Below are 54691 nucleotides of genomic sequence, written 5' to 3'. Positions count from 1 at the left end.
CGTAGCCATGTCGTTCTGTGAGCCAAGGAGTTGAGTGTTATAGTTGTCTTCCTAAGACCGCTTGGCCTCCGACTTATCTGGGATACCATCGAGAAGAAGCGCGCCGCGAAATAATCCTCCCTTGTGCGCCGCACATGCTGGCTGAAATTTAGCCAGCGTTCGATCGCGCATGCGTTCTCCTTATTCTTCTTGCCAGCTTGCGCGGGCGAGGGCAGCATCCGCTTGCCTGCGTCAGGTCAAGCAGCGGGTCAACGCGCGGGCACAACGCGAAAATCTTATAAAAATTCTGGAGGAAGACGTTATGACGCTCAATGTCTCACGACGATCCTTGCTCGCGCTCGGTGCCGGTCTCGGCGCCAGCACCCTGCTCGGGGGCACCGCACAGGCACGCGCGCCGAAGCTCGGCACGCAGACACCCTACTGGCACCGCTTCATGCTCGGCGAAGCCGAAGTGACCGTCGTATCCGACGGGCCGCTTCCGCTCGGCGACCCCTCCGGCACCTTCACCGGTGTGCCGAAGGAGGAGGTGAAGAAGATGCTCTCCGACAACTTCCTCTCGCCCGACAATGTCGTGCTCGAGCAGAATTCGCCGATCGTCAACACCGGCGACAAGCTGATCCTGTTCGACACCGGCATGGGCACGTCGCAACTGTTCGGCAAGACCACCGGGCGGCAGCAGAAGAGCATGCAGGAAGCCGGCATCAAGCCGGAGGACATCGACGCCGTCGTGCTGTCGCACGCGCATATCGATCATATCGGCGGCATCGTCGGCGCCAACGACAAGCCGTTGTTCCCGAATGCGCAATACTACATCGCGCAGAGCGATCTCGAGTTCTGGACCGACGAAGGCAAGATGGGCAGCCCGTTGAAGGATTTCATCGTGCATGCCCGCAAGAACCTGCTGCCGGTGCGCGACCGCATCGTGTTCTTCAAGGACGGCCAGGAATTCCTGCCCGGCGTGACGGCAATCGCAGCGCCCGGCCACACCGTGGGCCACACCATCTTCATGGTGAGCTCGGGCGGCAAATCCTTCGCCTTCCTCGGCGACCTCTCGCATCACGCGGTGCTGCTGCTGGAGCGTCCGCGGATGGAATTCTCCTACGACACCGATCCGAAGCAGGCGGCGGCGTCGCGGGTCAAGCTGCTGGAAATGCTGGCCGCGAACAAGACGGCCGTGATGTCCTATCACTTCGCTTGGCCGGGCTACGGCCACGTCGCCAAGGCCGGCGAAGGCTTCCACTACTATCCGGAGCCGATGCAGATGAACCTGTGACGGACTGATTGCGAAGACGGACTGCCTCGGGAGCGGCCGCCGTCGCTCCCGAATGCATTTGCCGCCCGGTGTAAGATGCCCACAGGGCGCCCGGCCTATTCCGCCGGCGCAAGGCGCCTCGCGGAGCGAGTGCGCATCGTCTCTCGCGCGCCAATCCGCGCACGACGTTTGCGCCACCAGATCACGACGCCCGTCACCGACAGCGCCGCGACCACCAATCCCATCAGCGAGATCAGGATGCGCCCGGGCAGGCCGGCGATCCGGCCGGAATGCAACGGAAACTGCATCTGCACGAACACGTCGGCCGCGGTGCCGACCCATGGCAGCCGCTCGCCGAGCGGACGGCCATCCTCGCTGTCGTAGTAAAGCTGCGCCGGCCCGACGCCCGCGGCGCCATGTTCGTCGCCCGGCTCGAAGAATGCGACCGCATAGACGCCATGCGCCGGACCATAATTGATCGAACCGATCGGTGTGGTCCAGCCGCGCGCCTTGCCGTCGGCCGCGGCGCGCGCGGCGATCTCCGCATAGGTCATCCTCGGCTCGATCGGATCGTCGAGATGACGATATGGTCGCTGCTCGTAGGGTGTCGACGTGTAGTTGGACACGGTCTTCATCAACGGCGAGAACACCTCGAAATAGAGGTTCAGCGAGAATGCCGTGAACGCGATCACGAACAGCAAGGCCCAGGTCCACAGGCTGAAGGCGCGATGAATGTCGAAATTGATTCGATAGGCGCTGCCCGAGGTCTTGATCTTCCAGGCCGGCGCCCAGCGGGTCCAGAAACCCTTGCCGCGCGGGCCCGATATCGCCGACGCCCGCTGCGCCCTTGCGCGCCGCCGCGACGGCAGGGTCAGGTAGAAGCCGACGAAACAATCGATCGTCCAGATGACGGCGATGACACCGAGGAAGCGCATGCCCCAGCGATCGCTACCCAAGAATTCGGGGATGTGCATCGTGTAATGCAGCTTGTAGAGGAACGAGACGAAGTTTTCGCGGGTCACCGGCCAGACCGCGCCCCAATAGCGGCGTCCGAGCTCGACGCCGGTGTTTGGATCGAGGAAGACCTGGTTGTAGTCGAGCGTGTAGCGTTTGCCGGTCGCCGGATCGATCCGCGGCAGCACGAAGAACCACAGCGATTCGCCCTTCTCCGCCGTCATGAACATGTGGACGACGCGGGCGCGATGATCGCGCTGCTCGATCAGCCGGGCGAGCTCCACCGACGGGATCGCCGGTCCGGAGCTTGTCACCTCGAACAGCTTCCTGTTGAGCACATCGTCGATCTCGTGGTCCCACGAGATGATCGCGCCGCTGACGCCCGAGAAGAACAGGAAGGCCGCGGTGAGAAGGCCCGCCCAGCGATGCAGTCGTCCGAAGATGGGTCTCATGGGGATTTCAGCAAGTTGTGGGGTGATCACCAGCGATAGGTCAGCTTCGCGATCGCCTTGCGGCCCTCCGCGTAGAAGCAGCTGGTGTTGCCGTAGCAGGCTGCCACGTAGCGCGTGTCGGCGAGGTTGGTGACGTTGAGCGAGAGGCGATAATTGTCCTTGGTATAGGCGACGAGCGCATCGACGACCGTCGACGCCGGCACCTTGAAGGTGTTGGCATCGTCACCGAACGTCGATCCGACATAGCGGACGCCGGCCCCGAACTGGACCCCGGCGAGCGGACCGCCCTGAACGGTGTAATCGCCCCACAGCGAGAAGCGGTTGAGCGGCACCGTGGTCGGCGCCTTGCCGACATTGACGGGATCCTTGGTGACTTCAGCGTCGACATAGGCGTAGCCGCCGCTGATGTTGACGCCCTCGACCAGCGTCGCGGTGCCTTCGAGCTCAACGCCGCGCGACCTGACTTCGCCGGTCTGCTCGGCGAAATAGAACGGCGGGGCGTAGGTGACGACGTTGGATCGGGTCAGATCGAACGCAGCCAGCGTGATCAGCGCATTGATGCCGACCGGCTGGTACTTGACACCGACTTCGTACTGCACGCCGGACTCCGGCTTCAGCAGATCGCCGGCGGCGTTGATGCTCAGCACCGGCAGGAATGATTCCGAATAGCTGAAATAGGGCGCGATGCCGTTGTCGAAATTGTACATCACGGCGGCGCGGCCGGTGAATGCCGAGGCGTCGGTCGACGTCGACGTTTTCGCGAGATTGTTGTCGAGGTCCGTGGTGACGAAATCCTGCCGCCCGCCAAGCAGGAACGACAGCCGGCCGAGCCTGATCTGGTCCTGCAGATAGAGGCCGGCCTGCGACTGCTTGATGCCGGTGTCGTCATACGGTCCGTTGTTGGTCCAGCTGTTGGTATAGACTGGCGCAAAGACGTTGAGCTTGCCGGTGCTGTAGCTCGAGGCCATGTCGCGGAACGAGGTGTTGCAGTAATCGACGCCGAACAGCGTCGTGTGGCTCAGCATGCCGGTGACGAACTTGCCCTGCAGCTGGTTGTCGACCGCGAAGGAATCGATCGTCGAGCTGCCGCCGGCGCCGCCGCGCGACAGCAAGCCCGCGGCCTCGTCGGCGGCCGATGCATAGCCGGTGCCGTAGAAGCTCTTCTGCTCGTTGTGCATCCACGAATAGCGCAGGTTCTGGCGGAAGGTCAGCGCCTCGTTGAAGTCGTGCGACAGCATGTAGCCGACCGAGGACTGCTCGGTGTCGAACTGGTTGAAGCCGGGCTCGCCGACGAAGCGCGTGTTCGGAATGTAGCGGCCGTTATTGGCCCAGACGGTGCCGGACGGCGGCAGGAATTGCAGGCCCCAGCCGGTGCGTTCCTTCTGGTAGTTCGCGAGGAAGGTGATCGTGGTGTCCTCGTTCGGCTTCACGGTGACGGCGGGCGCGATGAAGACGCGATTGTCCTTGGTGTAGTCGACCTGGGTCTCGCCATCGCGCGCGACGCCGGTCAGGCGCCACAGCACCGTTCCTTCCTTGTTGGCGCGGCCGCCGATGTCGAACTCGCCCTGATAGCGGTTGAAGCTGCCGCCCGACAGCGACACTTCCCCGAACTCGCGTGCAGTCGGCAGCTTGCTGACATAGTTGAGGATGCCGCCGGTGCCACTGCCGCCGAACATCGCCGAGGATGGCCCCTTCAGGACCTCGAGGCGCTCGGCTCCGTACGGATCGAGCCCGAGGAAGTGCACATAGTTGCTGCTCGGCAGCCGCAGGCCGTCGAGATAGAGGCCCGGCATCGTCATGTCGAAGCCGCGGATCTGCAGGCCGCCGAAGCGGGTGTCCGAGCCGCCATTCACGTCGCCGCTGACGCCTGCGGTGTAGCGCAATGCCGCGCCCACCGATTCCGCACCCTGGTTCCTGATCTGGTCGGTCGTGACGACCGAGATCGATTGCGGGATTTCGATCAGCGGCGTGTCGGTCTTGGTCGCCGTGCCCGAACGCGTGGCAACGAACCCGACCACCGGACCGCCGGCTCGCTCGCCGGCGCCGGCACCGGATCGTGCCGCAGCTGGCGTCGTCGCCTGCTGGGATCGAGCCACACGATTGGCGCGGCTCGCGCGTGCGGCCACCGGACGACGAACCGGTTTTGCATTCGCAGTGATCGCGCGCTGCTGAGGCGCGTCCACGCTCACCGGCGGCAGTTCCGATTGCGCGTCGGCGCGTTCGGTCGCGACTCCTGCGGCAAGGACGGCGGCGGTACATAGACCGATCGTTCGCAGCGCTGGATGTTGACGGGTGGAATGCGAAACAAGTCGACCGATCACGCGAAGGCGCCCCTGATGTCAGCCTGGATGGATTTGTGATCCGGCTCTACAGCGCGGGGCTCGCGAGTACAGACCTCGGCAGTTGGAATAGATCGAGACTGCGCGCGCGATCAGCGTGCGATCGCTGAAACAGCGGGGAAATCGACGACGCGCTGCGACAATAAGCGCGCGATGCTCGTCGTGCTGGAATGATTCTTGAGAATGATTCCTGCAGTTGTCGACGATGCGAGCTGTGTTCGATCGCGCGAGGCGCGCGTCATGGCGCGCGACGCCCGACGCCTCCGCACCGGCCGGAAGCGGATGCGCCGCGCGGTGAATTGGTACCGGGCGACCAGCCCTCGGTGTCGCGAACGTTCCTGTAATGTTCTTGCACTTGCCGCCGCAATTGTGTACTTCGCACACCCATCCCGTGGATAAGCCTTAATTTCCAGTGGCTTGAGTCAGATTCAATTTTGAGAATCTGCACTTCCGGATCATGAGTCATAGAGGTTGTTACAACCTGATTCATTCAACCGGAGATTCACCTATGCCAGAGAATGTGAACGTTGAGCTTGGCGGCAAATCGAGGCACGAGGTCGCCTACAAGATGGCCTTCGACATCATCACCAAGATCGAGAAGAAAAGCCTGAGCGACGTCACTACCGAGCATTATCTTGCGACGGTGAGGAATTCTGGCCGGGCGCTCTCTGGCCTGACCCCGATATGAAATCCCAGTACTGAGCCGCCAACGCCATCACATCATTGGTGGCGGGGTCTTTTTCAGCGAGCTTGAGGCACTCAAGCTTCATTTCAATTATGTCCATAGCAAAAGCCTCCATGGAGTTAGCATGGCTGAAGAGTTCAAAGCTGGTGATGTAGTTCAGTTGAAATCCGGCGGTCCGAGAATGACCGTGAGCCAAGTTGGCGAGGATCAATACGGTCAGCGCAAAGTTTGGTGCGTCTGGTTCGAGAAGACCAAGAAGTATGAGGATACGTTTGAACCGGAGATTCTAATGAAACCGGGCAGCGGTATCGTTGGAATTAGCAGCACGCGCGGCTAGCTGTTATCGCGCTTCTTTTTCACAATCTTGACCTTGGCATCGCTCGGCTTCTGCCGAGCGATTTTACCCAGCCGCTCGTTGAACCGCTTTTCGTTGTCGTCCGTTTCGAGGTCGCGGGCGGCCTTTTTGAACTTTTCTATCTGAGTTCGACTCTTGGTCGTCACGGGATCACCATGCCAAAGGTAATGTGTCTGTATATGGATGATTCCGGAACACGGAATCCAGACAAGAAAATCACCGACGAACTGACCTATAAGGACTGGTTCACGCTCGGCGGCATCCTTATCCGAGAAGAGGATGACGGACATATTGTCACCCAGCATGCCAATTTCTGCGAAACCTGGAAGATCACCTATCCGCTTAGATCATACGATATACGCTTGATGGACAAGCGGTTCTCATGGCTTCGCACACTTTCAGTAGACGACCGCGGCCAATTCATGCGCGGTCTAAGCAAACTCCTGACAGGCATCCCGGTCATCGGATACGCCGCCGTTGTTGATCGCCCCGGATACAACGCCCGCTACCGCGAGAAGTACGGCAGACAAACATGGCAACTTTGTCAAACGGCCTTCAGCGTCATTTGCGAAAGAGCGGCGAAACGCGCTCGCGCCGAGGGCTGCAAGTTACGCGTCTTCGTCGAAGAAGGCGACAAAACCGCAGATGACTATATTCGCACCTACTATGCGGACCTTAGATCAAAGGGAATGCCATTCGATGGTGGCAATATGGCCAAGTACGCGCCGCTTTCGCGAGAAGAACTCGAAGACACCCTGTACGATCTACGATTCCGCACCAAAAAATCGCCGCTGATGCAGTTGGCCGACCTATACCTTTATCCCATGGCCAGAGGCGGATACGACGCTGATTACCTTCCGTATCAGACGCTGCGAGCGAATAAAAAACTGATAGACGACCTGCTCGTTGCAGAAGACATCCCGCACCTTGGGATCAAGTACAGCTGCTTCGATCTGGTGGATAAGGCGCGCGCGAAAAGCAAAAAAGCCAGTCGTAAGACTGGCTCTTAAGCAGCCGCCGTAACGGCGACCTCCCGGGCTAGGCCCCAGCCACTATATAGGCCTATCCCATTGATTCGTCAAGCATATTCTATGCGAATCACTTTGATTCGCAACTTCAAGGGCTTACGCACCCTTTTCATGTTTATCAGGCCACCTATAGGTGAGCCGTTTCCCGACCACACCCTTGATGGCCCTTTGGGCCCTATCCTGATCGTCAACCCCCAACGCGACGCGGTTGCTGTAGCGGAAATCGAACTCCGCCAGATAGCGGTGCAGATGCTTCTCTGCGCAGTGCTGGTAGACGCCCTTCATGCCGCGCTTGAAGATGCTGTAGTAGCCCTCAACCGTGTTGGTGGTGATTACGTCGCCCTCGTAACGGACGTATTCCTTCTCACCGTGATTGACGGAATCGTGGCCGTCATACTCGCGACCGATACCACGATAAAACGGAGCCTCGTCCGTCATCAGCTTGCTTTCCCGGCGGATGTTGGTCCGCAGGATCGGCGCAATATCCGCAATCGACGTGCTGTCGATGTGGAAGCTGCGGGCCGAACCACCGCGCTCAACCAGCGTCAGGACGATGTTCTTGTGAGCCGCGCCGCCCTTGCGGTTCTTGAGCTGACCCTGCAAGCGGCCGATATAGGTCTCGTCCACTTCCACGATCTTGCCAGCGCCGCCCATGGGGGCCAGCTTGCCGTCCCGCATAGCCTCGCGGATGCGGTGAGCTAAGAACCACGCGCTCTTGTACTGGATTTCCAGAATGCGGTGCAGCTGATGGGCCGAAATGCCCTTCTTGCTGGAAGCCATCAGATGGACAGCCTGCAAGCACTTGTGCAGCGGGATATGGGCGGATTCGAATACCGTTCCGACCCTCACCGTGAACTGCCTGCGGCAGCCAGCCTCATAGCACTTCCACAGGCCAAGCCGGACCTTGCCGTTTTTTGCCTTTACACCCTCTAGGCGACCGGCTTTTCCGACCACGCCACAGTGAGGGCAGACCACGCCATCAGCCCAAAGAAGCTTCTCAAGATGGCGGAAGGCGCTCTTTTCATTGTGAAAATAGGCTTTTGCAAGAACCGACATAACACAAACCCATAGGTAGCAGCTATGGGATCGATTCTACCTCCGATTATGGGTTTGTAAAGTACATAATCGTCACTTGCCGCCCGGTTCCGCTACCTTCGATTGCGGAAGATAGGGGCAGCATGGTTCAGCGCGTTTCCACCGTCGCATTCGAGGGGATCGAGGCCCGCGCGGTCGACGTGCAGGTCCAGGTTGCGCCGGGATTGCCGGCATTCGCGATCGTCGGCCTGCCCGACAAGGCGGTGTCGGAAGCCCGCGAACGCGTGCGTTCGGCGCTGATCGCCTCCGGCCTCGCGCTTCCCGCCCGCCGCATCACCGTCAACCTCGCACCCGCCGACCTGCCCAAGGAGGGCAGCCATTACGACCTGCCGATCGCGCTCGGCCTGATGGCGGCGATCGGCGCGATCCCGCCGGATGCGCTGAACGGCTTCACCGTGCTCGGCGAGCTCGGGCTCGACGGCTCGCTCGCGCCGGTGGCGGGCGTGCTGCCCGCGGCAATCGGCGCCAATTCGCGCGACGAGGGATTGATCTGCCCGGCCGCCTGCGGCTCGGAAGCCGCCTGGGCCAGTCCGGACATCCAGATCATCGCGGCAGATTCGCTGATCCAGATCGCCAACCACTTCAAGGGCACGCAGGTGCTGTCGCGGCCGCAGCCGAAGGTGCATGAGCGCGAGGAAACGCTTTTGGACCTGCGCGACATCAAGGGCCAGGAGAGCGCGAAACGCGCGCTCGAGATCGCCGCCGCCGGCGGTCATCATCTTCTGATGATCGGCTCGCCCGGCGCCGGCAAATCGATGCTGGCGGCGCGACTGCCCTCGATCCTGCCGCCGCTGTCGCCGTCGGAGCTGCTCGAAGTCTCGATGATCGCCTCGGTTGCCGGCGAGATCCGCGACGGCGCCCTGACCGCGCGACGCCCGTTCCGCAGCCCGCATCATTCCGCCAGCATGGCCGCGCTGACCGGCGGCGGCATGCGCGCCAAACCGGGCGAGATCTCGCTGGCGCATCAGGGCGTGCTGTTCCTCGACGAATTGCCGGAGTTCGATCCGCGCGTGCTGGATTCGCTGCGTCAGCCGCTGGAGAACGGCGAGGTTTCGGTGAGCAGGGCCAACCACCGCGTCACCTATCCGGCGCGCTTCATGCTGGTCGCAGCCATGAACCCGTGCCGTTGCGGCCATGCCTATGAACCCGGCTATTCCTGCAAGCGCGGCCGGCTCGACCGCTGCACCGGCGACTACCAGATGCGGATCTCCGGCCCGCTGATGGATCGCATCGACCTGCGGATCGAGGTGCCCGCCGTGACCGCGGCCGATCTGATCCTGCCGCCGCCGGCGGAGGGATCGGCCGAGGTTGCCGCCCGCGTCGCGGCCGCGCGCGACATCCAGCTCGCGCGCTATGCGGCTGCCGGCATGCCGCATGTCCGCACCAATGCGGAAGCGCCGAGTTCGCTGCTCGAGACCATCGCGCAACCCGACGCGCATGGGCAGAAGCTGCTGCGCGAGGCCGCCGACAACATGCACCTCACCGCGCGCGGCTATCACCGCGTGCTGCGGGTGGCGCGCACGCTTGCCGATCTCGACGGCGCCGAGACGATCGGCCGGCTACATCTCGCCGAAGCGCTGTCTTATCGTGCATTGGCCGACGATTTGCGCCGCGCGGCGTGATCTCCGCCGGCTTCCGGCCGGTGCCCGCCGCGTCAACGTGACAGTAACCACTCTCATTTACGCTCCGCAAACCATAAGCACCGCGATCGGCGGCAAGCTTGGGTCGAGCGAGTTGTGTCATGTTGCGTTTGAAGATTTTGACCTCGGTGGTCCCCCTTGCCGTGGCCGCGGTCCTTGCCCGCGCCGAATTCCTGCCGGGCCCGCGGCCCTGCATCGAGGTGGGCGGCGCCACGATGCAGATCGCATCGATCCCCTGGCTGGCGCAGCTTCACGTCAGCTTCACTGACGACCCCAGCCAGGCCACCGTCCGGGTCCAGATCGCCGACAGCGCCGACGCCGCCGACTTCACCGTGATCGACGACATCGACGACGCCGAGGCCGGCGCCTGCGAGAGCAGCGCGACGGCGCAGCTGATCGGGATTTCCGGCGATGCCTCGGCAACCGGCCCCGTCATCTATCTGACGCGTGATGCTGGCCCGTCCGACTATCGTGTCTTCGTGCAGTCGAAGACGTTCTCAGCGCGGGATGCCGCGGCCCTGATCGTCAGCGCCCGCGGCGGACACCGCCGCCTTGAAGCCGCAACGCCGGCACCTGACAAGCGCGTCCCGAACCGGGTCATGGCGGAATTAACCTCCCGCTAACCTTGTTCTGAGGGCAGCGCGAAATGGCCACCAATTTCAAGCACTTTGCAAGCTGGCCGACGCATCGTCAGCGCCAGATCAAGCTGTCTCAGGGTCACCATTGATGGGGCGTTTCTTCCGGATCAAGTTGCGCCTTCGCCGCTTCCTCCGGCGCCATTCCTGGCTCGCGACGATCGTGCGCTCGTTCACGATCTTCTCCGTCGCGTTCGGCAGCGCCTTCGGGTTCATTTCGGGCGCGCTCTCGCAACAGAGCGGCTACGATCCCAATGCATTCGCGATCGGGGTCAGCTTCCTGTTCGCGCTCGCCTGCCTCTGGATCGTGACGCTCGGCATCCGCCTGCGGCTGATGCGCAAGCGGCTGCGCACCATCGCCATGCACAATGAAGCGATGGCCGACCGCAACTGGGAACTGCAGGAGGCCGAGCAGCGCGCCTCCACCCTGTTCGAGGCGCAGGACGATCTGATCGTGCTGCGCGATCTCGACGGGCTCATCACCTATGCCAACGACGCCTATTGCGAGCTGGCGCAGAGGCCCCGCAGCGAATTGATCGGCAGCACCGCAACGCTGAAGGTGCTCGAACAAGGCGACACCGCGCTCGAATCCAACGGCACGCGGGTCTACGACCAGAAGATCGAGGGCCCGCTCGGGCCGCGCTGGATCGCCTGGCGTGAAGGCCTCGTGCGCAACGATGCCGGCGCGCCCGCAGAAATGCAGAGCGTCGGCCGCGACGTCACCGACCGCACCGAGAGCGAGCGCGCGCTCGCCGAAGCGCGCGATCAGGCCGACGCCGCCAACCGCGCCAAGTCGCGCTTCCTTGCGATGGCGAGCCACGAGATCCGCACCCCGCTGAACGGCATCATCGGCATGAGCGGATTGCTGATGGATACGCAGCTGACGTTGGAGCAGATGACCTACGTCAAGGCGGTCAAGACATCCGGCGACGCGCTGCTCGCACTGATCGAGGAGCTGCTCGACTATTCCAAGATCGAGGCCGGCAAGATCGATCTCGAACAGCGCGCGTTCGCGCTGTCCGGCCTGATCGAGGACATCACCGAGCTGCTGGCGCCGCGCGCGCAAACCAAGGGAATCGAGATCGCCGCCTATGTCGACGAACGGCTGCCGATGCAGGTGACCGGCGACGCCGCGCGGCTGCGTCAGGTGCTGCTCAATCTCGCCGGCAACGCCATCAAGTTCACCGCGACCGGTGGCGTGGCGCTGATCGTCGAGCCCGGCATCTGGCCGAACGAGATCAGCTTCCTGGTCCGCGACACCGGTATCGGCATCGCACCGGATGCGCAGCAGCGTATCTTCCGGGAGTTCGAGCAAGCCGACGACCGGATCGCGCGCAGCTATGGCGGCACCGGCCTCGGCCTTTCGATCAGCGACCGCATCGTCAAGCGGATGGGCGGCCGCATCACGCTCGCAAGCACGCCGGGCGCCGGCTCAACCTTCGAGGTGTCGATCCCGCTCGCCGCCGCCGATACCGGCGAGGCCAACGGCTTCGCCGCGCCCGACTTGACGGGACAGTCGATCATGCTGGTGGCGCCACACAGCATCGAGGTCTCGCTGATCTCGCGGCGGTTGCAGCGCTGGGGCGCACAGACCTGCATCGTGTCGGATGCCAACGTCGCCGAGGCGCTGCTGCCGGAGCGGAGCTGGCATGCGGTGCTGATCGACCACACGCTCGGCACGCCGGCGATGGAGGCGTTTGCCGACGCCGCCCGCCTCCATGCAACCCATCGCATCGTGATGTTCACGCCGGCGACGCGGCAGGACCTTTCGGCCTCCGAGTCAGCCATGTTCACCGGTTACCTGGTGAAGCCATTGCGCGCGTCGTCGCTCGCCGCGCGCCTGACCGCATCGCCGGAAGTCGCTGCGCCGAGCCTTGCGATCGAGGCGGCCGCCGAGTCCGCGCCCACAGCGCTTGCATCCGCGCTGCCGGACAAGGGGTTCTCGATCCTGGTCGCCGAGGACAATGAGATCAACGCGCTGTTGATGCGCTCGCTGCTCACCCGGCTCGGCCATAACGTGGTCATCACCACCAATGGCGAGCAGGCGATGGAGTCCTGGCTGTCGGCGACCTCAGCCGGCACGCCCTATGATCTCGTGCTGATGGACATCCAGATGCCGCGCCTCAACGGCATCGAGACCACCAAGCAGATCCGCACCCATGAAGCGGCACAATCCGTCCGCCGGACCCCGATCCTGGCACTGACGGCAAATACGCTGGTGGAGGACCGCTATGCCTGCTTCGAAGCCGGCATGGACGGCTTTCTGATCAAGCCGCTCGACCGCGAGAAGCTGGAAGAAGCGCTCGCGGGCCTCGCCGCCGCGCGGCACATCGCAGCGTAGCAGCCAAAACCTCAGTGTCGTCCTGCGCAAGCAGGGACCCATAACCACCGAAGCTAGTTTTGCGCCCGCTGGGGCTACAGCGCTGCAAATCACAGGTACCTGTGGTTATGGGTCCCCGCGTTCGCGGGGACGACAGCTGTGATGTGGCGCTTTCGCTGAGATACGGTTCCTACTACAGCCGGCGCAGCGCGACCGACTGCACCACGTGGTCGGCGCCCTTCTTCAGGATCAGCGTCGCGCGCGGGCGGGTCGGCAGGATGTTGTCCTCGAGATTGGCGAGGTTGGTGCGCTCCCAGATCGCGATCGCGGTCGCCGTTGCTTCCTCGTCCGACAGCGGCGCGTAGCGGTGGAAGTAGGACCTCGGATCGGTGAACGCGGTGTCGCGCAGCGCCAGGAAGCGCTTGATGTACCACTCCCGCAGCACGGCCTCGTCGGCGTCGATATAGACCGAGAAGTCGAAGAAGTCGGAGACGAACGGCACCGCCTTGCCGTCGCGCGGCAGCCGCCCGGTCTGCAGCACGTTGACGCCCTCGACGATCAGGATGTCCGGCTGGTCGATCTCGACCCATTTGTTCGGCACGATGTCGTAGGTCAGATGCGAATAGACCGGCGCGCGCACGCGGCGCCGTCCCGCCTTGATGTCGCTGAGGAACGACAGCAGCGTCGGCAGGTCGTAGCTTTCCGGAAAGCCCTTCTTCTGCATGATGCCCTGCCGCTCGAGCACGGCATTCGGAAACAGGAAACCGTCGGTCGTGATCAGGTCGACCTTCGGCCGCGGCGACCAGCGCGCCAGCAGCGCCTGCAGCACGCGAGCCGTGGTCGACTTGCCGACCGCGACGGATCCAGCGACACCGACGATGTAGGGCATCTTGCGGTCGCGGATGTTGAGGAACTGGCGCTGCGAGTAATACAGCCGCTGCGTCGCATCGACATAGATCGAGAGCAGCCGCGACAGCGGCAGGTAGATGTCCTCGACCTCCTGCAAATCGAGGCGATCGTGCATCGAACGCAGGCGATCGAACTCGCCGGGCTCGAGCGTCATCGGCGTATCGTCACGCAGATGCGACCATTGCTGGCGCGTGAAGATGCGGTAGGGGTTGTACTGTTGATCTGGTGCCCGGATGTCCATGAGGCCGCCCCTCTCGATGCGCTCGATCATTTGCGCTAGTCGCGCTTGCGCGACGCCTTCTCTTCCAGTCCCGACATCGAGGTGCGCTTCTCCAGCGCGGCCTCGACGTCCTCCAGCTTCACGCCGCGGGATTTCAACAGAACCAGCAGGTGAAACACGAGATCGGCACTTTCGGCGATGAGGTGATCGCGGTCATTCTCGACCGCGGCGATCACGGTCTCGACCGCTTCCTCGCCCAATTTCTTGGCGCAATGCTCCGCGCCCTTGTCGAGCAGCTTACGGGTGTAGGACGCCTCACCGCCCGTTGCAGCGCGGGCGTCGATGGTGGCGGCCAGATCGTGGACCGTGAAACGCGACATCAACTCAACTCAAGCATGCACAGCGGCACCGCACGGGTACCATCCCTTAGGTGGGGACTTAGCATTTTTGTGACAAGGAGTCCCAGCTCTCCCTGTTTGAGCGTGGTCTTCACGGAAAACCGGTTTCCACTTTTCCTGACCACGCTCACGCTAGGGATCGAGCCGCATCGGCAGGCCGGCGCGCACCATGTGATCCTTGGCCTGGCGGATGGTGAATTCCCCGAAGTGGAAGATCGACGCGGCCAGTACGCCGGTGGCGTGACCCTCGCGGACGCCGTCGACCAGGTGGTCGAGATTGCCGACACCACCGGACGCGATGACCGGTACGGGGACACTGTCCGCGATCGCCCGGGTCAGCGGCAGGTCAAAGCCCTGCCTGGTGCCGTCCCGGTCCATCGAGGTCAGCAGGATTTCGCCGGCGCCGAGCGAGACGACCTCCTGGGCATATTCGATGGCGTCGATCCCGGTGGCATTCCGTCCACCATGGGTGAAGATCTCCCAGCGGTCCGAGCCGCCGGCACGCTTGACCCGCTTGGCGTCGATCGCGACCACGATGCATTGCTCGCCGTATTTCTCGGCCGCTTCCTTGACGAATTCGCGCCGGCTGACGGCCGCTGAATTGATCGAGACCTTGTCGGCGCCGGAGCGCAGCAGGGTCTTGATGTCGTCGACGGTGCGGACGCCGCCGCCCACGGTCAGCGGCATGAAGCAGGCTTCCGCGGTCCGCCGCACCACATCGAGCATGATGCCGCGGTTTTCGTGGGTGGCGGTGATGTCGAGGAAGGTGAGCTCGTCGGCGCCGGCGGCGTCATAGGCGATCGCGGCTTCGACCGGGTCGCCGGCGTCGCGCAGATCGACGAAGTTGACGCCCTTGACCACGCGGCCGTCCTTGACGTCGAGGCACGGGATCACGCGAACCTTGAACATGATCTCCTCCTACGCGCCGCGGATCAGCTGAAGGGCAGCGGCCGGATCGAGCCGTCCGTCATAGAGCGCACGGCCGACGATCGCACCGGCCAGCTTCTTCGCACGCGGCTCCAGCAGCGCCTTGACGTCGTCGATCGAGGCAAAGCCGCCGGAGGCGATCACTGGAATCGAGATGCGGTCGGCAAGCGCGATGGTGGCGTCGAGGTTGAGGCCCTTGAGCAGGCCGTCGCGGGCGATGTCGGTAAAGATGATCGCGGCGACGCCGGCATCCTCGAAGCGCTGCGCGATCTCGAGCGCGGTCACATGCGAGGTCTCGGACCAGCCTTCGACCGCGACCTTGCCGTCGCGCGCATCGAGGCCCACGGCGACACGGCCGGGGAATGTCTTCGCCGCGCCCTTCACCAGCTCAGGATCGCGCACCGCGGCGGTGCCGATGATGACGCGCGTGATGCCCTTGTCGAGCCAGGCCTCGATGGTCTTGAGGTCGCGGATGCCGCCGCCGAGCTGCACCGGCATGGTGACGGCCTTCAGCATCGCCTCCACCGCATGCGCATTCATCGGCTTGCCGGCGAAGGCACCGTCGAGATCGACGACGTGGAGATATTCGAAGCCCTGCGCGGCGAAGCTCGCCGCCTGCGCCGCCGGATCGAGATTGAACACGGTGGCGCGCGCCATGTCGCCCTGCTCCAGGCGCACGCACTGGCCGTTCTTCAGATCAATCGCTGGAAAGAGAATCACGGCTTCCACTTCAAGAAATTGGCGATCAAAGCGAGGCCGAAGCGCTGGCTCTTCTCGGGGTGAAACTGGGTGCCGATCGCGGTGTCCTTGCCGACGATCGCGGTCACCGGCCCGCCATAGTCGGCGCGCGCGAGCACGTCCGCCTCATTGGCGGCGTTGAGGTGATAGGAGTGCACGAAATAGGCGTGACGTCCCTTCGGCCCGAGCGGCAGCCGCTCTAGCACCGGATGCTCGCGCACCATGTCGAGCGTATTCCAGCCCATATGCGGGACCTTCAGGCTCTCGTCGCGCGGCTCGATCTTCTCCACATCGCCGCCGATCCAGTTGAAGCCCTCGGTGATCACGTGCTCCTTGCCGCGCGTCGCCATCAGCTGCATGCCGACGCAGATGCCGAAGAACGGCCTGGCCTTGACCCGCACCGCCTCGGTCAGCGCCTCCAGCATGCCGTCGACCGCGTCGACGCCGCGGCGGCAATCGGCGAAGGCGCCGACGCCGGGCAGCACGATGCGATCGGCGCGATACACCGCATCGGGATCGCGCGTCACCTTGATGGCTTGCGGATCCTCCATGCTGCGCGCGGCGCGCTCAAAGGCCTTGGCCGCCGAATGCAGATTGCCGGAGCCGTAATCGATGATTGCAACGGTCATCGCGTTCCTCCTGGCTCTGGAAACAATCCGATGATGCCGCCTTGCGGCATCGACGGGGGTTTTGAGAATGACTGACCCGGAACGTCGCGGGTCGGCGGCGGCGCGCCGCGATCGACCGAGCGCTGATCGTGGACGGCGCCGCGATGCCGCGCGGTCCAGCGCGCGAAGAAACGGCGCTCGGCGGCCTCCGCATCGTCGCCCACGACGATGTCGATCTGGCGCCACCTGCGCCGCGACAGCGTCCAGCGCTGCAGGGTCGCGGCCTCGAGGCCGAGCAACACCATCAGCACCAGGTCGACGAAGAAGATCGCGCTGCGGCCGACGCCAAGCTTGGCCAGCGCGTAATCGATCACGAAAGTAAGAACGAACCAGCCGATCAGCGCCAGCCAGAGCCGATGCCAGGCCAGCCAGATCACCCCCGCAACCGCGGCCCAGAAATGGAAGCCGTCGCGCACGAAGACGAACTTGTCGGTCGCCGCGAGATCGGCGCCGTTGGCCACGGGGGCATGCACTGTATAGACCGGCATCGAACGCTCCGCCGAGGATGGACTCTTATTTAAAGCATGATCTTTCGGAAAACCGGCATCCACTCTTCCGGATCATGGTCCAGAGATCAGCCGCCGAGCTGACCCTTGGTCGAGGGCACTTCGCCCTGGGCACGCGGATCGATTGCAATTGCCGTCCGCAGCGCCCTCGCCAGACCCTTGAAACAGGATTCGGCGATATGATGGCTGTTCTCGCCATATAGGGTCTCGACGTGCAGAGTCACGCCGGCGTTCATCGCGAAGGCGTTGAACCATTCGCGCACCAGCTCGGTGTCGAACTCACCGATCTTGTCGCGCGGGAATTCGGCCTTGAACACCAGCACCGGGCGGCCGGAAATGTCGATCACGACGCGCGAGAGCGTCTCGTCCATCGGCATGTGGATCGAGGCATAGCGGGTGATGCCGGCCATGTTGCCGAGCGCCTGCTTCACGGCCTGCCCGAGCGCGATCCCGACGTCTTCGGTGGTGTGGTGGTAATCGACATGGAGATCGCCATCCGCCTTCACCGTGATGTCGATGCGCGAATGCCGGGCCAGGAGGTCGAGCATATGGTCGAAGAAGCCGATCCCGGTCGAAACCGTGGATACGCCTGCTCCGTCGAGGTTGACCGTCACCTCGATGTCGGTCTCCTTGGTCTTGCGCTTGATGGTTGCGGTGCGCATGAAAATTGAGCTTTCCCGTGCCGAAAACGCCGGTCTTTTAACAGGCTGATGTCACCTTCGCTACTGCGGGATGACCTCGAAACGCCCCAACTTCCGGCCATGGTGACCGGAAATCGTTGTCGATCTGGTTCTGACGCGTTTCGTCACGCAAACCGGTGCCACCTCGCCTGAAAACACGCCGATTTCGTCCCGATTGTAACCCCCTGCCCGACCGCCTAAATCTGCCCGGAAGAGAGGTAACCTATGCAAGCATCCCAAAATGAGCTGCCGGTCTGGCATGGCACCACGATCTGCACGGTCCGCAAGGGCGGCAAGGTGGTGATCGGCGGCGACGGGCAGGTCTCGATCGGCCAGACCGTGATCAAGGCCAATGCCAAGAAGGTCCGCCGGATCGGCAAGGGCGACGTGATCGGCGGCTTTGCCGGCGCCACCGCCGACGCCTTCACCCTGTTCGAGCGACTGGAAAGCAAACTGGAGCAATATCCGGGGCAGCTGACCCGGGCGGCCGTCGAGCTCGCCAAGGACTGGCGGACCGACCGCTACCTGCGCCGGCTGGAGGCCATGATGATCGTGGCCGACAAGGACGTTTCCCTGGTGCTGACCGGCACCGGCGACGTGCTGGAGCCCGAATCCGGGGTCATGGCGATCGGTTCCGGCGGCAATTACGCCCTCGCCGCGGCCCGCGCGCTGGTCGATACCGACAAGGACGCCGAGACCATCGTCCGCCGCGCCCTGGATATCGCCGCTGATATCTGCGTCTACACCAACCGGAACGTGACGATCGAGACGATCGGCGGCTGAGCATGGCCAGCCCCTATCATTTCCGGCCGATGACGCCGGCCGACCTGCCGCTGGTCAAGCAGTGGCTGGCATTGCCGCATGTCCGGGAATGGTGGGGCGATCCGGCCGAGCAATATGCGCTGGTCAGCGGCGACCTCGATGAGCCGGCCATGGACCAGTTCATCGTCGCAACCGATGCGTCCGATTTGGGCTACATCCAGTGCTACGACCAGACGGCGTGGAATTCCGGCTTCGGGGTTCAGCCTGAGGGCACGCGCGGGGTCGACCTCTTCATCGGCGAGCCCGACATGATGGCAGGTGGCCACGGCTCGGCGCTGATCCGCGCCTTTGTCGATGACCGGCTGGCGCAGGGCGCGCCACGCATCGTCACCGATCCCGATCCGGCCAATGCGCGCGCGATCCGCGCCTACGAGAAGGCGGGTTTTCGAAAGATGGGTATGGTCGACACGCCGGACGGGCCGGCGCTGCTGATGGCGCGCGACGCATGACGATCGCGCACAAGCCCATCACCGGCGTTTCAGCGCGGCATTGGCTGGCGATCGCGGCAGCGCTGCTCGTGCTGCAAGCAGCGCTGCTTTATGCGATGGGCCGTCTTCCGATCTGTGCCTGCGGCTACGTCAAGCTCTGGCATGGCTCGGTTCAGAGCTCGGAGAACTCGCAGCACGTCGCCGATTGGTACACGCTGTCGCATGTGCTGCATGGCCTGCTGTTCTACGGTCTGACCTTCCTCCTGTTGCCGCGCCTCGCCTGGCCCGGGCGGCTGATTGTCGCGATGCTGATCGAAGGCAGCTGGGAGCTCGTCGAAAACTCCAACTGGATCATCGAGCGCTACCGCGCCGGCACGATCTCGCTGGACTATTACGGCGACACCATCGTCAATTCGGTGTCGGACACCCTTGCGATGGTTGTCGGCTTCCTGCTGGCGCGCAAGCTGCCGATCGCGGCGACCGTCGCGCTCGGCGTGTTGTTCGAAACCGTGCTGCTGCTTCACATTCGCGACAATCTGACACTGAACATCATCATGCTGATCCACCCGTTCGAGGCGATCAGGCAGTGGCAGGCCGGGCCGCCGATTCTTTAGGGGACGATGCCTTGGAGGACTGCCGCTTGCCGAGACCGCGATTCCAACCTAGCTAGAGCCAATGACTCACTTCTCTCCCCGTGAAATCGTTTCTGAACTCGACCGCTTCATCGTCGGCCAGACCGACGCCAAGCGCGCCGTCTCGATCGCGCTGCGCAACCGCTGGCGGCGGCTGCAGCTCGCCGGTTCCCTGCGCGAGGAGGTTCTGCCCAAGAACATCCTGATGATCGGGCCGACCGGCGTCGGCAAGACCGAGATCGCGCGGCGGCTGGCCAAGCTCGCCGGCGCGCCGTTCCTCAAGGTCGAGGCCACCAAGTTCACCGAGGTCGGCTATGTCGGCCGCGACGTCGAGCAGATCGTCCGCGACCTCGTCGAGGTCGCGATCGCACAGACCCGCGAGCGCAAGCGCAAGGACGTTCAGGCCCGCGCCCAGCTTGCCGCCGAGGAACGCGTGCTGGACGCGCTGGTCGGCCCGGGATCGAGCCCGGCGACGCGCGAGTCGTTCCGCAAGAAGCTGCGCGCCGGCGAGCTCAACGACAAGGAAATCGAGATCGAGACGCAGTCGGGCGGCAGCGGCATGCCGATGTTCGAAATCCCCGGCATGCCCGGCGCCCAGATGGGCGCGATCTCGCTCGGCGACATCTTCGGCAAGATGGGCGGACGCAGCAAGACTCGCCGCCTGACGGTGGAGGGCTCGCACGAAATCCTCGTCAACGAGGAATCCGACAAGCTGCTCGACACCGATCAGCTGGTGCAGGAGGCGATCAACGCGGTCGAGAACAACGGCATCGTGTTCCTCGACGAGATCGACAAGATCTGCGTGCGCGAGAACCGCGCCGGCGGCGACGTCTCCCGCGAGGGCGTGCAGCGCGACCTGCTGCCGCTGATCGAGGGCACCACGGTCTCGACCAAGCACGGCGCCGTCAAGACCGACCACATCCTGTTCATCGCCTCGGGTGCGTTCCATATCGCCAAGCCGTCGGACCTTTTGCCGGAGCTGCAGGGCCGCCTGCCGATCCGCGTCGAGCTGCAGGCACTGACCCGCGACGACATGCGCCGGATCCTGACCGAGCCGGAGGCGTCGCTGATCAAGCAATATGTCGCGCTGATGAAGACCGAAGGCGTCACGCTCGACATCACCGACAATGCCATCGACGCGCTGGCCGATGTCGCCGTGGCGGTGAATTCCACGGTCGAGAATATCGGCGCAAGGCGGCTACAGACCGTGATGGAGCGGGTGCTGGACGAGATCTCCTTCACCGCGCCCGATCGCCACGGTGAGACCATCCAGGTCGACGCCGACTACGTCACCAAGCATGTCGGCGACCTCGCCAAGAACGCCGACCTGAGCCGGTTTATTTTGTAGGCGGCCCCGCTAAGATCGTCGTCCCTGCGAAGGCAGGGACCCACAACCCCGCAGCTCGAAGTGACCAAGACTCGGGCCGACATTCCCCTTAGAACTGCCTTCGGTGGTTATGGGTCCCGGGTCGCGCTTCGCTTGCCCGGGACGACGAGTGGGCGATCGATGAATCTGCGGGTGTGGCAAAACCCCTGGCGCCTGATGCTGGCCGTCAATGCGGCGGTGCTGGTCGGCGTGTTCCTGCACAAGATCGCGCTGCCGCCCTTCGTTCCCTACATCCATCTGCTGGTCGACTATCACTACGGCTTCACCAAGCGCGCGCTGGTCGGGGCGATCGTGTCGCTGTTCACCGACAAGGTGCCCGTATGGCTGGTGTTCGCGCTGGCCGGCGCGATCTGGCTGGTGACGCTGGGGCTGTTCATCAAACTGTTCCGCCGCACATTCGGCTTCAACGACGCGCATTGGCCGTTATTCGTCTTCATCGCGGGCTCGCCGTTCTTCCTGAAGAACTTCATGCACACGCTCGGCCATTTCGACATCTATGGCTGTGCGCTGACGATCGTGCTGCTGCTGATCCCGGCGCGCTCAGTGGCGTATGTGCTGATTGCCGCGCTGTTCTCGATCCTGCTGATCCTGGTCCATCACATCTTCGTCTTGATGTATGTGCCGACCATCACGGCGATCGTGGTGCTGCGCTTTTATCTGGTGCAGGGCGTGACGCCGCGGAACGCCGTCTTCGGCATCGCAGCGCTCGCAGGCATCGGCATCCTGTTCCTGGTCGCGCAATTCGCTGGCACGGTCGACGTGCCCTATGACGAATTCATCCGTCATCTGCAGAGCCGGATGGCCGATCCGTCACGCACCGACCTGCTTCAGTTCGGCTACATCTGGTACCAGCCGCTGTCGAAGGAGTTCGCCGACACCTGGGCGCGCATGCCCTCGAACATCCTGGGCGTTCCGGTGTTTGCGCTGCTGATCTGGCTGCACACGCCGCTGTGGCGCTATTTCGCGCGACTGATTGGCGCGCTCGCGAGTGAACTGCATCGCCGGATCGTGCTCGGAGCGCTCGTTGTGATCAGCGCCGGCTATTTCGTGATGTTCGTGACCGTGTTCGACTATTCGCGCTGGATCTCGAACTGGGCGGTCTGCATGTTCCTGATGCTGCATGCCACCAGGATGCTGCCGGCGTCGAAGGACGTGCCGGCGATCCCGTCGGACGACCGCAAGACGACGATATCAGGCTGGATCGTAACGCTGATCCCGCGCGTCGGGATCGTCCGCCCGTTTTAGCTTTAGGCTCGCGCGCGCCGGACACGCACGTAAAGCGCGCCCTCGCCGCCATGGCCGATATGCGCTTCCTCGAAGCCGACAACCAGCGAGCGGAATTCCGGCAGGCTGAGCCATTCCGGGACCTGGCGGCGCAGCACGCCGCGTTCGGAATCGAGACCACCGACCTTGCCCTTGCCGGTGATGACGAGCACGAAAGTGAGCCCGTCGCTGTGCGCGCGCTGCAGGAAGGTAAACAGCACGCGATGCGCGCGCAGCTGGGTCATGCCGTGCAGATCGAGCCGCGCATCGATCTCCTGCCGGCCGCGCGAAAGCTTTGCACGTTCCCGACGGCCGATCGGCGCCAGCGGCGGCGCGTGCGGGCGTTGCGCCGGCGCAGCCTTGACCGCTGTCGCCGGCTTGACCGAGATGGGCTTGGCAATCGCGTGATGGGTGGCCGGGTCAGAGGCGGCGGCGGGGGCCTTCGCGGCGACCGGCCGCTTGCGCAGTGGCTTGACCTGCTTTGCCACGCTCTCCCAGAGCGCGCGCTCCTCTTCGCTCAGCGCGCGCTTGCGCCGCGACGGCGCGGACAGATCGGGGATCGGCGCGGGTCGTTTCATTGATCGCGGTAATGGCGATAGCGCCGGAAGCGCCGCTTCTCCGGTTGCGGAATATCGGGCCGGGCGACCGGCAGCGGCACCGGTTCTGCCACAGGTGCGGCCTGCGCGACAGGGGTCGTTGCTGCCGGCGTTGCGGGCGCGACATCCTTCGCGGCCGGGTTCCTGGCGGCGCTATTGCCTGAGTCTTTCACCGCGCTTCTGGCGATGCCGGCGGTCGGCACATCCGCAGCCTTCGCCGCCGGCTTGTCCTTCGGCGGCTCGGTCTGCGGAAACAGCTTTGCGATCTTGGCCGAGGGCCGCTCATCCGGGAGAGGCAGCTTGTGGCCGCGCGCGACAGGGTCGAGACCCCTCGGCACCAGCATGACGAACTGCATGTTGTGCCGCAGGCGGCCCGAGACCTTTCCAGCTTCCGCGCCGGCGCCGAAATAAAGATCGGCGCGCGCCGGGCCGACGATCGCAGAGCCAGTGTCCTGCGCGATCATCAGCCGGTGGAACGGCGTCTTCGACTGCTCGGATTCGATCGGCAGCTCGCCGGCGATGAAGAACGGCGTGCCGTAGACATGCAGCGCCTTGTCGACCGCGATCGAGCGGCCCGGCGTCAGCGGCACGCCCTGCGCGCCGACGGCCTCGTCCTTGTCGGACAGCGGAACCTCGCGGAAGAAGACGAAGGAGCGGTTTTGCCGGCGCAGGTCCTTGGCGCCGTCGGGGTTCTGCTCCATCCACTCCCTGATCTTCTGCATCGACATCTGATCCTTCGGGATGATGCCGCGGTCGATCAGGACGCGTCCGACCGGCGTATAGGGATAACCATTATGCGCGTCGTAATTGATGCGCAGCGTGATGCCGTCCTCGAGCTTGATCCGCGCCGAGCCCTGGATCTGCGCGAACAGGAGATCGGTCTGGCTCTTCAGCCAGCAGATCTCGAGCCCGCGGCCGGCGATCGCGCCGTCCTCGATCTGGCCGCGGTCGTAATAGGGCACGAGCTTGCGGCGGCCGATCTTGCGATACACCGCGCCGCCATTGGGCAGCCCGACCGAATTCTGCGTCTTGCCGCGCACGAACAGGTTGGACGGACGGCGATAGACCGGCACGTTGTAGACGTCGGTCTGGGTCCGCGATCCATCGAGCACCGGCTCGTAGTAACCGGTGACGAAGCCGGCGTCCTCGCCGAGCCGCGAGATACGCAACGGCACGAAATTCTGCTCGAAGAAGTCCTTCGCCTTGACGCCGTCGCTCAGCGCGAGTCCCTTGGCGATCCGGCAGGGATCGCGCAGCGAGCTTCCAAGCGCTTTCGAATCTGCAGGCGCACCCTGCTGGGCCGCGATCGGCTTGCAGCTGGTGCGAAACGCCTGGTAGGCCGCGAGATGATCGTCGGCGCTCCAGCCGGCGACGTTGGACCAGGCGAGCGGCTCGTACTGGCTGCCGCTGACCTGCAGCGGCATTTCCAGATTGGGATAGGGGATCGGGTGGCTATGCTCGTGTCGCGGCGGAGGGTGCCGGCTTGATCTGTAGCGCGCGGCAATCGCTGCGGTGGAGCACAGCACCGCGAGCGCGCAGCACGCCACCGCGAGCCGCCCGTAGCTGAGATGCTTAGTGAGCGCTTCCAGTGCCAACCAGCTTCCAATTCGGATCGCGGGAAGTCGAGTCGCGGGCGAATGTCCAGATATCGGTGATGTCGGCGACCTTGTCCGGGCTGCCGTCGACGATGGTGCCGGCCTTGTCGCGCGTGACCGAGATCATCTGCGACACGAAGCGGACGGTGAGCTGAGTCGAGCGGTCGCGCGTCTCCGCGCTCACGATCTCGGCCTTGTCGATCGAGACGAACCGCGTCTCGGTCTTCTGCTCGTGCTTCTCGCGATCCTTGATCGCGGCCTCGAAGCTTTCATAGACCTCGGTCGACAGCAGGTCGCGCAGCGCGCGGCGATCGCCATTGGCGAACGCCAGCACGATCATTTCATAGGCCGAGCGGGCACCTGAGAGGAAATGCCGCGGATCGAACGAGGAATCCTGGACGGCCACCGCGTCGAGACCCTGCGCCAGCGCCGTGCCGGGCTCGGCGATGCCCTTCCAGCGTTCCGTGGGCTCGACCGGCTCGGCGGGCGCCGCCGAGGCCGGCTGGTCGATTACCGATCCCGGGATCGGAACGACGTTGTTGTCCTGACCGCGCTGCACGACGTTGGGCGCGGCGCGATCATAAGGCGGCCGCTCGCTTCCCGTGCGCTGTCCGAGAACGCTGCGCAGGCGCAGGAAGATAAACACGGCCAGCGCCAGGAAGATGATGGTGTAAATATCCACGTCGAATTCGCTTTCTGGTCTCTGCCGGCAACGGGCCGGCCGTCAAAGCGTTCCCGGTCGGGAACAGCAGAGATCACATCACCGATAGAGTCCGAAGATGTAGGCACGAAACTATGCCCGGCCAATGGCGCTTTTTGGCACGGGTAGTGTAGCGCGTTTTGACCCCCGGGGGAAACCGTTCCTTTTCAGGAAATCGCGCATCTTCAATAATTTAGGAAGCTGTTAAGAGATCGGGCAGGCTCGCGCGCGCTGTCCTTTGCCGGGAGAATTTGCCGCCGGCCCGCCCTTTCGTCGTCCTTGTGGACCGAGCCGGGCCTATGATAGCCACTCGCCCGGCATCGGCATTCTCAACACCTTAACGCGTGCCGTCGGACATTCTGTCCATCGAGCGCTGCTCCAGGAGACATTTTCATGACCAATGGCAACGGCGCCCCCGTCGAACAACCCGCTCCCCAGCTCAACGTACTGGCGCAGTACACCAAGGACCTGTCGTTCGAGAACCCGAATGCGCCGGCCTCGCTCGGCCAGCAGCAACAGCAGCCGGCGATCAACATCCAGATTAACGTCTCCGCCAACAACCTGTCGGAGAACGAGTACGAGGTGATCCTCTCGATCGAGGGCAAGGCCGAGACCGCAGGCAAGGTGATGTTCAGCTTCGACCTCGCCTATGCCGGCGTCTTCCGGATCGTGAATGTGCCGAAGGAGAACCTGCACCCGCTGGTGATGATCGAGTGCCCGCGGTTGCTGTTCCCGTTCGCACGCGAGATCGTCGCGACCGCGGTCCGCGACGGCGGCTTCCCGCCCTTGTTGCTCGACCCCGTCGATTTCCTCGGTCTCTACCGACAGAACATGGAGCGGCAGGCGGCCGGCCAAGCCGCTCCCGGCGTCAAGCCGAGCTGAGTTCTAAACTCGAAAAAATGTAACACGCGCGGAAGTGTGATCCGTCATCCTGAGGAGCCCGCGCTTGCGGGCGTCTCGAAGGATCGACGGCCCGACTGCGGCCGCGCATCCTTCGAGGCTCGCTCCGCTCGCGCCTCAGGATGACGGGGATAGAGCGCAATAGGGGCTCAAGCCGCCGGTGCTGCAGCAGGCGCTGGCGGCGGCAGGTAATCGTTCCAGATCGGCTTGTCGCCGAGCGTGGCAATGAAGGCCCTGTGGGCCTCTCGATCGGCGTCACTGACCCGCGCGAGTAGCGGGGTTTCGCGCTGCCGCCGCGGCGTGTCACCACTATGGCCGCCCACACGCGCATCCGACGTTTCCGATGCCAGGATCAGCTGCGACTGCCGCGCGCCGATCAGGTCGATATAGACCTCGGCCAACAGCTCGGCGTCGAGCAAGGCGCCGTGCTTGGTGCGGCGGGAATTGTCGATCTGATAGCGCGAACAGAGATCGTCGAGCCGGTTCGACACGCCGGGATGCTTGCGCCGTGCCAGCAACAGCGTATCGACCAGCTGGTCCTTCGGGATCGCCTTCCGCTTGATGCGGTCGAGCTCGGCGTTAATGAAGCTGATGTCGAACGACGCGTTGTGGATCACCAGCGGCGTGTCGCCGATGAAGGCCAGGAACTCGTCGACCACCTCGTTGAACAGCGGCTTGGAGGCCAGGAACTCGGTCGACAGCCCATGCACGGCGAACGCCTCCGCCGGCATGTCGCGCTCGGGATTGATGTAGACGTGGTAGGTCTGTCCCGTCGGCATGCGGTTGAAAATCTCGACGCAGCCGATCTCCACCAGCCGGTCTCCGCGCAGCGGATCGAGGCCAGTGGTTTCGGTATCGAGAACGATTTCGCGCATGACGTGAATGAATCCGAAAAGGCGGGCGAATCAGGCGCGCCGCTTCGGCATCTTAACAACCTCGGCCAGAATGTCGCGGATACGCGCCCGCACCGGATCTAGGCCGTGCGAGGTATCCACTATGAAATCCGCGCGTTTTCGCTTCTCGGCGTCGGACATCTGCTTGGCGATGATGGCGTCGAGCTTGGCCGCATCCATCGTGCCGCGGGCCAGCACCCGCTCGCGCTGCAGTTCCGGCGACGTGGTGACGACAACCACGGCATCGACGCGCTTCTCGCCGCCGGTCTCGAACAATAGCGGCACGTCGACAACGACGATCGGGTTACCGGCGGCTTCCGCATCGGCGAAGAATTTCTGGCGCGACGCGCCGAGCATCGGATGCACGATCTGCTCGAGCCGCTTCATCGCAGCAGGATCGTGCACCACGCGCGCCGACAGTTTCGCGCGATTGACCTTGCCGCCGGCAGTGGTGCCGGGAAAGGCGGCCTCGATCGCCGGCGCAGCTTCGCCTTCGTAGAGCTGATGCACAGCCGCATCGGCGTCGTACACCGGCACGCCGGCCTCCATGAACAGTTTGGCCGTGGTGGATTTCCCCATCCCAATCGAGCCGGTCAGTCCAACTATCAACATCGGTTCAGCATCTCTCCCGTCGCCACGCCTCACACCGCGAGCAGTTTCTCAGCACGCAGGAACGCCAGCAGCGACAATAGCGGCAGGCCGAGGATGGTGAAATGGTCACCTTCGATCCGCTCGAACAGATGCACGCCGAGGCCCTCGAGCTGGTAGGCGCCGACGCTGGTCGTCACCGCCTCCCCGGCATGGTCGAGATAGCTCTCGATCTCGGCGGCGGCGAGCCGTCGCATCGTCATGCGGGCCACGCCCACATCGCTGAACAGGACCTTTCCATCGCGTGCGACCGAGACGGCGGAATGCAGCTCATGGGTCCGTCCGGCGAGCAGGCCGAGCTGCTCGGCCGCCTGCGCGCGGCCGGCGGGCTTGCTGAACATCCGTTGCCCCAGCGCCAGCGTCTGGTCGGCGCCGACGACATATTGACCGGGCCTCTGCCTGGAGACGAACAACGCCTTCTCGCGCGCCAGGAGCGATGCGATCTCGCCCGGGGCCGAAAGGCCGGAATTCTTCTGCACCGCGCGTTCATCGATGTCGGCCGGCAGCGCCTCGAAATCGAGGCCGGCATTTTCAAGCAGCATCTTTCGCGCGCGGCTCTGCGACGCGAGGATCAGCTTCTGTGGGCCGCGCCAGATGCTCATGACGTGAGAATCATTCCGACGGCCGCGCGCGCTGGCGGTCGTTGAAGAGTTTCATCACCGCGGCCGCGGTCTCCTCGATCGAACGCCGTGTGACGTCGAGCAGCGCCCAGTTGAATTTCGCGCTGAGGCGCCGGGCAAAGGCGACTTCGTCGGCTACCGACTGCTTGTCGATGTAGGTGTCATTGTCGCGGTCGCCCATGGTGAGCAGGCGGTTCTGCCGAACCTGGATCAGGCGCTCGGGCGTCGCATGCAGGCTGACCACCAGCGGCTTCTTCAAGGTCTCGAGCTGGTGCGGCAGCGGGATGCCCGGCACCAGCGGCACATTCGCCGTTCGGATGCCGCGGTTGGCGAGATAGATCGAGGTCGGTGTCTTCGAGGTACGGGATACCCCGACCAGCACGACATCGGCCTCCTCGAGGCCTTCGACATGCTGACCATCGTCATGCATCATCGTGTAGTTCAGCGCATCGATGCGGCGGAAATATTCGGCGTTCAGCACGTGCTGCGCGCCGACGCGCCCGGTCGTCGCGGCACCCAGATACGCCTCGAACAACTGCATCACCGGCCCGATGATCGACAGGCTCGGAACGTTGATCTCCTTGCACTTGCCCTCGAGCCGGCCGACCAGATCCTTCTCCAGCAGCGTGAACAGGACGATGCCGGGCGATTCCTCGATCTCGTCGAGCACGCGATCGAGCTGCTTCTGGCTGCGCACCAGGGGGTAGACATGCTCGACCGCGGTCACATTGGCGTATTGCGCGGCGACCGCGCGCGCCACGGTGATTAACGTCTCGCCGGTCGAGTCCGACACCAGATGCAAATGGAAGTAGTTGGAGGTCGTCGGCACCAGAGCCCCTGTCTATCCTGTGAATCCCTGTGGAGGTCGAGGAGAAGAATCCGGGTCCATGGCCAGGCCCCTGTATATCTCGCCCCCTTCTTCACAGCACGTCGCAAAAGGATAAGTCGACGTCATGGCGGAGATGATAGTGAAGCAGTGTGGATTTGTCTCTTCATAAGCTGGCCATAGAGGCGCACAACCAATTGAGTCCTGCGACAGATTCCGGATATCCGCCGCCGCCGACCGGAATGTTGAGGGATGTGAACAAGCGCGCAGCAACCGCTGGACCGGATTGCATGAGTCAAATTCACTGCCATTAAGACTCAAACCTTAGATTCTAAAATTAATTAGGTTTAGGAGAGCCGTGTGTGCGGATATGTATCCGTCCCTCGCCGGCGAAGCCTTGCGCGCAGCGCTGAGCCCTCCCGAACTGTTCCCCGAAAGGCATCACTGCGATGTTCGACTGGATCAACGCCCTGCCGATCTATGCCTGGGTTAAGGCCCTGCACATCGTCGCCGTGATCTCGTGGATGGCCGGCATGCTCTATCTGCCGCGGCTGTTCGTCTATCATTGCGAGGCCGAGGTCGGCTCCAGGCAGTCCGAGACCTTCAAGATCATGGAGCGGCGGCTTTTGAAGGGGATCATCAACCCCGCGATGATCGTGACCTGGCTGGCCGGGCTTTTCCTGGTCTGGGCCGGACATTGGTACCTATCCGGCTGGTTTCACGTCAAATTTGCGCTGGTGCTCGCCATGTCGGGTATCCACGGCTTTTTGTCCCGCTGCGTGAAGGATTTCGCCGCCGACCGGAATCAACGAACCCAGAAATTCTATCGTATTATCAATGAGGTGCCGACGGTTCTGATGATCCTGATCGTGATCATGGTGGTGGTGAAGCCGTTCTAGACATCACGATGGTCAAGACGCATGCTTCAGTCCTTCTTGCGAAGGACGAATCGATTTTCTATATAGGATTTATCCCACCCCACGCAGGCGGATGTGGTCGCGTTCCGGTTCTTTTCGGACCGGCGCCGCATCAGGTTTGAAAGCCCAAACGGCACTTTCCTGGCTGAGACCTGCGGACCTTCCTTTGGCGTCCGCTTTTTCCAGAGCCACCTCGCACCCCTTCCCTACCTACTTCCTCACAGGACGACCCCAATGCGGGAAATCAAACTCCAGGACCTCAAATCGAAAACGCCGGCCGAGCTCGTCTCGTTTGCGGAAGAGAATGGGGTCGAGAATGCCAGCACCATGCGCAAGCAGGAGCTGATGTTCGCAATTCTCAAGCAGCTCGCGATCGCCGAGACCGACATTATCGGTGAGGGCGTTGTCGAGGTGCTGTCCGACGGCTTCGGCTTCCTTCGTTCGCCCGACGCGAACTACCTGCCCGGCCCCGACGACATCTACGTTTCGCCGTCGCAGATCCGCCGTTTCGGCCTGCGCACCGGCGACACGATCGAAGGCCATATTCGCAGCCCGAAGGAAGGCGAACGCTATTTCGCGCTGCTGAAAGTCAACACGCTCAATTTCGAAGATCCGGAAAAGTCGAAGCACAAGGTCAATTTCGACAACCTCACGCCGCTGTTTCCCAATCAGCGTTTCCGCATGGAGCTCGAGGATTCCACCAAGAAGGACCTTTCCGCCCGCGTGATCGATATCGTCGCGCCGATCGGCAAGGGCCAGCGCGCGCTGATCGTGGCGCCGCCGCGCACCGGCAAAACGGTGCTGATGCAGAACATCGCGCACTCCATCACCGCCAATCATCCCGACTGCTATCTGATTGTGCTGCTGATCGACGAGCGTCCGGAAGAAGTTACGGACATGCAGCGCTCGGTGAAGGGCGAGGTGGTGTCGTCGACCTTCGACGAGCCTGCGGTGCGTCACGTCCAGGTCGCCGAGATGGTGATCGAGAAGGCCAAGCGCCTCGTCGAGCACGGCCGCGACGTCGTGATCCTGCTCGATTCGATCACGCGCCTCGGCCGCGCCTACAACACCGTCGTGCCGTCATCCGGCAAGGTGCTGACCGGCGGTGTCGACGCCAACGCGCTGCAGCGGCCGAAGCGCTTCTTCGGTGCCGCGCGCAACATCGAGGAGGGCGGTTCGCTGACCATCATCGCGACCGCGCTGGTCGATACCGGCAGCCGCATGGACGAAGTCATCTTCGAAGAGTTCAAGGGCACCGGTAACTCCGAACTGATCCTCGACCGCAAGGTTTCGGACAAGCGGACCTTCCCGGCGATCGATATTGCCCGTTCCGGCACCCGCAAGGAGGAGCTGATCACTGATCCGCAGGTGTTGAAGAAGATGTACGTCCTGCGCCGCATCCTCAATCCGATGGGCACCATGGACGCCATCGACTTCCTGCTCGACAAGCTCCGCAATACGAAGAGTAACTCGGAATTCTTCGATTCCATGAACACCTGAGGCCACGGCCGAAAAGAACAGGCGCTCCGCACAAACGGGGCGCCTTTTTTCATGCTGCGGATTTGCTGCAGCGAAGTGCAGCATAAAGGGAGCGGCTCCCCCCACTAACTTTTCATTTAACTATCTGAATTTATTTATATTTATATCGTAGCTCTGTGAGCTAGCTGACGACACCCGCAGCAAAATTGCTGCGCGGCTGTTTGCAGTGAAACCAGATGATGCTGCGCTGCAACATTCTGCGGGAAGGCGTGCGAAATCGAAGCGGCATTGCCTTTGCCGATTTGCTGGAAGAAATAGGCGATGCATCCACGCGACCAGACTATTTTCGCGTTATCCTCGGGGCGGCCGCCGAGTGCGATCGCCATCGTCAGGTTGTCTGGCCCAATGGCCGAGTCGGTCATTGCAGGACTGGCGGGCAAGACGCCGGTGCCGCGGCTGGCGACCCGCGCGCTGCTCCGCGATTCGAACCATCAACCGATCGATGACGCGGTCGTGCTGTGGTTTCCAGGCCCGGCCAGTGCCACCGGCGAAGACGTCGCCGAATTTCATGTCCATGGCGGACGCGCGGTGTTGGCGGCGATGTTCGATGCGATCGCGGCATTCGACAATGTGCGGCCGGCCGAGCCGGGCGAGTTCACCCGGCGGGCCTTCGAGAGCGGCAAGCTCGACCTGACCGAGGCCGAGGGCCTCGACGACCTGATCCACGCCGACACCGACCGTCAAAGGCGCCAGGCGCTCCGCCAGTTGAAGGGGTTGCTCGGCGACCGCGCGCGCGACTGGCGCGAGCGGATCATCGCGGCGTCGGCGCTGATTGAGGCCGGCATCGATTTCTCTGATGAAGGCGATGTGCCGGCCGAGCTGATCGCGCCGGCGCTCGAGCGGATTCGCGCGCTGCATGATGAGATCAAGCAAGTCCTTGCAGGGCAGGGGCAAGGTGAACGGCTGCGCGACGGCCTCGTGGTCGCGATTGCGGGTCCGCCGAATGTCGGCAAATCGACCCTGATCAATCAGCTTGCCAAGCGCGAGGTCGCGATCGTCTCGCCGCATGCCGGAACAACCCGCGATGTGATCGAGGTGCAGCTCGACCTCGACGGCTATCCGGTGACGGTCATCGACACCGCCGGCATTCGCGAGACCGACGACCCGGTGGAGCAGGAGGGCGTCCGCCGCGCCCGCGCCCGCGCCGCGGAGGCGGACCTCGTGCTGTGGCTGGCCGACAGCGGCGATGCAAAGGCGGGACATGGCGGAGCGACGCCGACCTGGCTGGTGCGGAACAAGATCGACCTGGTCAGGACCGCGGCGGGTGAGGGCGGCAGTTACCCCGAATTCAGGATCTCGGCTGCTCGTGGTGATGGGTTGTCAGAGCTGATCGCCGCGCTGGTCGGGTTCGCTCAGGACTATTTTGGAACCAGCGAAGGCGGCTTGATCAGTCGGACGCGGCAGCGCGGATTGTTGCAGGAGACGGTCGAATCCCTTCAGCGCAGCATCGACGTGGTCGGGCAGGGCGAAGAACTGGCGGCGGAGGAACTCCGGCGGGCCGCTTTCTCACTCGGTCGTCTGCTCGGCCGGGTGGATGTTGAAGACATCCTTGATGTTATCTTCCGCGAGTTCTGCGTCGGGAAGTAGCGGTCGCCCATCTGTTTCACGTGAAACGTGGTTTCGATCCGGTTAAGGAGCCCTCGGCCTGTTTCACGTGAAACAATTGCCGGTCAGACAGCCGCACTGTTTCACGTGAAACGGTTCCGCCTGTCATTGCGAGCGAGGCGAAGCAGTCCATATTTGCCTCGGGCTTCGGTCTCAGAGCGGCGATCCCAACTTCGTTCTTTCGGCTTTCGTGACTCCACGATAGAAGTCCCGGCATGACTTCCAGGGCAGACTCATTTGACGTCATCGTCATCGGCGGCGGCCATGCCGGCTGCGAGGCCGCGAGCGCTTCTGCCCGGATGGGCGCAAAGACCGCCTTGGTGACCCATCGTTTCGCGACCATCGGCGCGATGTCGTGCAATCCCGCCATCGGCGGGCTCGGCAAGGGCCATCTGGTCCGCGAAGTCGACGCGCTGGACGGTCTGATGGGCCGGGTGGCCGACGCCGGCGGCATCCAGTTTCGCATGCTGAATCGCCGGAAGGGTCCAGCGGTTCGTGGCCCCCGGGCCCAGGCTGACCGCAAGCTCTACGCTGCGGCGATGCAGGCGGCGATCACCGAGACCGCGAACCTCAGCATCATCGAAGGCGAGGCGGATGAACTGGTCGTCGTCGATGGTCGCGTGACCGGCATTTGCCTGGGCGATGGCCGCCGGCTGTCGGCGGGGGCGGTTGTCATCACGACCGGGACCTTCCTGCGTGGTCTGATTCATCTCGGCGAGAAGAATTGGCCGGCGGGCCGGGTCGGCGAGGCGCCGGCCATGGGCCTGTCTGCGTCCTTCGAACGGGCAGGGTTTGTGCTCGGCCGGCTCAAGACCGGGACACCGCCGCGCCTCGACGGCACCACGATCGACTGGTCCGCGGTCGAAATGCAGCCTGGAGACGAGCCTCCGGAGCCGTTTTCGGTCATGACTGACCGGATTACGACCCCGCAGATCCCGTGCGGCATCACCCGGACCACGCCGGCGGCCCATGAGGTGATCCGGGCCAATGTGCATCGCTCGCCGATGTATTCCGGCCAGATCAAGAGCTCCGGACCGCGCTATTGCCCCTCGATCGAGGACAAGATCGTCCGCTTCGGCGACCGCGACGGTCATCAGATCTTCCTGGAGCCGGAAGGGCTCGACGACACCACGGTCTATCCGAACGGCATCTCGACCTCGCTGCCGGAAGAGGTCCAGCTTGCGATCCTCGCCAGCATCCCGGGCCTTGAGCGGGTCAAGATGGTCCGGCCGGGCTATGCGATCGAATACGACCACGTCGACCCGCGCGAGCTCGATCCGACCCTGCAGACCAAGCGTCTGCGCGGGCTTTTCCTGGCCGGCCAGATCAATGGCACCACGGGCTATGAGGAGGCCGCGGGGCAGGGTGTTGTCGCCGGACTCAATGCCGCGCTCGCTGCCGGCAGTGCAGATCCGATCGTGTTCGACCGCGCCGACGGCTATCTCGGCGTGATGATCGACGATCTCGTGACCCGCGGGATCACCGAGCCGTATCGCATGTTCACTTCGCGCGCCGAATATCGGCTGACGCTGCGTGCTGACAATGCCGACCAGCGCCTGACCGACAAGGGCATTGCGCTCGGATGCGTCGGAACGGCGCGCGCCGAGCGCCATCGGACCAAGATGGCGGCGCTGGAGGCGGCCAAGCGGCTGGCGAAATCGCTCGCGATTACGCCGAATGAGGCCGCCAAGCACGGGCTCGCGCTCAATCGCGACGGCCACCGCCGGTCGGCCTTCGAGTTGCTGGCATACCCCGAGATCGAGTGGCCCGCGGTCCGGGCCATCTGGCCGGAGCTGTCGGCCATTGACCCTGCGATCGCGGTGCATCTCGAGATCGATGCCAAATACGATGTCTATCTGAAGCGCCAGACCGCCGATGTCGATGCGTTCCGGCGTGACGAGGGTCTGGTTCTGACCGACGTCGACTATGCCGATGTTCCCGGTCTTTCGAACGAAGCGCGCGTCAAGCTGCAGAAGGCGCAGCCGCGGACGGTCGGGCAGGCGGGCCGGATCGACGGCATGACGCCGGCGGCATTGGGTATCCTGGCGGCCTATCTGCGGCGCGAGGCGCGACGGAAGACTGCGAAGGCCTCTGCCTGACGTTTCACGTGAAACGGCAGGCGGCCCTCGTCATTGCGAGGAGCGGAAGCGACGAAGCAATCCATCGCTTCCTCACGCGGCACTACGGATTGCTTCGCTTCGCTCGCAACGACGAGCTCGACCGGCATTCCAGAGAATGGCTTCAATTTCGCAATCCGCCGAACTCAGTGTCTCCGCCAAGGACAAGGCCGCGGCGCTCGCGCTGACGCCTGTTTCACGTGAAACAGAGGCGCGGCTCGACCGCTACGTCGCCCTCCTCCTGGCGTGGCAGGCCAAGACCAATCTCGTCGCGCCATCGACGCTGCCGACCCTCTGGACCCGCCACGTCTCCGATTCGCTGCAGCTCCTGAGTCTGGCGCCGACGGCGAAGTCGTGGGTCGATCTCGGCAGCGGCGGCGGCTTCCCCGGTGTCGTGCTGGCCTGCGCGCTGGCCGAGACCCCGGGCGCGTCGATTCATTTGGTTGAGCGAATCGCCAAGAAGGCGGCATTCTTGCGCGAGGCGATACGGGTGACGGGCTAAGTCGGAGGCCAAGCGGTCTTAGGAAGACAACTATAACACTCAACTCCTTGGCTCACAGAACGACATGGCTACGATCCGACGCGGGCGCTGGCTCCGTTACATCAACTCATCGGCTTTGCGGAGCCGTGGGTCAAAAAGGGCGCCAAGGCGCTGTTTTTGAAGGGTCAAGATGTAGAGGCCGAATTGACCGAGGCCACTAAATATTGGATTATTGAGCCAAAGCTACACTCCAGCCGGACCGGCGGACAGGGCTGGATCGTCGAACTCGGGTCAATCGAGCGGCGCTAGGGGACTCCGCGAGAGCAAATGGTATTTTGGTATGACTGTGATGGACGAGGTTTATCAAGAGGATAAGGCGTCCCAGCCGCCTGGCCATCCGCGCATCCTGTCGCTCGCCAACCAGAAGGGCGGCGTCGGCAAGACCACCACAGCGATCAATCTTGGGACCGCACTCGCTGCGATTGGCGAGCGCGTCCTGATCGTCGATCTCGATCCGCAGGGCAACGCCTCGACCGGCCTCGGCATCGATCGCCGCAACCGCAGCTGCTCGACCTACGACGTCCTGATCGGCGAAGCGCCGCTGCGCGATGCCGTGGTCGCGACCGCGGTGCCGCGGCTGCACATCGCGGCTTCCACCATGGACCTCTCCGGCCTCGAGCTCGAGCTCGGCACCACGCCGGGCCGCGCGTTCCGGCTGCGCGATGCGATCGCAGGATTGAACAACAATGTCTCGCCGGAAGCCGACTACACCTACGTGCTGATCGACTGCCCGCCCTCGCTCAATTTGCTCACGGTGAATGCGATGGCGGCGTCGGACGCGATCCTGGTGCCGCTGCAATGCGAGTTCTTTGCGCTCGAAGGTCTGTCGCAATTGCTGCAGACCGTGGAGCAGGTGCGCTCGACGCTCAATCCGAACCTGTCGATCCACGGCATCGTGCTGACCATGTTCGACTCGCGCAACAACCTCTCCAACCAGGTCGTTGCCGACGTGCGCCAGTTCATGGGCGACAAGGTCTACGACACCATGATCCCGCGCAACGTGCGCATCTCCGAGGCGCCGTCCTACGGCAAGCCGGTTCTGGTCTACGACCTCAAATGTGCCGGCAGCGATGCGTATCTCAAGCTCGCCACCGAAGTGATCCAGCGCGAGCGCGAGCTGCGCACGCATTGATGTTGCGTAGGATGGGTAGAGCGAAGCGAAACCCATCACTCTCATTGCGAGCCGCGATGGGTTTCGCTTCGCTCTACCCATCCTACGTTTCTTTTGAAATTCAAGTCTGGAGTACTGCGTGTGAATCCAAGGGAGCTCGCAACAATGGCCGATGAAGCGCGTTCGCGACTGGGGCGCGGGCTGGCAAGCCTGATCGGAGATGTCGGCGGCGAGGCGGCCGCGCATGTCGAGCGGCCGCGCAACCAGCGCAAGGTGCCGATCGAATTCCTCAAGGCCAACCCGCGTAACCCGCGGCGCACCTTCGCCGACACCGAGCTCGGCGAGCTTGCCGATTCGATCAGGCAGCGCGGCGTGATCCAGCCGATCGTGGTGCGTGCGATCAAGGGCGCGCAGGACCGCTACGAGATCATCGCCGGCGAGCGCCGCTGGCGCGCCTCGCAACTCGCCGGCCTGCACGAAGTGCCGATCGTGCCGGTCGAGGTCTCTGATTCCGACGCGCTCGAGATCATGATCATCGAGAACGTCCAGCGCGAAGACCTCAATGCGATGGAAGAGGCGCAGGGCTATCACGCACTCGCCGACGAGTTCAAACGCAGCCAGGAAGAGATCGCCAAGATCGTCGGCAAGAGCCGCAGCCATGTCGCCAACATGATGCGGCTGACCAAGCTGCCGCCTGAGGTGCAGGCGCTGATCTCGAAGGGCGATCTCTCCGCCGGCCACGCCCGCGCGCTGATCGGCGTGCCGGATCCGCTCGCTGCAGCGAAGCGCATCGTCGCCGAGGGTCTCAACGTTCGCCAGGCCGAGGCACTGGCGCATGAGGAGGGCGTGCCGGAGCGCAAGCCGCAGAAGGCGCGCAGCGGCAGCGCGGCCAAGGTCGACAAGGATGCCGACACGCTGGCGCTCGAGAAGCGCGTCAGCGATGCGCTCGGCCTTGCCGTCACCGTCAGCCATCGCGATCCCGGCGGCACCGTCCAGATCAGCTACCGCAACCTCGAGCAGCTCGACGAAGTGGTGCGGCGGCTGGAGGGCGGCTAGCGGTTTCGTCATTCCGGGGCCCGCGTCAGCGCGAACCCGGAATCTCTTTTTCAACATCTCTGGATTCCGGGTTCATGCTTCGCATGCCCCGGAATGACTTCTTCAATTTACCCCCGCCGCTTCGCATTCGCCGCGATCGAGAGCAGCGCGCGCTGCGCGATCACGGCGGCGAGCGAGGCCTGCTTGCGCATGTCGAGTGCCGCGGTGGCGAGCTGATCGATCACGTTCACCAGCCGTGGCGGCGTGAAATTGCGCAGCGCGATCTCGACCGCGGGTTTGCGCGAGAAGTGCAGCCGCGGGAATCCGCCTTCGAGCACGGCTGACGCCGGCGTGCCGTCCGCGATCGCGAGCGCTGATTTGTGCAGCCATGCCGCCTGGCGCTGCGCGGCCGAGATGATCACGCCGGGATAGGTGCCGGCGACCATTGCCTTGGTGAACTCGCTCTCGACCAGCGCGGCGTTGCCGGCGAAGGCGCCGTCGACGATCGGGTCGAGCTTCAGCTCGGAGGCGTCGGACACCACGGTCATGACGTCCTCGAGCGTGATCTCGCCCTTGCCGTGCGCGAACAGCGCCAGCTTGCGCAGCTCGTTGCGCGAAGCCATGCGGTCGCCGCCGAGCAGCGACATCAGTACCGCGCGCGCATCCTGTGCGAGCCGCAGATTCGATGCGCGCAGCTCGTCCTCGATCAGCTTGGTGAGATCGCGCTCGGTGTCGGGATAACAGCCGATCGCCACCGCATTCTTGGCGCGCTCGCAGATCTTGCGCAGCGGCGATTCCGGCCTGAGCTCGCCGGCCTCGATCACGATGCGGCAATCCCTGAGCGCCGTGGTCTCGGTCAGCGTCTCGACGCCACTCGAGAAGTTGCGCGAGCCGGCGCGGACGCGGATGGCGCGGCGGCCGCCGAACAGCGGCACCGTCATGGCCTCGTCGACCAGCCGCGACGGCTCGGCGGCGAGCTCGTCGCCATCGAGCCGCACCAGCGAGAATGGATCGTTGGGATCGTCGACCGCGGAGGCCATCAGCGCGTCGGCACGCTCGCGCACCAGCCCGAGGTCCGGGCCGTACAGCAGGATCATCGGACGGCCGGCGTCAGGCCGGGCGAGGAAGCTGTCGATCTCTTTTCCGCGAAGCGCGACCATCTCGCCTTTAAACTGTCATTCCGGGGCGCCTCGTCAGAGGCGAACCCGGAATCTCGATCCATCATCTCCAGATCCCGGGTTCGCGCCAGTGGCGCGCACCGGAATGACCTCCCGCCTCAGGTTCCGGTGGAGAAGAAGGAGGCGAGGCGGGTCTGGATGTTGTCGGCGATCTCCTGCGCGGCGCGGTCCTCGGCGTCGCGGAAGGCGCGGGCGCGGGCGAAGCGCTGGTACGAGCCGGGCATATCATAGGACACGCGCGAGAACGTGGTGCCGGTCATCACAGACTTGTTCGACGCGATCTCGATCAGGTTGAACTGGGCGTCGATGGCGTAGTTCTCGCTGGTCGGCAGCGCGGTGGCCGGATCGATCATCAGCGAGGAGCGGCTGGTGTTGAAGCGCAGCACCAGCCGATGCGTCGGCGGCATGCCGGTGGCGGTGCCGTAGAGCTTGAAGGCGAGGGCGTTGCGGACCTCGACGCCGACCCGGGCCTCGCGCGAGGCGTTCGGCTTGTCGACCGGCGGAACCTCGACGCCCATCAGCTTTTCGCGCAGCGCGGACGACTGGCCGTCGAGGGTGCGCTCGGCATACATCGGCTGGAAGCATCCGGCCGTCAGTGCGGCCAAGGAGGCCACGGCCACGAGCCGGGCGGCGATCCTGATCCTAGCCGACAACATTGACGATCCTCATGGGCACCACGATCACCTTGCGGACGGGATTGCCGCCCAAGGCGGCTTTTACCGCATCGAGCGCCAAAACGGCAGCCTCTATATCCGCATTTTGGGCCGCCCGTGGCACGGTAACATCACCTCGTTTTTTACCGTTGACCTGGACGACCAGGGTCACGCTGTCTTCGACCAGCAAATCGCGCTCGATTTGCGGCCAATCGGCCTCGGAAACCAGCCCGGTCTGGCCCAGAACCACCCAGCACTCCTCGGCCAGATGCGGCATCATCGGCGAAAACAGCTGCACCAGGATGGTCGCCGCCTCCTTGACGGCCCAAGAAACATCTGGAGCTAGGTCCGGTGCCGGCTTGTCGCCTTTCGCCAGCACCTCGGACAGCGCATTGGCGAACTCGCGGATATGCGCGAGACACACGTTGAAATGCAGCCGCTCGATGCCGGACGACACCTTGTCGAGCGCGCCATGGGCCGCCTTGCGCAGCGCCAGCGCCTCGGGCCCGAACGTGGCTGGCCGGGCCGCCGGCGCCGTCCTGGCGATTTCGGCCGATTCGTTCACCAGCCGCCACAGCCGCTGCACGAAGCGTGAGGCACCCTGCACGCGCTCGTCGCTCCAGATCACGTCGCGGTCCGGCGGCGAGTCCGACAGCATGAACCAGCGCGCGACGTCGGCGCCGTAGCTCGCGATGATGTCGTCGGGGTCGACGGTGTTCTTCTTCGACTTCGACATCTTCTCGATCGGGCCGATCGCGACGTCCTCGCCGGTCGCCATCAGCACCGCGCGGCGGCCGTTGCCGCCAACCTCGATCTTCACCTCGGCCGGCGTGACCCAGCTGCCGTCGGCCTTCTGGTAGGTCTCGTGCACCACCATGCCCTGGGTGAACATGCCGGCGAACGGCTCGCTCATGTCGACGTGGCCGGTGGCCTTCATCGCGCGGGTGAAGAAGCGGCTGTAGAGCAGATGCAGAATCGCGTGCTCGACGCCGCCGATATACTGATCGACCGGCATCATCCGGTTGGCGACCGCAGGCGTGGTCGGCGCGGTCTCGTTCCACGGGTCGGTGAAGCGCGCGAAATACCAGGACGAGTCCACGAAGGTGTCCATCGTGTCGGTCTCGCGCACGGCCTTGGCCCCGCACTTCGGGCAGCTGACGTGCTTCCAGGTCGGGTGATGGTCGAGCGCGTTGCCCGGCTTGTCGAAGCTGACATCCTCCGGCAGCGTCACCGGCAGCTGGTCGTCGGGCACCGGCACCACGTCGCATTTCGGGCAGTGGATCACCGGGATCGGGCAGCCCCAGTAGCGCTGGCGCGAAATGCCCCAGTCGCGCAGGCGGAAATTCACCTGCCGCTCGCCGACCGGCGCATTACCGCGGACTTCGCTTTCCAGCCGCTTGGCGACCTCTTCCTTGGCCGCTTCGATCGTCATGCCGTCGAGGAAGCGCGAATTGATCATGCGGCCGTCGCCGTCATAGGCGACGTCGGTGATGACGAACGTCTTCGGGTCCTGGCCCTCGGGGCAGACCACCGGCACATTGCCGAGATTGTACTTGTTGACGAAGTCGAGGTCGCGCTGGTCGTGCGCCGGGCAGCCGAAGATCGCGCCGGTGCCGTATTCCATCAGCACGAAGTTCGCGACATAGACCGGCAGCTTCCAGCTCGGATCGAACGGATGCACCGCCTTGATGCCGGTGTCGAAACCCTGCTTTTCTGCGGTGTCGATGATCGACTGCGCGGTGCCGATCTTCTTGATGTCGGCGATGAACTCCGCGAGCTTCGGGTTCTTCGCGGCAGCCGCTACCGCCAGCGGATGATCCGCCGAGATCGCCATGAACTTGGCGCCGAACAGCGTGTCCGGCCGCGTGGTGAAGATCTTCAGCTCGCTCTCGCCGGCCGGCGTGGTCGCCGCATCCAGTGCAAAGCGGATCAACAGGCCCTCGGAGCGGCCGATCCAGTTGCGCTGCATCAGCCGCACCTTGTCGGGCCAGCGGTCGAGACCATCCAGCGCTTCCAGGAGCTCCTGCGAGTACTTCGTGATCTTGAAGACCCACTGGCTCATCTCGCGCTGCTCGACGACGGCGCCCGAGCGCCAGCCACGGCCGTCGATCACCTGCTCGTTGGCGAGCACGGTCATGTCGACCGGATCCCAGTTCAGCTTGCGCTTCTCGCGCTCGGCGAGGCCGGCGCGCAGCATGTCCAAAAACATCTTCTGCTGATGCTTGTAGTAGCCGGGGTCGCAGGTCGCGAACTCGCGCGACCAGTCGAGCGACAGCCCGATCGACCGCAGCTGTTTCTTCATCGCGGCGATGTTGTCGTAGGTCCAGGCCTTCGGCGCCACCTTGCGCTCGATCGCGGCATTCTCCGCCGGCAGGCCGAACGCGTCCCAGCCCATCGGGTGCAGCACGTTGTAGCCCCTGGCGCGCATGAAGCGGGCCAGCACGTCGCCGAGCGTGTAGTTGCGGACATGGCCGATATGGATGCGCCCCGACGGATAGGGGAACATCTCGAGCACGTAGTATTTCGGCCGCGGATCGTCGTTCTTGGAGGCGAAGATCGCCTTTTCGTCCCACAGGCGCTGCCAGCGGGGCTCGGATTCACGGGCGTTGTAGCGTTCGGCGGTCATGAAATCGCAAGGATTTTGGGTGGCTTTGGGTGGTTTTCGGGTCCCGTCCGGGGACGGCGGACTAGGCCACAAAAGCGCCTGCGCGGTCAACGGCTTGGGGCCTCCAAACGTCCCATCCCCTCGCGCAGCCGCCCTGCCGCTGTCGCAGGGGCGCCGTCTGCAGCCTCCTCGACGTCCTGGCGAAGGCCTGGACCACAGAGCTTTTTCGAGGAAGGGATCGTGGCCCCAGCTTCGCGCAATAATAAACGGTGGGGGTAATCGGTCCTGACCTTCGCCAGGACGACGCTGAATATGCGGCGTCGCCGATGGTCATGGTTCCGCGCTCATGGCGCGGCTCGATCACGCACGATCTCAACTCGCCAGCGCCATCCCGGCTTCGTCCAGCGTCTGCAGGAAGCCGTGCTCGATCACGGCGTTCCTGCCGCGGCGCTTGGCGGCGTAGAGGGCGGCATCCGCAGCTTCGATCAGGTCGCCGGGGCGCTGGGTCTCGTTCGGTCTGGTCGTCGCGACGCCGACGCTGACGGTGACGACGCAGTGGCTCGAGGACGCGTGCGGCACGGCGAGGCCGAGCACGGCGGTGCGCACGGTCTCGCCGATCGCGAGCGCATGCGCGGCGTCGGTGTTCGGCAGCAAGAGGCAGAATTCCTCGCCGCCATAGCGGCCGGCGAAGCCCATGGTGTCGGCGGCGATCCCCGACAGCACTTCGCCGATTCGGGTCAGGCAGGCATCGCCTTCGGGATGGCCGTAGGTGTCGTTGTAGAGCTTGAAGTGATCGACATCGATCATCATCAGCGACAGCTCGCATTCATATTGCTGCGCCCGCATCCACTCGAAGTCGAGCCGGCTCTGGAAGCCGCGGCGATTGGCAAGGCCGGACAGCGCATCGATCGAGGCCATCACGGTGAGACGATCGTTGGAGGCGACCAGCTCGCGCTCGCGCTGGCTGAGCTGCGCCGCCATCGCGTTGAAGGCACGCGCCAGCGGCACGAATTCCGCCGGCAGCTTGTGCTTGGCGACGCGCGCCGACCAGTCGCCCTCGCCGAACCGCCGCGCCATGCCGGTCATCAGCTCGATCGGATGGATGACGAGCCGCTCGGCGCCGACCAGGGCGCCCAACAAGACGAAAAGGCAGACAAATCCAAGCTGCAGATAGGCGGTGCGGATCTCGCGGTTGATCGCCGCCGTCACCTTGGCCTCGTCCATGCTCACGATCAGCCGGGACTGCGTGCCGGCGATGCGCGCGAAGCTCAGCGTGCGCTGTGCGCCGTCGGACGCGGTGAACGACACCGAGCCGGACGGCTCGTCATAGCTCAGCGCCTTCTCGGCGATCGCTGCCATCAGCGGGATGGTGTCGAGCGAGCGGCCGATCAGGCTCGCATGATCGGCGGGCGCGGCGATCACGACGCCGGTAGAGTCGACCAGCACGGCCGACATGCCGGGCTGGCCGCCGAGATTGGCCATGATCTGCGACAGCCAGTCGATATTGATGCCGGCGACCACGACGGCATCCTGCTCCGGATTGATCGCGGCCACCGGATACGCGGCCATCATCATCGGGCGGCCATTGGTCCTGCCGCGCAGATAGTCGCTGAACACGAAGTCGCGGTTGTCCTGCGCCTTCTTGAAATATTCGCGGTCGCCGACATTGAGGCCGACCTGGACGTTGAGGGTCGAGCACTGCACCAGCCCGTCCCTGGAGACGAACATGATGCTGCGGATCCAGGGCAGCACCGTCGGCAGGCTGGCGCGCAGCACCTCGCAGCTCTGCGCGATGCCGCCGGAAGCGCGGATGTAGGCTGCGGACTTCAGCATGGTCTCGACCGAGGAGACCACCTCGCGCTGGGTTTCCGCGGCATGCGCGGTGAGGCTGGCATAGCCGGCCGCGGCCTGCGCGATCTGCTTGCTGCGGGAATCCTCCAGCGTGCGGACGCGGTCCAGCATCAGGGGCGCGACCAGCATCAGCGCAAGCAAGGCCAGCCGGGCACGAATTCCCAGAACCTTCTTGAGCCTGACCCGGTTGCGGTTGAAAGTAACGCCCGACATTCTATTCCCTTGCCCGTGCGCAAGTTAGAATGCAGGGCTTCAAAAAGCCTTTCCCGAATTTGGTAAAATTCGAGCCAACCCCCCGCACCTGTCAGAGAACGGCACAAGCATGACGCAAAGCCCGACCACGCCGTTACCGGCCGATTCACCACATGGCCTCGCCGCCGTCGAACGCGAGATCGTCCATGCCTGCAAGGAAGCGCGGCGCGACCGCACGTCGGTGACCTTGATCGCGGTGTCGAAGACGTTCGCGGCCGACGCAATTTTGCCGATTATCGGCGCCGGACAGCGCGTATTTGGCGAAAATCGCGTGCAGGAGGCCAAGGGCAAGTGGCCGGCGCTAACCCAGGCTCATCCGGGATTGCAGCTGCATCTGATCGGACCGTTGCAGTCGAACAAGGCCAAGGAGGCCGTCGCGCTGTTCGATGCGATCCATTCGGTCGATCGCGCCAGCATTTGCGAAGCGTTAGCCAAGGAAATCAAAAATCAAGGCAAGCACCCGGAACTGTTCGTCCAGATCAATACCGGCGAGGAGCCGCAGAAGGCCGGCGTCGCACCGCAGGACGCGGATACCTTCATCGCGGCATGCCGTGACACCTACGGCCTGCAGATATCAGGACTGATGTGCATCCCGCCGGTCGACCAGGCGCCGGCGCCGCACTTTGCGCTCTGCGCCAAGATCGCCGCGCGCAACGGGCTGACGAATCTCTCGATGGGCATGAGCGCGGATTTCGCGGTGGCGATCCAGATGGGGGCGACCCACGTGCGGGTGGGCTCGGCGATCTTCGGGACGCGGACGGTGCCGCATAACTGACTGTCGTCCCCTGCTTTCGAAAGCAGGGAGAACAGCGGTGTGTGTGGCGCGTGCGCGGCGCCTACACGAACCGCACCGACACTTTTCCGATCGCGCCAAAATCGGCGGCGAATTTATCGCCGGCGGTGATCGGCAGCGGGGGATGGCAGGTGCCTGTGGTGACGACTTCCTCTGCCCGCAAGGTCAGCCCGAGCGCGCGCAGCTCGTTGGCGCACCAGGCGAGCGCTGCGCAGGGATCACCGAGCACGTTCTTGCCGTGGCCGATATAGCGCTCGCCGCGCAGCGTGATGACCGGGCGGTCCTCGACCAGGTCGATCGCGCGCCAGTCGGCTGAGGTTGGGGGTCCGAGCACGAACAGATGCGCGCAGGCATTGTCGGCGATCAGCTGCGCTTCGCCGGCGGCGACGAAATCGGCGAAACGCGAATCCGGAATCTCGATCGCCGGATGCAGCGTGCCGACGGCCTCCAGCACCTCCTGCATGCTGTACGGCGTCGTGCGCGGCGCGAGATCGCGCGCCATGCGGAAGGCGTATTCCGGCTCGCCGACGCGCATCTCGTTGCCCTGCATCGACGCGGTGCCGCCATCCGGTATCACCGTCTCGGCAAGGATGCGCCCGGCGAGCGGTCCGGCGACATTGATGTGCTTCTGGCCGGCCGCGCTGGTCGCCGCGATCTTCCAGCCGAACAGTTTTTTGCGCGACGTCTTTTCCAGTTCGGCCTGCACCGCATAGCCCTCGGCGCGATCGCGCGGCCGAATGGCGACATCGAGCGCTGCGAGCTTGGTGCCGGCGTGCCAGTGATCGTGCAGGACCTTCGAGGCGGCGGCGATCTTGTTGTTGTCGAGCATGCTGTTTCGCTCCCCGCGGGAATTATTTTCTGTTGTGCACGATCTCAGCACAAACGCGTCGCGTCTGTCGCGTGGGAAAACCGATGCTGAGCTATTCCACTACCCTACCCAATAACGATCCGGGTCTGCGGCGACATCCGCCGCAACAGCCGCAGCATCGAGGTCTTCGTCATCGAGACGCAGCCCGCGGTCGGCGAGAAATTCGGCCGCGCCAGATGCAGGAACACCGCGCTGCCGCGGCCGGCGACGCGCGGTGCAGCGTTGTGATCGATCTCGATAATGAAGTCGTAGAGATGGTCCTCGCGAGTCAGGCGGTCGCCGCCCTGCGCCCGATCGAGCCGGATCGGCTGGTTGTAGTGACGGTCGGCGGGGTCCTCGCACCAGGCGTCCTCGCGGTGGATCGGCCGGGTCGGCAGGAAAGTCGTCGGACGCTGGTGCCGGTCGGCGCGCCACCAGAGCTGGCGCGGATGGAAGACGCCGCGCGGCGTGCCGCCGTCGCCCTCGCGCTTGTTGGCGAGGATTCCGCCGCGCCCGAGCGCCACCGGCACGGTCCAGCCGTCAGCCGACAGCCAGCCCCGGCGCGGGTCGCCGGCGGCTGCTCGGACCTCGATGATGGAGAGCGGGCGATCACGTTTGGCTGTCATATAAGTGATTGAAATAGCTGACCTTCCCCTAAGAATCGTTCCAAACTGAGCTTGCCTTGGAGGTTCAGAACATCCTATCTCCCGGCATTACAGGACATTCACGTCCTGCCCCGCCGGATTTGAGGTAGACTGCGTTGCCTTGTGAATCGGTAACAATCGCCTACCTGAACACATATCTAGCCGATGTTACGGCCATAAGCGTCCTCTGCTTCTGACCGCCCGCCCCCGAAGGATTGTACCTATGGCCAATGCCCGCAAGATCTTGATCGTGGATGACGATACCGATCTGCGCGATACGCTGGTCGAGCAGCTGTCGCTGCACGAGGAATTCGAAGCCTCCGCAGTCGACACCGGCGCCAAGGGCGCCACTGCCGCCAAAGCCAATTCCCCCGATCTGGTCCTGATGGACGTCGGCCTGCCCGACACCGATGGCCGCGAAGTGGTCCGCTCGCTCCGCAAGGGCGGCTTCAAGGCTCCGATCATCATGCTGACCGGCCACGACACCGATTCCGATACGATCCTGGGGCTCGAATCCGGCGCTAACGACTATGTGGCGAAGCCATTCCGCTTCGCGGTGCTGCTGGCCCGGATCCGGGCGCAGCTCCGCCAGCACGAGGCCAGCGAGGACGCGGTGTTCTCGGTCGGTCCGTACTCGTTCCGGCCCGGCTCGAAGATGCTGACCGGCGCCAATGCCAGGAAGGTGCGGCTGACCGAGAAGGAAACCGCGATCCTCCGCTTCCTCTACCGCGCCGGCCAGATGCCGGTGTCGCGCGAGACCCTGCTCCAGGAAGTCTGGGGCTACAATTCCGGTGTCACCACCCACACGCTGGAAACCCACATCTACCGCCTCCGCCAGAAGATCGAGAAGGACGCCGCCAACCCGGAAATCCTGGTGACGGAAGCCGGTGGCTACAAGCTGGTGCCGTGATACGCTTTGCGCTCAACGATTCGTGAAATCGAGGCGCACCGCGGTTACCGGACCTGAATGTCGATCGATGATGACGTAGCCCTGCTCGAGCGCGTCCCGACAATGCGTCTGTTGGGCGAGAGCTCGTTGCGCATGCTGGCGATCGGCTCCGAGCAACGTGATTTCAACGCAGGCGACGTGCTGTTCAGGGCCGGCGACGCTGCGGATGCCGGCTATGTCGTGCAGCGCGGCACCTTCCGCGTCGAGGAAGGCGGCGCCGAGATCATCGCCGGTCCCGGCGCGCTGATCGGCGAGCTCGCATTGATCGTCGCGATGAAGCGGCCATCGACCGCCACCGCGCTGGAGCGCGGCTCGGTGATCCGAGTCGCGCGTAGCCTGTTCCAGCGCGTGCTGGAAAGCGATCCCGCCGCGGCCCTTCGGCTGCGCGACGAGCTCGCGCTGCGCACCAGCCAGCTCGCAAGCGATATCCTGATGGCGGGCGGGAAGCTGAGTACGTGATCTTTCCGCGCGTCATTCCGCAAGTTCATTAAACCGTCACCTGAGGTGCGAGCCTTGCGGCGCAATTGCGCCGCTGGGCGAGCCTCGAAGGGTCGACGGCCACCAGCCGGGCCGTGCACCCTTCGAGACGCGCGTTCCGCGCTCCTCAGGATGACGGGTCGAGGGTCGGCGGCGCCCTTAAACCTCCATCACCGCCGTCACCGGCACGTGGTCCGACGGGCGCTCCCAGCTGCGGGCGTCGCGGGTGATCTTGAAATCGCTGACCTGATCCTTCAGCGCGCGCGAGACCCAGATGTGATCGAGCCGTCGGCCGCGATCGCCGACGGTCCAGTCCGCCGCGCGGTAGCTCCACCAGGTGTAGACCTTTTCCGACATCGGGATCCGCTCGCGCGCGATGTCGAACCATTCGCCATGCGCCTGCGCGGCGAGCAGCTTCTCGGTTTCGACCGGCGTGTGCGAGACCACCTTGAGCAGCTGCTTGTGCGACCACACGTCGTTCTCATGCGGCGCGACGTTGAGGTCGCCGACCAGGATGTGGCGGTCGTCGCCGCGCGGATGCAGCGGCTCGCAGGCCTTCATCTCGTCGAGGAATTGCAGCTTGTGCTCGAATTTCGGATTGAGCGCGGGATCGGGAATGTCGCCGCCGGCCGGCACGTAGAAATTATGCAGCACCAGCGGCTTTGACAGCTGCGCCTTCTCGCCGAAGGACACCGAGATGTGTCGTGAATCGATCTTGTCGCAGAACGTCCTGATGTCGGTCGTCTCGAACGGCAGGCGCGAGACGATGGCGACGCCGTGATAGCCCTTCTGTCCGTTCAGCGCGACGTGCTCATAGCCGAGCCGCTTGAAGCGCTTGAGCGGAAACGCATCGTCGATGCATTTGGTCTCTTGCAGGCACAGCACATCCGGCCGCGCGCTCTTGATGAACTTGGCGACGGTGTCGATGCGCAGGCGCACCGAGTTGATGTTCCAGGTGGTGACGGAGAACCGCATGAGAGGTGCGTCTTAGCACGGTTCTCGGTGCGGATTTCAATTGTCCACAGGGAGGCTCCCACCTCGCCCCGCTTGCGGGGAGAGGTCGGATCGCATGGAGCGAAGCGCAATGTGATCCGGGTGAAGGGACTCACCGCGTACTCGCGTCTTTCGGATTCGTGGAGGCAGCCCCTCACCCAACCCTCCAAGAGCGAGCTTCGCTCGTCTCGACCCCGCAAGAGCGGGGCGAGGGAGAAGGAAAGGCGGTCAGCCCGGCGAGGTGCCGGGATAGGTCGTGAAGTCGATCTTGAACAGCGCCGGATCGGGCTTCTGCGTCGCGTCGAGATTGTAGACCGCAACTGTCGTGTCGTAGCCCTGCGGGTCGGTAACGGTCCACTGCTTGAGCTTGCCGTCCTTGGCGCCGATCATCAGCAGGAAGCGGCTGGTGCCGACCAGCGCCTGCTTTTCCTCGATCGTGATGCTGACGAACACGTCGTCGGCGGTGACGCTGATGACGTTGGTGTCCTTCATCAGGTCGATGCGGTCCGACAGCAGATAGCGCAGCGGGGTCTGCGACAGCGGATAGACGTCCTGGGTGGCGAGCCTGCGGTCGCGCACCGCGACCGAGGAGCCGTCCGCGATTACCTCGATCGGGCTCGGATCGTCATATTCGAAGCGCAGCTTGCCGGGCTTCTGGATGTAGAAATCGCCCTTGGTCTTGGTGCCGTCGGGGCCGACCTGGACGAAATTTCCGACCAGCGTTTGCAGCGACGAGAGATAGGCCGAGACCTTGGCGGCCTGCGCCTTCTGGTTGGCGTCGAAGGTCTGGAAGATGTTGGCGGGCACGTTGCGGCGCGGATCGGGAATCACCGGGTTCGGCGGTGCCTGGGTGGCGCCCGTCGTCGTCGGACCCTTGTCCGCATTGGTCTGCGCGCCGGCGTCCTTCTTTGGCGCAGCCTTGGATCCGGCGTTGGGCGCGGGCTTCGGGGGCGGCGCATTCTGCGCAGTCGCAGCGCCGGCGATCGCGGCGGTGACGAGAAGAGCCAGCGCGGTGCGCGTGCCGCGGTCAATGAGGTGTTTTGCCATCAGATATGTCAGGTCTCTGTTCGACGCTCGTCCCGCTGCGCCGGATTTTATCCCGCCTCTTCCGAGGGAGATATGGTTTTTCCGTGATGATCGTCCCCGATCAGAACTGGCCTTCTTCCTCCCCGACCAGGATTTCGCGCTTTCCGGCGTGATTCGCCGGACCGACGATGCCCTCAAGTTCCATCCGCTCCATCAGCGAGGCCGCGCGGTTATAGCCGATCTGCAGCCGGCGCTGAATGTAGGAGGTCGACGCCTTGCGGTCGCGCTTGACGATCGCAACCGCCTGCGTGAACAGATCGCCGCCGCCGTCGCCGCCCATGCCGGTGGCATCGAACACGGCACCGTCCTCGTCGGTCGGCTCTTCCGCGGTGACGGCTTCGAGATATTCCGGTGCGCCTTGCGTCTTGAGGTGACGCACGACCTTCTCGACTTCCTCGTCCGAGGCGAACGGTCCGTGCACGCGGCTGATGCGGCCGCCGCCCGCCATGTAGAGCATGTCGCCCTGGCCGAGCAGCTGCTCGGCGCCCATCTCGCCAAGGATGGTGCGGCTGTCGATCTTCGACGTCACCTGGAAGGCGATCCGGGTCGGGAAGTTCGCCTTGATCGTGCCGGTGATGACGTCGACCGACGGACGCTGCGTGGCGAGGATGACATGCAGGCCGGCGGCGCGCGCCATCTGCGCGAGGCGCTGCACCGCGCCTTCGATATCCTTGCCGGCGACCATCATCAGGTCGGCCATCTCGTCGACGATGATGACGATGTAGGGCAGCGGCTCGAGGTCGAGCTTCTCTTCCTCGTAGATCGCCTTGCCGCTCTCTTTGTCGAAGCCGGTGTGGACGGTGCGCGTCAGCTCTTCGCCCTTGGCCTTGGCTTCGACCAGGCGCGCATTGTAGCCGTCGATGTTGCGCACGCCGAGCTTGGCCATCCGCTTGTAGCGCTCTTCCATCTCGCGCACGGCCCATTTCAGCGCCACCACCGCCTTCTTCGGATCGGTGACGACGGGCGTCAACAGATGCGGGATGCCGTCATAGACGGAGAGTTCGAGCATCTTCGGATCCACCATGATCAGGCGGCATTGATCCGGCCGCAGCCGGTAGACCAGGCTCAGGATCATGGTGTTGATCGCGACCGATTTACCGGAGCCGGTGGTGCCGGCGATCAGCATATGCGGCGTGCGCGCCAGATCGATGATGACGGGGTCGCCGCCGATCGTCTTGCCGAGGCACAGCGGCAGCTTCGCAACCGAATCGACGCTTTCCTTGGCGACCAGAAGCTCGCGCAGATAGACCTTCTCGCGATGCGCGTTGGGCAGCTCGATGCCGATCGCGTTACGGCCGGCGACGACCGCGACGCGGGCCGACAGCGCGCTCATCGAGCGCGCGATGTCGTCGGACAACCCGATCACGCGCGACGACTTGATGCCGGGCGCCGGCTCGAGCTCGTACAGCGTGACCACCGGGCCGGGATTGGCCTTGACGATCTCGCCGCGCACGCCGAAGTCCTGCAGCACGCCCTCGAGCGAGCGCGAATTGGCTTCGAGCTCGGCCTTGCTCAGCGGCTGTCGATCGCTGGCCTTCGGCGCACTGAGCACGGAGACCGAGGGCAGCTCGAACTTGTCGGAATTCTTCTTCTTCGGCTTCGGCTCGGCCTTCTTGCGCGGGGCGCGGGCGGCGGGAGCTTCGTCCTCCTCGTCCTCCTCTTCCTCATCGTCGTCGAAAGCTTCAGCCTCGTCCTCATCATGGTCTTCATGCGCGGGCGCGATCGAGGGCGCCGAGCGGCCGCCGCCGATATTCGGCTCTTGGCGCTCGAACGCAGCGCTGCGGCTCTGGGCTCCGCTCGAGACCAGCGATTTGTAGGCGGTGGTCAGCAGCCAGCCGAGCCGCGCTTTGGCGCTCATCAGCGCATGGAACAGCCAGCCCAGCGAGACCGAGCTGCGGTCGTTGTCTTCTTCCTCGACGAACGGCTCGTCGTCGTCGGAGATCGGCGTCAGCTCGTCGTCCTGCTCCTTGGCACCCCAGCCGCAGGCGAACAGGAAGCTTGCCGCCATCGCGACGAACAGGATCAGGCCGAGCACGACGCGATAGATGAAGCCGGGCGGGCCGAACACGACGGCCGGCGCACGCAGCAGCGCGTCGCCGACCACGCCGCCGAGCCCGGTCGGCAGCGGCCATGCGGTGTTGTGCGGCCAGCAGCTGGCGAAGCCCGCCGCGATCACCGTGCACAGGATCCAGCAGCCGAGCCGCAGCGCCTCGCGGTCGAACGGGCGATGCGTCAGCATCCGCCAGCCCCACACCGCGACCGGCAGCAGCAGCATGATCGCGCCGAGACCGAGAATCTGCATCAGGAGGTCGGCGCCGATCGCGCCGGGATAGCCGAGCACGTTGCGGATCGCGCGCGAGGTGGCGTGGCTCAGCGACGGATCCTGCACCGACCAGGTCATCAGCGCCGCCGTGATGGCGCCGGACAGCGCGATCAGGCCGAGCCCGGTGAGTTCGCGCAGCCGTCGCGCCAGCGCCTCGCGGAGCGAGAGCGGCAGATGGCCGACCAGGGGGATGACACGTTCGATCGCTGGCATACTCAATCTTCGCGCTTCGCGATTAACCCAGGGTTTCGACCAGGCGATGCATCGCCTCGGCCGTCGATTCACTGTCGGAGACGAGCGCAAGGCGGATATAGCCCGCGCCCGGATTGGAACCGTCGGTCTGCTGGCGCGCCAGATAGCTGCCGGGAATCACGCGCACGCCGGCGTCGCGATAGAGCCTGACCGCCGCAGCCTCGTCGCCGCCGCGCTCGGAGACGTCGAGCCAGACGCAGAAGCCGCCGGCGGGACGCTTGTAGCCGTAGCGGTTGCCGAGGATCTGGTCGGCGAAATCGAACTTGATGCGATAGAGCCTGCGGTTCTCCTCGACATGCGCCTCGTCGCTATAGGCGGCGACCGCGACATGCTGCAGCGGCACCGGCACCTGCGGTGCGGCGACATTGCGCAGCTCGTGGAATGCGGCCAGAAACTTCCTGTCGCCCGCGGCGAAGCCGACCCGCATGCCCGGCAGGTTCGAGCGTTTCGACAGCGACTGGAACGCCACGACATTGCTGAAGTCGGGACCGGCGCATTCGAGAACGCTGCCCGGCGCCTCGCGGGTGTAGATTTCCGAGTAGCACTCGTCGCTCAGGATGATGAAGCCATAGCGATCGGCGAGCTCTTTCAGCCGTGTGAAGTAGGCGCGCGAGGCGACCGAGCCCTGCGGATTGGCGGGCGAGGCGATGAAGAACGCGACGGTGCGCGCCAGCGTCGCCTCGTCGATCGAATCGAGGTCGGGCAGGAAACCGTTAGCGAGCGTGGTCGGCAGGTAGATCTGCTCGCAGCCGGCCGCGCGGGCGCCGGCGCCATAGGCCGGATAGAACGGGTTCGGCATCAGGATCGCCGGCCGGCCCTTGCGCGGCGCGACGTAGCGCGAGGCTGATATCGCGGCAAAGAACAGCCCCTCGCGGCTGCCGTTCAGCACCATCACCTCGCTCTCCGGATCGACCGGTCGCGGCAACTGGAACCGGCTTCCCAGCCATATCGCGACGGCGCGGCGGAACGGTTCGATGCCCTTGGCGATCGGGTAGCGGCCGAACTCGGCGGTATGCTTTGCCAGCACCGGTCCGACGAAATCGGGCACCGGGTGCTGCGGCTCGCCTAATGACAGCGTAATCAAGGGCTTGGCGGGCTGATACGGCGCCAGCAGCTCGGTCGTGCGCAGGAAAGGGGAACGCTCGGCCTGGCCGGCGGATGCGACATCGCCGGCGCCCTGCGCCAAGCCGGATGAGGCGGTCATTGCCATGATTGAAATGCCAGCACTTTCACTGCGGTCGGAGGGTAGGGGCGCCGACCGTAAACCGATCAAGTCACCATAGATAGGGCGAGGTTAAGACGCGATTAACCATCGGCGGTGCGGCACGATCGGCCGACGCGTGATATCCGCGCTGATCCCAAGGCACCGCATCGAAATTGCTCCGAGACATGATCCACCGCCGCGCCGTCCGGGCGCTCATCATCACCGGCGAGCGCGAAGTCCTGCTGATGCGGATTCGCCCGCCGCACGGCGGCGACTGCTTCTGGATCGCGCCGGGCGGCGGCGTCGAGGGCGACGAGACGGCTGAAGCGACGTTGCAGCGGGAACTGGCCGAGGAGTTGGGGCTGATCGATTTCGAGCCCGGGCCCGCAATATGGCGGCGGCACCACACCTTCAACTGGGGCGGCAGGCGGATTTCCCAGAAAGAGGAATACCGGATCGTTCACGCGGATCGCTTCACGCCGGTGATGGCCGACGAGGCCGAGGCGCGCGTGCTCGATTGCTTCCGCTGGTGGTCTTGGTTGTGTGCAAACGGATAGGTCGGACGTGGCCGTGGTCGCCAATTATTGCAGGCGGCCGATGTTGTCGCG

General features: G+C 64.3%; 52 protein-coding genes and 2 pseudogenes. 25 read left to right on the top strand and 29 right to left on the bottom strand.

The annotated features are described in order from the left end of the window. The first annotated feature begins 301 nt into the window (after positions 1–301). The gene (locus Q2M23_RS35380) at positions 302–1273 is read left to right on the top strand and encodes an MBL fold metallo-hydrolase (protein WP_057020349.1); all 972 of its coding nucleotides are present in this window, start codon (positions 302–304) and stop codon (positions 1271–1273) included. 95 nt (positions 1274–1368) lie between these two features. On the opposite strand, the gene fsrB is transcribed toward Q2M23_RS35380, so the two are convergent. Together fsrB and Q2M23_RS35370 are read right to left on the bottom strand one after the other, a co-directional pair. Beyond that, on the bottom strand, positions 1369–2658 hold the full coding sequence (fsrB, locus tag Q2M23_RS35375; protein WP_316398501.1) for a siderophore utilization protein FsrB: 1290 nt from the start codon (positions 2656–2658) through the stop codon (positions 1369–1371). A 26-nt stretch (positions 2659–2684) separates the two neighbouring features. Continuing rightward, on the bottom strand, positions 2685–4676 hold the full coding sequence (locus Q2M23_RS35370) for a TonB-dependent siderophore receptor (RefSeq protein ID WP_316398503.1): 1992 nt from the start codon (positions 4674–4676) through the stop codon (positions 2685–2687). Positions 4677–5505: 829 nt separating this feature from the next. On the opposite strand from Q2M23_RS35370, the gene Q2M23_RS35365 reads away from it, so the two are divergent. Further along, positions 5506–5685 (top strand): hypothetical protein, encoded by a 180-nt coding sequence (locus Q2M23_RS35365; protein WP_316398500.1) that lies wholly within the window; start codon positions 5506–5508, stop codon positions 5683–5685. Between the two features lie 121 nt (positions 5686–5806). Then, positions 5807–6019 (top strand): YodC family protein, encoded by a 213-nt coding sequence (locus Q2M23_RS35360; protein ID WP_316398499.1) that lies wholly within the window; start codon positions 5807–5809, stop codon positions 6017–6019. Here Q2M23_RS35360 and Q2M23_RS35355 read toward each other — a convergent pair. Then, complete coding sequence (locus Q2M23_RS35355) at positions 6016–6183, bottom strand: hypothetical protein (protein ID WP_316398498.1); 168 nt, start codon at positions 6181–6183, stop codon at positions 6016–6018. The two genes, Q2M23_RS35360 and Q2M23_RS35355, sit on opposite strands and share 4 nt — an antisense overlap. A 33-nt stretch (positions 6184–6216) precedes the next feature. On the opposite strand from Q2M23_RS35355, the gene Q2M23_RS35350 reads away from it, so the two are divergent. Then, positions 6217–7047: a DUF3800 domain-containing protein gene (locus tag Q2M23_RS35350; RefSeq protein ID WP_316398497.1), complete on the top strand. Its 831-nt coding sequence runs from the start codon at positions 6217–6219 to the stop codon at positions 7045–7047. A gap of 114 nt (positions 7048–7161) precedes the next feature. Here Q2M23_RS35350 and Q2M23_RS35345 read toward each other — a convergent pair whose 3' ends face one another. After that, the gene (locus tag Q2M23_RS35345; protein ID WP_316398496.1) at positions 7162–8121 is read right to left on the bottom strand and encodes an IS1595 family transposase; all 960 of its coding nucleotides are present in this window, start codon (positions 8119–8121) and stop codon (positions 7162–7164) included. A 122-nt stretch (positions 8122–8243) separates the two neighbouring features. On the opposite strand from Q2M23_RS35345, the gene Q2M23_RS35340 reads away from it, so the two are divergent. The 3 genes from Q2M23_RS35340 to Q2M23_RS35330 all read left to right on the top strand — a co-directional run bounded on the left by Q2M23_RS35340 (position 8244) and on the right by Q2M23_RS35330 (position 12776). Next, on the top strand, positions 8244–9782 hold the full coding sequence (locus tag Q2M23_RS35340) for a YifB family Mg chelatase-like AAA ATPase (protein WP_141339863.1): 1539 nt from the start codon (positions 8244–8246) through the stop codon (positions 9780–9782). A 119-nt stretch (positions 9783–9901) separates the two neighbouring features. Next, positions 9902–10423: a hypothetical protein gene (locus Q2M23_RS35335; protein ID WP_316398495.1), complete on the top strand. Its 522-nt coding sequence runs from the start codon at positions 9902–9904 to the stop codon at positions 10421–10423. 103 nt (positions 10424–10526) lie between these two features. Then, entirely contained in the window at positions 10527–12776 is a 2250-nt protein-coding gene (locus Q2M23_RS35330; RefSeq protein WP_316398494.1) for a PAS domain-containing hybrid sensor histidine kinase/response regulator, read from the top strand. 172 nt (positions 12777–12948) lie between these two features. On the opposite strand, the gene coaA is transcribed toward Q2M23_RS35330, so the two are convergent. The 7 genes from coaA to hisB all read right to left on the bottom strand — a co-directional run bounded on the left by coaA (position 12949) and on the right by hisB (position 17783). Beyond that, positions 12949–13905, bottom strand: a complete 957-nt coding sequence (gene coaA, locus Q2M23_RS35325) for a type I pantothenate kinase (protein ID WP_026192056.1) — start codon at positions 13903–13905, stop codon at positions 12949–12951. A 35-nt stretch (positions 13906–13940) separates the two neighbouring features. Further along, positions 13941–14264: a phosphoribosyl-ATP diphosphatase gene (locus Q2M23_RS35320; RefSeq protein ID WP_028341982.1), complete on the bottom strand. Its 324-nt coding sequence runs from the start codon at positions 14262–14264 to the stop codon at positions 13941–13943. Positions 14265–14414: 150 nt separating this feature from the next. After that, positions 14415–15191: an imidazole glycerol phosphate synthase subunit HisF gene (gene hisF / locus Q2M23_RS35315; protein WP_038382736.1), complete on the bottom strand. Its 777-nt coding sequence runs from the start codon at positions 15189–15191 to the stop codon at positions 14415–14417. 9 nt (positions 15192–15200) lie between these two features. Continuing rightward, positions 15201–15929 (bottom strand): 1-(5-phosphoribosyl)-5-[(5-phosphoribosylamino)methylideneamino]imidazole-4-carboxamide isomerase, encoded by a 729-nt coding sequence (hisA, locus tag Q2M23_RS35310; protein WP_057020434.1) that lies wholly within the window; start codon positions 15927–15929, stop codon positions 15201–15203. Then, positions 15926–16576, bottom strand: a complete 651-nt coding sequence (hisH, locus tag Q2M23_RS35305; protein ID WP_028341984.1) for an imidazole glycerol phosphate synthase subunit HisH — start codon at positions 16574–16576, stop codon at positions 15926–15928. Before hisH ends, hisA begins: the two co-directional genes overlap by 4 nt. Next, complete coding sequence (locus tag Q2M23_RS35300; RefSeq protein ID WP_076833691.1) at positions 16573–17103, bottom strand: DUF2628 domain-containing protein; 531 nt, start codon at positions 17101–17103, stop codon at positions 16573–16575. Before Q2M23_RS35300 ends, hisH begins: the two co-directional genes overlap by 4 nt. Positions 17104–17189: 86 nt before the next feature. Beyond that, positions 17190–17783: an imidazoleglycerol-phosphate dehydratase HisB gene (hisB, locus tag Q2M23_RS35295; protein ID WP_016841476.1), complete on the bottom strand. Its 594-nt coding sequence runs from the start codon at positions 17781–17783 to the stop codon at positions 17190–17192. Between the two features lie 243 nt (positions 17784–18026). Between hisB and hslV the strand changes: the two genes are divergently transcribed. From hslV to Q2M23_RS35270, 5 genes are all read left to right on the top strand, one after another. Next, on the top strand, positions 18027–18584 hold the full coding sequence (gene hslV / locus Q2M23_RS35290) for an ATP-dependent protease subunit HslV (protein WP_024583062.1): 558 nt from the start codon (positions 18027–18029) through the stop codon (positions 18582–18584). Between the two features lie 2 nt (positions 18585–18586). Next, a complete protein-coding gene (locus tag Q2M23_RS35285) occupies positions 18587–19072 on the top strand; it encodes a GNAT family N-acetyltransferase (RefSeq protein WP_316398493.1) in 486 nt (161 codons plus the stop codon). After that, entirely contained in the window at positions 19069–19665 is a 597-nt protein-coding gene (locus tag Q2M23_RS35280) for a DUF2585 domain-containing protein (protein ID WP_316398492.1), read from the top strand. Before Q2M23_RS35285 ends, Q2M23_RS35280 begins: the two co-directional genes overlap by 4 nt. A 61-nt stretch (positions 19666–19726) precedes the next feature. Continuing rightward, positions 19727–21031 carry an ATP-dependent protease ATPase subunit HslU gene (gene hslU / locus Q2M23_RS35275; protein WP_016841472.1) on the top strand — a complete coding sequence of 435 codons (1305 nt, stop codon included), beginning with the start codon at positions 19727–19729 and terminating at the stop codon, positions 21029–21031. 159 nt (positions 21032–21190) lie between these two features. After that, positions 21191–22315, top strand: coding sequence for a hypothetical protein (locus Q2M23_RS35270; protein ID WP_076833686.1), 1125 nt, complete (start codon positions 21191–21193; stop codon positions 22313–22315). A 2-nt stretch (positions 22316–22317) separates the two neighbouring features. On the opposite strand, the gene Q2M23_RS35265 is transcribed toward Q2M23_RS35270, so the two are convergent. The 3 genes from Q2M23_RS35265 to Q2M23_RS35255 are packed head-to-tail and all read right to left on the bottom strand — an operon-like array spanning position 22318 to position 25206. After that, a complete protein-coding gene (locus tag Q2M23_RS35265) occupies positions 22318–22911 on the bottom strand; it encodes a Smr/MutS family protein (protein ID WP_316398491.1) in 594 nt (197 codons plus the stop codon). After that, positions 22908–24524 carry a murein transglycosylase A gene (locus Q2M23_RS35260; RefSeq protein ID WP_410469808.1) on the bottom strand — a complete coding sequence of 539 codons (1617 nt, stop codon included), beginning with the start codon at positions 24522–24524 and terminating at the stop codon, positions 22908–22910. The genes Q2M23_RS35265 and Q2M23_RS35260 overlap by 4 nt, the downstream gene beginning before the upstream one ends. After that, positions 24502–25206, bottom strand: coding sequence for a Tim44/TimA family putative adaptor protein (locus Q2M23_RS35255; protein WP_057020336.1), 705 nt, complete (start codon positions 25204–25206; stop codon positions 24502–24504). The genes Q2M23_RS35260 and Q2M23_RS35255 overlap by 23 nt, the downstream gene beginning before the upstream one ends. A 411-nt stretch (positions 25207–25617) precedes the next feature. On the opposite strand from Q2M23_RS35255, the gene secB reads away from it, so the two are divergent. Further along, a complete protein-coding gene (gene secB / locus Q2M23_RS35250; protein ID WP_057020335.1) occupies positions 25618–26106 on the top strand; it encodes a protein-export chaperone SecB in 489 nt (162 codons plus the stop codon). 167 nt (positions 26107–26273) lie between these two features. On the opposite strand, the gene dnaQ is transcribed toward secB, so the two are convergent. Genes dnaQ through Q2M23_RS35230 form a run of 4 tightly spaced genes read right to left on the bottom strand, consistent with a single transcriptional unit; the run spans position 26274 to position 29114 of the window. Continuing rightward, a complete protein-coding gene (gene dnaQ / locus Q2M23_RS35245; protein ID WP_316398490.1) occupies positions 26274–26999 on the bottom strand; it encodes a DNA polymerase III subunit epsilon in 726 nt (241 codons plus the stop codon). 30 nt (positions 27000–27029) lie between these two features. Continuing rightward, positions 27030–27629, bottom strand: coding sequence for a dephospho-CoA kinase (gene coaE, locus Q2M23_RS35240; RefSeq protein WP_316398489.1), 600 nt, complete (start codon positions 27627–27629; stop codon positions 27030–27032). Positions 27630–27658: 29 nt separating this feature from the next. After that, positions 27659–28267, bottom strand: a complete 609-nt coding sequence (locus Q2M23_RS35235; RefSeq protein WP_316398488.1) for a Maf family protein — start codon at positions 28265–28267, stop codon at positions 27659–27661. A 10-nt stretch (positions 28268–28277) separates the two neighbouring features. Next, complete coding sequence (locus Q2M23_RS35230) at positions 28278–29114, bottom strand: pyruvate, water dikinase regulatory protein (protein ID WP_016841463.1); 837 nt, start codon at positions 29112–29114, stop codon at positions 28278–28280. A 473-nt stretch (positions 29115–29587) separates the two neighbouring features. Between Q2M23_RS35230 and hemJ the strand changes: the two genes are divergently transcribed. Further along, a complete protein-coding gene (hemJ, locus tag Q2M23_RS35225; RefSeq protein ID WP_057020433.1) occupies positions 29588–30010 on the top strand; it encodes a protoporphyrinogen oxidase HemJ in 423 nt (140 codons plus the stop codon). Between the two features lie 252 nt (positions 30011–30262). After that, a complete protein-coding gene (rho, locus tag Q2M23_RS35220; protein WP_021078151.1) occupies positions 30263–31528 on the top strand; it encodes a transcription termination factor Rho in 1266 nt (421 codons plus the stop codon). 140 nt (positions 31529–31668) lie between these two features. Here the strand turns inward: rho and Q2M23_RS35215 are convergent, their stop codons facing one another. After that, the gene (locus Q2M23_RS35215) at positions 31669–31929 is read right to left on the bottom strand and encodes a hypothetical protein (protein WP_316398504.1); all 261 of its coding nucleotides are present in this window, start codon (positions 31927–31929) and stop codon (positions 31669–31671) included. On the opposite strand from Q2M23_RS35215, the gene mnmE reads away from it, so the two are divergent. The 6 genes and pseudogenes from mnmE to Q2M23_RS35190 all read left to right on the top strand — a co-directional run bounded on the left by mnmE (position 31829) and on the right by Q2M23_RS35190 (position 37997). After that, positions 31829–33154 carry a tRNA uridine-5-carboxymethylaminomethyl(34) synthesis GTPase MnmE gene (mnmE, locus tag Q2M23_RS35210; protein ID WP_316398487.1) on the top strand — a complete coding sequence of 442 codons (1326 nt, stop codon included), beginning with the start codon at positions 31829–31831 and terminating at the stop codon, positions 33152–33154. The two genes, Q2M23_RS35215 and mnmE, sit on opposite strands and share 101 nt — an antisense overlap. Positions 33155–33387: 233 nt before the next feature. Beyond that, entirely contained in the window at positions 33388–35271 is a 1884-nt protein-coding gene (gene mnmG / locus Q2M23_RS35205) for a tRNA uridine-5-carboxymethylaminomethyl(34) synthesis enzyme MnmG (protein ID WP_316398486.1), read from the top strand. Positions 35272–35407: 136 nt separating this feature from the next. Next, a pseudogene (locus Q2M23_RS44190) lies at positions 35408–35795 on the top strand (16S rRNA (guanine(527)-N(7))-methyltransferase RsmG); the annotation flags it as partial. Positions 35796–35872: 77 nt separating this feature from the next. After that, positions 35873–36079, top strand: a pseudogene (locus tag Q2M23_RS44185) (16S rRNA (guanine(527)-N(7))-methyltransferase RsmG); the annotation flags it as partial. A gap of 31 nt (positions 36080–36110) precedes the next feature. Beyond that, positions 36111–36962, top strand: a complete 852-nt coding sequence (locus tag Q2M23_RS35195) for a ParA family protein (protein ID WP_028335813.1) — start codon at positions 36111–36113, stop codon at positions 36960–36962. A gap of 144 nt (positions 36963–37106) precedes the next feature. Beyond that, entirely contained in the window at positions 37107–37997 is an 891-nt protein-coding gene (locus Q2M23_RS35190; protein WP_229190427.1) for a ParB/RepB/Spo0J family partition protein, read from the top strand. A 107-nt stretch (positions 37998–38104) separates the two neighbouring features. Here Q2M23_RS35190 and holA read toward each other — a convergent pair whose 3' ends face one another. From holA to Q2M23_RS35170, 4 genes are all read right to left on the bottom strand, one after another. Further along, entirely contained in the window at positions 38105–39136 is a 1032-nt protein-coding gene (holA, locus tag Q2M23_RS35185; RefSeq protein ID WP_316398485.1) for a DNA polymerase III subunit delta, read from the bottom strand. Between the two features lie 116 nt (positions 39137–39252). Continuing rightward, the gene (lptE, locus tag Q2M23_RS35180; protein ID WP_316398484.1) at positions 39253–39810 is read right to left on the bottom strand and encodes an LPS assembly lipoprotein LptE; all 558 of its coding nucleotides are present in this window, start codon (positions 39808–39810) and stop codon (positions 39253–39255) included. Next, entirely contained in the window at positions 39797–42433 is a 2637-nt protein-coding gene (gene leuS / locus Q2M23_RS35175) for a leucine--tRNA ligase (protein WP_316398483.1), read from the bottom strand. Before leuS ends, lptE begins: the two co-directional genes overlap by 14 nt. 351 nt (positions 42434–42784) lie before the next feature. Next, positions 42785–44476 carry a diguanylate cyclase domain-containing protein gene (locus Q2M23_RS35170; RefSeq protein ID WP_076833669.1) on the bottom strand — a complete coding sequence of 564 codons (1692 nt, stop codon included), beginning with the start codon at positions 44474–44476 and terminating at the stop codon, positions 42785–42787. Positions 44477–44585: 109 nt separating this feature from the next. On the opposite strand from Q2M23_RS35170, the gene Q2M23_RS35165 reads away from it, so the two are divergent. After that, positions 44586–45290: a YggS family pyridoxal phosphate-dependent enzyme gene (locus tag Q2M23_RS35165; protein WP_057020325.1), complete on the top strand. Its 705-nt coding sequence runs from the start codon at positions 44586–44588 to the stop codon at positions 45288–45290. 61 nt (positions 45291–45351) lie between these two features. Here Q2M23_RS35165 and Q2M23_RS35160 read toward each other — a convergent pair whose 3' ends face one another. Both Q2M23_RS35160 and Q2M23_RS35155 read right to left on the bottom strand, forming a co-directional pair. Then, the gene (locus Q2M23_RS35160; RefSeq protein WP_316398482.1) at positions 45352–46137 is read right to left on the bottom strand and encodes a hydratase; all 786 of its coding nucleotides are present in this window, start codon (positions 46135–46137) and stop codon (positions 45352–45354) included. A 104-nt stretch (positions 46138–46241) separates the two neighbouring features. After that, complete coding sequence (locus tag Q2M23_RS35155) at positions 46242–46781, bottom strand: L,D-transpeptidase (protein WP_253638231.1); 540 nt, start codon at positions 46779–46781, stop codon at positions 46242–46244. Between the two features lie 241 nt (positions 46782–47022). Between Q2M23_RS35155 and Q2M23_RS35150 the strand changes: the two genes are divergently transcribed. Together Q2M23_RS35150 and Q2M23_RS35145 are read left to right on the top strand one after the other, a co-directional pair. Further along, on the top strand, positions 47023–47709 hold the full coding sequence (locus Q2M23_RS35150; protein ID WP_016841446.1) for a response regulator transcription factor: 687 nt from the start codon (positions 47023–47025) through the stop codon (positions 47707–47709). Positions 47710–47766: 57 nt separating this feature from the next. Then, positions 47767–48207, top strand: coding sequence for a cyclic nucleotide-binding domain-containing protein (locus tag Q2M23_RS35145; protein ID WP_316398481.1), 441 nt, complete (start codon positions 47767–47769; stop codon positions 48205–48207). 177 nt (positions 48208–48384) lie between these two features. Here Q2M23_RS35145 and Q2M23_RS35140 read toward each other — a convergent pair whose 3' ends face one another. From Q2M23_RS35140 to Q2M23_RS35125, 4 genes are all read right to left on the bottom strand, one after another. Next, on the bottom strand, positions 48385–49200 hold the full coding sequence (locus tag Q2M23_RS35140) for an exodeoxyribonuclease III (RefSeq protein WP_028335822.1): 816 nt from the start codon (positions 49198–49200) through the stop codon (positions 48385–48387). A 246-nt stretch (positions 49201–49446) separates the two neighbouring features. Then, on the bottom strand, positions 49447–50265 hold the full coding sequence (locus tag Q2M23_RS35135) for an outer membrane lipoprotein carrier protein LolA (protein ID WP_028335823.1): 819 nt from the start codon (positions 50263–50265) through the stop codon (positions 49447–49449). Between the two features lie 100 nt (positions 50266–50365). Next, a complete protein-coding gene (locus Q2M23_RS35130) occupies positions 50366–52846 on the bottom strand; it encodes a DNA translocase FtsK (protein ID WP_316398480.1) in 2481 nt (826 codons plus the stop codon). Between the two features lie 16 nt (positions 52847–52862). Continuing rightward, positions 52863–54089 (bottom strand): aminotransferase class I/II-fold pyridoxal phosphate-dependent enzyme, encoded by a 1227-nt coding sequence (locus Q2M23_RS35125; RefSeq protein WP_316398479.1) that lies wholly within the window; start codon positions 54087–54089, stop codon positions 52863–52865. Between the two features lie 179 nt (positions 54090–54268). Here Q2M23_RS35125 and Q2M23_RS35120 point away from each other — a divergent pair, with 179 nt between their 5' ends. After that, positions 54269–54640 (top strand): NUDIX domain-containing protein, encoded by a 372-nt coding sequence (locus Q2M23_RS35120; protein WP_316398478.1) that lies wholly within the window; start codon positions 54269–54271, stop codon positions 54638–54640. Positions 54641–54691 lie beyond the last annotated feature (51 nt).

The sequence above is a fragment of the Bradyrhizobium sp. 33ap4 genome, assembly GCF_032654765.1.
Lineage (GTDB): Bacteria > Pseudomonadota > Alphaproteobacteria > Rhizobiales > Xanthobacteraceae > Bradyrhizobium > Bradyrhizobium australafricanum.
The sequence above is the reverse complement of the archived record's forward strand: the minus strand, read 5'-3'. Positions and strand labels throughout refer to the sequence as shown.

Excerpts from the sequence above, each read along its gene's own strand:
- Q2M23_RS35380 (WP_057020349.1), top strand. The coding sequence starts at position 302 with ATGACGCTCAATGTCTCACGACGATCCTTGCTCGCGCTCGGTGCCGGT.
- fsrB (WP_316398501.1), bottom strand. The coding sequence starts at position 2,658 with ATGAGACCCATCTTCGGACGACTGCATCGCTGGGCGGGCCTTCTCACC.
- Q2M23_RS35365 (WP_316398500.1), top strand. The coding sequence starts at position 5,506 with ATGCCAGAGAATGTGAACGTTGAGCTTGGCGGCAAATCGAGGCACGAG.
- Q2M23_RS35360 (WP_316398499.1), top strand. The coding sequence starts at position 5,807 with ATGGCTGAAGAGTTCAAAGCTGGTGATGTAGTTCAGTTGAAATCCGGC.
- Q2M23_RS35350 (WP_316398497.1), top strand. The coding sequence starts at position 6,217 with ATGGATGATTCCGGAACACGGAATCCAGACAAGAAAATCACCGACGAA.
- Q2M23_RS35345 (WP_316398496.1), bottom strand. The coding sequence starts at position 8,121 with ATGTCGGTTCTTGCAAAAGCCTATTTTCACAATGAAAAGAGCGCCTTC.
- Q2M23_RS35340 (WP_141339863.1), top strand. The coding sequence starts at position 8,244 with ATGGTTCAGCGCGTTTCCACCGTCGCATTCGAGGGGATCGAGGCCCGC.
- Q2M23_RS35335 (WP_316398495.1), top strand. The coding sequence starts at position 9,902 with ATGTTGCGTTTGAAGATTTTGACCTCGGTGGTCCCCCTTGCCGTGGCC.
- Q2M23_RS35330 (WP_316398494.1), top strand. The coding sequence starts at position 10,527 with ATGGGGCGTTTCTTCCGGATCAAGTTGCGCCTTCGCCGCTTCCTCCGG.
- coaA (WP_026192056.1), bottom strand. The coding sequence starts at position 13,905 with ATGGACATCCGGGCACCAGATCAACAGTACAACCCCTACCGCATCTTC.
- Q2M23_RS35320 (WP_028341982.1), bottom strand. The coding sequence starts at position 14,264 with ATGTCGCGTTTCACGGTCCACGATCTGGCCGCCACCATCGACGCCCGC.
- hisF (WP_038382736.1), bottom strand. The coding sequence starts at position 15,191 with ATGTTCAAGGTTCGCGTGATCCCGTGCCTCGACGTCAAGGACGGCCGC.
- hisH (WP_028341984.1), bottom strand. The coding sequence starts at position 16,576 with ATGACCGTTGCAATCATCGATTACGGCTCCGGCAATCTGCATTCGGCG.
- Q2M23_RS35300 (WP_076833691.1), bottom strand. The coding sequence starts at position 17,103 with ATGCCGGTCTATACAGTGCATGCCCCCGTGGCCAACGGCGCCGATCTC.
- hisB (WP_016841476.1), bottom strand. The coding sequence starts at position 17,783 with ATGCGCACCGCAACCATCAAGCGCAAGACCAAGGAGACCGACATCGAG.
- hslV (WP_024583062.1), top strand. The coding sequence starts at position 18,027 with ATGCAAGCATCCCAAAATGAGCTGCCGGTCTGGCATGGCACCACGATC.
- Q2M23_RS35285 (WP_316398493.1), top strand. The coding sequence starts at position 18,587 with ATGGCCAGCCCCTATCATTTCCGGCCGATGACGCCGGCCGACCTGCCG.
- Q2M23_RS35280 (WP_316398492.1), top strand. The coding sequence starts at position 19,069 with ATGACGATCGCGCACAAGCCCATCACCGGCGTTTCAGCGCGGCATTGG.
- hslU (WP_016841472.1), top strand. The coding sequence starts at position 19,727 with ATGACTCACTTCTCTCCCCGTGAAATCGTTTCTGAACTCGACCGCTTC.
- Q2M23_RS35270 (WP_076833686.1), top strand. The coding sequence starts at position 21,191 with ATGAATCTGCGGGTGTGGCAAAACCCCTGGCGCCTGATGCTGGCCGTC.
- Q2M23_RS35265 (WP_316398491.1), bottom strand. The coding sequence starts at position 22,911 with ATGAAACGACCCGCGCCGATCCCCGATCTGTCCGCGCCGTCGCGGCGC.
- secB (WP_057020335.1), top strand. The coding sequence starts at position 25,618 with ATGACCAATGGCAACGGCGCCCCCGTCGAACAACCCGCTCCCCAGCTC.
- dnaQ (WP_316398490.1), bottom strand. The coding sequence starts at position 26,999 with ATGCGCGAAATCGTTCTCGATACCGAAACCACTGGCCTCGATCCGCTG.
- coaE (WP_316398489.1), bottom strand. The coding sequence starts at position 27,629 with ATGTTGATAGTTGGACTGACCGGCTCGATTGGGATGGGGAAATCCACC.
- Q2M23_RS35235 (WP_316398488.1), bottom strand. The coding sequence starts at position 28,267 with ATGAGCATCTGGCGCGGCCCACAGAAGCTGATCCTCGCGTCGCAGAGC.
- rho (WP_021078151.1), top strand. The coding sequence starts at position 30,263 with ATGCGGGAAATCAAACTCCAGGACCTCAAATCGAAAACGCCGGCCGAG.
- mnmE (WP_316398487.1), top strand. The coding sequence starts at position 31,829 with ATGCATCCACGCGACCAGACTATTTTCGCGTTATCCTCGGGGCGGCCG.
- Q2M23_RS35215 (WP_316398504.1), bottom strand. The coding sequence starts at position 31,929 with ATGACCGACTCGGCCATTGGGCCAGACAACCTGACGATGGCGATCGCA.
- mnmG (WP_316398486.1), top strand. The coding sequence starts at position 33,388 with ATGACTTCCAGGGCAGACTCATTTGACGTCATCGTCATCGGCGGCGGC.
- Q2M23_RS35195 (WP_028335813.1), top strand. The coding sequence starts at position 36,111 with ATGACTGTGATGGACGAGGTTTATCAAGAGGATAAGGCGTCCCAGCCG.
- Q2M23_RS35190 (WP_229190427.1), top strand. The coding sequence starts at position 37,107 with ATGGCCGATGAAGCGCGTTCGCGACTGGGGCGCGGGCTGGCAAGCCTG.
- holA (WP_316398485.1), bottom strand. The coding sequence starts at position 39,136 with ATGGTCGCGCTTCGCGGAAAAGAGATCGACAGCTTCCTCGCCCGGCCT.
- lptE (WP_316398484.1), bottom strand. The coding sequence starts at position 39,810 with ATGTTGTCGGCTAGGATCAGGATCGCCGCCCGGCTCGTGGCCGTGGCC.
- leuS (WP_316398483.1), bottom strand. The coding sequence starts at position 42,433 with ATGACCGCCGAACGCTACAACGCCCGTGAATCCGAGCCCCGCTGGCAG.
- Q2M23_RS35170 (WP_076833669.1), bottom strand. The coding sequence starts at position 44,476 with ATGTCGGGCGTTACTTTCAACCGCAACCGGGTCAGGCTCAAGAAGGTT.
- Q2M23_RS35165 (WP_057020325.1), top strand. The coding sequence starts at position 44,586 with ATGACGCAAAGCCCGACCACGCCGTTACCGGCCGATTCACCACATGGC.
- Q2M23_RS35160 (WP_316398482.1), bottom strand. The coding sequence starts at position 46,137 with ATGCTCGACAACAACAAGATCGCCGCCGCCTCGAAGGTCCTGCACGAT.
- Q2M23_RS35155 (WP_253638231.1), bottom strand. The coding sequence starts at position 46,781 with ATGACAGCCAAACGTGATCGCCCGCTCTCCATCATCGAGGTCCGAGCA.
- Q2M23_RS35150 (WP_016841446.1), top strand. The coding sequence starts at position 47,023 with ATGGCCAATGCCCGCAAGATCTTGATCGTGGATGACGATACCGATCTG.
- Q2M23_RS35145 (WP_316398481.1), top strand. The coding sequence starts at position 47,767 with ATGTCGATCGATGATGACGTAGCCCTGCTCGAGCGCGTCCCGACAATG.
- Q2M23_RS35140 (WP_028335822.1), bottom strand. The coding sequence starts at position 49,200 with ATGCGGTTCTCCGTCACCACCTGGAACATCAACTCGGTGCGCCTGCGC.
- Q2M23_RS35135 (WP_028335823.1), bottom strand. The coding sequence starts at position 50,265 with ATGGCAAAACACCTCATTGACCGCGGCACGCGCACCGCGCTGGCTCTT.
- Q2M23_RS35125 (WP_316398479.1), bottom strand. The coding sequence starts at position 54,089 with ATGGCAATGACCGCCTCATCCGGCTTGGCGCAGGGCGCCGGCGATGTC.
- Q2M23_RS35120 (WP_316398478.1), top strand. The coding sequence starts at position 54,269 with ATGATCCACCGCCGCGCCGTCCGGGCGCTCATCATCACCGGCGAGCGC.